General features: G+C 39.3%; 43 protein-coding genes and 10 pseudogenes (1 of these 53 running past the window's edge). 9 read left to right on the plus strand and 44 right to left on the minus strand.

The genetic code is table 11. The features are described 5' to 3' along the window. Positions 1–283 precede the first annotated feature (283 nt). From AC1DIV_RS19795 to AC1DIV_RS19855, 13 genes and pseudogenes are all read right to left on the minus strand, one after another. Complete coding sequence (locus AC1DIV_RS19795) at positions 284–925, minus strand: HAD hydrolase-like protein (RefSeq protein ID WP_477577198.1); 642 nt, start codon at positions 923–925, stop codon at positions 284–286. Positions 926–1,010: 85 nt separating this feature from the next. Then, complete coding sequence (locus AC1DIV_RS19800) at positions 1,011–2,054, minus strand: serine hydrolase domain-containing protein (RefSeq protein WP_477577200.1); 1,044 nt, start codon at positions 2,052–2,054, stop codon at positions 1,011–1,013. 178 nt (positions 2,055–2,232) lie between these two features. Further along, positions 2,233–2,340 (minus strand): annotated as a pseudogene (locus tag AC1DIV_RS19805) (MarR family transcriptional regulator); the annotation flags it as partial. Continuing rightward, the gene (locus tag AC1DIV_RS19810; RefSeq protein WP_477577202.1) at positions 2,336–2,557 is read right to left on the minus strand and encodes an aldehyde dehydrogenase family protein; all 222 of its coding nucleotides are present in this window, start codon (positions 2,555–2,557) and stop codon (positions 2,336–2,338) included. The pseudogene AC1DIV_RS19805 and the gene AC1DIV_RS19810, both read right to left, overlap by 5 nt. A 50-nt stretch (positions 2,558–2,607) precedes the next feature. Next, the gene (locus AC1DIV_RS19815; RefSeq protein ID WP_477577204.1) at positions 2,608–3,396 is read right to left on the minus strand and encodes an N-acyl homoserine lactonase family protein; all 789 of its coding nucleotides are present in this window, start codon (positions 3,394–3,396) and stop codon (positions 2,608–2,610) included. Between the two features lie 85 nt (positions 3,397–3,481). Continuing rightward, on the minus strand, positions 3,482–5,101 hold the full coding sequence (locus AC1DIV_RS19820; protein WP_477577205.1) for a class I adenylate-forming enzyme family protein: 1,620 nt from the start codon (positions 5,099–5,101) through the stop codon (positions 3,482–3,484). Positions 5,102–5,227: 126 nt separating this feature from the next. Beyond that, complete coding sequence (locus AC1DIV_RS19825; protein ID WP_477577207.1) at positions 5,228–5,995, minus strand: enoyl-CoA hydratase-related protein; 768 nt, start codon at positions 5,993–5,995, stop codon at positions 5,228–5,230. 58 nt (positions 5,996–6,053) lie between these two features. After that, positions 6,054–7,232: an acyl-CoA dehydrogenase family protein gene (locus AC1DIV_RS19830; protein ID WP_095396471.1), complete on the minus strand. Its 1,179-nt coding sequence runs from the start codon at positions 7,230–7,232 to the stop codon at positions 6,054–6,056. 75 nt (positions 7,233–7,307) lie between these two features. After that, on the minus strand, positions 7,308–7,901 hold the full coding sequence (locus AC1DIV_RS19835) for a TetR/AcrR family transcriptional regulator (protein ID WP_375564498.1): 594 nt from the start codon (positions 7,899–7,901) through the stop codon (positions 7,308–7,310). Between the two features lie 158 nt (positions 7,902–8,059). Beyond that, the gene (locus tag AC1DIV_RS19840) at positions 8,060–8,632 is read right to left on the minus strand and encodes an NUDIX domain-containing protein (protein WP_477577209.1); all 573 of its coding nucleotides are present in this window, start codon (positions 8,630–8,632) and stop codon (positions 8,060–8,062) included. Positions 8,633–8,830: 198 nt separating this feature from the next. After that, complete coding sequence (locus tag AC1DIV_RS19845; protein ID WP_477577211.1) at positions 8,831–9,031, minus strand: tautomerase family protein; 201 nt, start codon at positions 9,029–9,031, stop codon at positions 8,831–8,833. 14 nt (positions 9,032–9,045) lie between these two features. Then, positions 9,046–9,993, minus strand: a complete 948-nt coding sequence (locus AC1DIV_RS19850) for an alpha/beta hydrolase (protein WP_477577213.1) — start codon at positions 9,991–9,993, stop codon at positions 9,046–9,048. Positions 9,994–10,136: 143 nt separating this feature from the next. Further along, complete coding sequence (locus AC1DIV_RS19855) at positions 10,137–11,837, minus strand: flavin-containing monooxygenase (protein WP_477577215.1); 1,701 nt, start codon at positions 11,835–11,837, stop codon at positions 10,137–10,139. A 1,564-nt stretch (positions 11,838–13,401) separates the two neighbouring features. Between AC1DIV_RS19855 and ftsZ the strand changes: the two genes are divergently transcribed. Next, positions 13,402–14,556: a cell division protein FtsZ gene (gene ftsZ / locus AC1DIV_RS19860; protein WP_477577217.1), complete on the plus strand. Its 1,155-nt coding sequence runs from the start codon at positions 13,402–13,404 to the stop codon at positions 14,554–14,556. Between the two features lie 285 nt (positions 14,557–14,841). Here the strand turns inward: ftsZ and lhgO are convergent. From lhgO to aspA, 11 genes and pseudogenes are all read right to left on the minus strand, one after another. Then, positions 14,842–15,479, minus strand: a pseudogene (lhgO, locus tag AC1DIV_RS19865) (L-2-hydroxyglutarate oxidase); the annotation flags it as partial. Beyond that, positions 15,434–15,679: a hypothetical protein gene (locus tag AC1DIV_RS19870; RefSeq protein WP_477577218.1), complete on the minus strand. Its 246-nt coding sequence runs from the start codon at positions 15,677–15,679 to the stop codon at positions 15,434–15,436. The pseudogene lhgO and the gene AC1DIV_RS19870, both read right to left, overlap by 46 nt. 474 nt (positions 15,680–16,153) lie before the next feature. After that, positions 16,154–17,605, minus strand: coding sequence for an MFS transporter (locus AC1DIV_RS19875; protein WP_477577220.1), 1,452 nt, complete (start codon positions 17,603–17,605; stop codon positions 16,154–16,156). A gap of 182 nt (positions 17,606–17,787) precedes the next feature. After that, complete coding sequence (locus AC1DIV_RS19880) at positions 17,788–19,242, minus strand: aldehyde dehydrogenase family protein (RefSeq protein ID WP_477577222.1); 1,455 nt, start codon at positions 19,240–19,242, stop codon at positions 17,788–17,790. Between the two features lie 21 nt (positions 19,243–19,263). Beyond that, on the minus strand, positions 19,264–20,319 hold the full coding sequence (locus AC1DIV_RS19885; RefSeq protein ID WP_477577223.1) for a homoserine dehydrogenase: 1,056 nt from the start codon (positions 20,317–20,319) through the stop codon (positions 19,264–19,266). After that, positions 20,309–21,556 (minus strand): M20 metallopeptidase family protein, encoded by a 1,248-nt coding sequence (locus AC1DIV_RS19890; protein ID WP_477577225.1) that lies wholly within the window; start codon positions 21,554–21,556, stop codon positions 20,309–20,311. The genes AC1DIV_RS19885 and AC1DIV_RS19890 overlap by 11 nt, the downstream gene beginning before the upstream one ends. A gap of 33 nt (positions 21,557–21,589) precedes the next feature. Next, positions 21,590–22,789, minus strand: a complete 1,200-nt coding sequence (locus tag AC1DIV_RS19895) for a cystathionine gamma-synthase family protein (RefSeq protein WP_477577226.1) — start codon at positions 22,787–22,789, stop codon at positions 21,590–21,592. Between the two features lie 14 nt (positions 22,790–22,803). Next, positions 22,804–23,808 (minus strand): annotated as a pseudogene (locus AC1DIV_RS19900) (cyclodeaminase). A gap of 28 nt (positions 23,809–23,836) precedes the next feature. Beyond that, positions 23,837–25,024: a M24 family metallopeptidase gene (locus AC1DIV_RS19905; RefSeq protein ID WP_477577228.1), complete on the minus strand. Its 1,188-nt coding sequence runs from the start codon at positions 25,022–25,024 to the stop codon at positions 23,837–23,839. A 552-nt stretch (positions 25,025–25,576) separates the two neighbouring features. Then, positions 25,577–27,268, minus strand: a complete 1,692-nt coding sequence (locus AC1DIV_RS19910) for a PucR family transcriptional regulator (protein ID WP_477577230.1) — start codon at positions 27,266–27,268, stop codon at positions 25,577–25,579. Between the two features lie 155 nt (positions 27,269–27,423). After that, positions 27,424–27,754, minus strand: a pseudogene (gene aspA, locus AC1DIV_RS19915) (aspartate ammonia-lyase); the annotation flags it as partial. On the opposite strand from aspA, the pseudogene AC1DIV_RS19920 reads away from it, so the two are divergent. After that, positions 27,746–28,054 (plus strand): annotated as a pseudogene (locus AC1DIV_RS19920) (lyase family protein); the annotation flags it as partial. The pseudogenes aspA and AC1DIV_RS19920 overlap by 9 nt on opposite strands. Before the next feature lie 103 nt (positions 28,055–28,157). Here AC1DIV_RS19920 and AC1DIV_RS19925 read toward each other — a convergent pair. From AC1DIV_RS19925 to AC1DIV_RS19940, 4 genes and pseudogenes are all read right to left on the minus strand, one after another. Next, positions 28,158–28,352 (minus strand): annotated as a pseudogene (locus tag AC1DIV_RS19925) (lyase family protein); the annotation flags it as partial. Between the two features lie 107 nt (positions 28,353–28,459). After that, positions 28,460–29,473, minus strand: a complete 1,014-nt coding sequence (gene eutB, locus AC1DIV_RS19930; protein WP_477577231.1) for a hydroxyectoine utilization dehydratase EutB — start codon at positions 29,471–29,473, stop codon at positions 28,460–28,462. Positions 29,474–29,671: 198 nt separating this feature from the next. Continuing rightward, positions 29,672–30,115 (minus strand): annotated as a pseudogene (locus AC1DIV_RS19935) (recombinase family protein); the annotation flags it as partial. Positions 30,116–30,162: 47 nt separating this feature from the next. Further along, positions 30,163–30,408, minus strand: a pseudogene (locus AC1DIV_RS19940) (IS4 family transposase); the annotation flags it as partial. Between the two features lie 516 nt (positions 30,409–30,924). Between AC1DIV_RS19940 and AC1DIV_RS19945 the strand changes: the two are divergent. The 4 genes from AC1DIV_RS19945 (at position 30,925) to AC1DIV_RS19960 (ending at position 36,540) form a co-directional block, all read left to right on the plus strand. Continuing rightward, a complete protein-coding gene (locus AC1DIV_RS19945) occupies positions 30,925–32,100 on the plus strand; it encodes a M24 family metallopeptidase (RefSeq protein WP_477577233.1) in 1,176 nt (391 codons plus the stop codon). 555 nt (positions 32,101–32,655) lie between these two features. Then, on the plus strand, positions 32,656–33,615 hold the full coding sequence (locus AC1DIV_RS19950; protein WP_477577235.1) for a TRAP transporter substrate-binding protein: 960 nt from the start codon (positions 32,656–32,658) through the stop codon (positions 33,613–33,615). Positions 33,616–33,941: 326 nt separating this feature from the next. Then, the gene (locus AC1DIV_RS19955; RefSeq protein WP_477577236.1) at positions 33,942–34,613 is read left to right on the plus strand and encodes a GNAT family N-acetyltransferase; all 672 of its coding nucleotides are present in this window, start codon (positions 33,942–33,944) and stop codon (positions 34,611–34,613) included. 247 nt (positions 34,614–34,860) lie between these two features. Next, positions 34,861–36,540, plus strand: coding sequence for a PucR family transcriptional regulator (locus tag AC1DIV_RS19960; RefSeq protein WP_477577238.1), 1,680 nt, complete (start codon positions 34,861–34,863; stop codon positions 36,538–36,540). A 178-nt stretch (positions 36,541–36,718) separates the two neighbouring features. On the opposite strand, the gene AC1DIV_RS19965 is transcribed toward AC1DIV_RS19960, so the two are convergent. Then, positions 36,719–38,218, minus strand: a complete 1,500-nt coding sequence (locus AC1DIV_RS19965) for an MFS transporter (RefSeq protein ID WP_477577240.1) — start codon at positions 38,216–38,218, stop codon at positions 36,719–36,721. A 174-nt stretch (positions 38,219–38,392) separates the two neighbouring features. Here AC1DIV_RS19965 and AC1DIV_RS19970 point away from each other — a divergent pair. After that, positions 38,393–38,551 (plus strand): annotated as a pseudogene (locus tag AC1DIV_RS19970) (transposase); the annotation flags it as partial. 499 nt (positions 38,552–39,050) lie between these two features. On the opposite strand, the gene AC1DIV_RS19975 reads toward AC1DIV_RS19970, so the two are convergent. The 4 genes from AC1DIV_RS19975 to AC1DIV_RS19990 all read right to left on the minus strand — a co-directional run bounded on the left by AC1DIV_RS19975 (position 39,051) and on the right by AC1DIV_RS19990 (position 43,406). Then, positions 39,051–40,211 carry a M20 metallopeptidase family protein gene (locus AC1DIV_RS19975; protein ID WP_477577242.1) on the minus strand — a complete coding sequence of 387 codons (1,161 nt, stop codon included), beginning with the start codon at positions 40,209–40,211 and terminating at the stop codon, positions 39,051–39,053. A gap of 155 nt (positions 40,212–40,366) precedes the next feature. After that, entirely contained in the window at positions 40,367–41,347 is a 981-nt protein-coding gene (locus AC1DIV_RS19980; protein ID WP_477577244.1) for an electron transfer flavoprotein subunit alpha/FixB family protein, read from the minus strand. Between the two features lie 15 nt (positions 41,348–41,362). Next, on the minus strand, positions 41,363–42,130 hold the full coding sequence (locus AC1DIV_RS19985; protein ID WP_477577246.1) for an electron transfer flavoprotein subunit beta/FixA family protein: 768 nt from the start codon (positions 42,128–42,130) through the stop codon (positions 41,363–41,365). A gap of 52 nt (positions 42,131–42,182) precedes the next feature. After that, entirely contained in the window at positions 42,183–43,406 is a 1,224-nt protein-coding gene (locus AC1DIV_RS19990; RefSeq protein ID WP_477577247.1) for an NAD(P)/FAD-dependent oxidoreductase, read from the minus strand. Between the two features lie 387 nt (positions 43,407–43,793). Here AC1DIV_RS19990 and AC1DIV_RS19995 point away from each other — a divergent pair, with 387 nt between their 5' ends. Continuing rightward, positions 43,794–45,884 carry a (Fe-S)-binding protein gene (locus AC1DIV_RS19995; protein WP_477577248.1) on the plus strand — a complete coding sequence of 697 codons (2,091 nt, stop codon included), beginning with the start codon at positions 43,794–43,796 and terminating at the stop codon, positions 45,882–45,884. 74 nt (positions 45,885–45,958) lie between these two features. Here AC1DIV_RS19995 and AC1DIV_RS20000 read toward each other — a convergent pair. After that, positions 45,959–46,114, minus strand: a pseudogene (locus AC1DIV_RS20000) (spore germination protein); the annotation flags it as partial. Positions 46,115–47,569: 1,455 nt separating this feature from the next. Here AC1DIV_RS20000 and AC1DIV_RS20005 point away from each other — a divergent pair. After that, positions 47,570–48,532 carry a D-2-hydroxyacid dehydrogenase gene (locus AC1DIV_RS20005; protein WP_477577250.1) on the plus strand — a complete coding sequence of 321 codons (963 nt, stop codon included), beginning with the start codon at positions 47,570–47,572 and terminating at the stop codon, positions 48,530–48,532. A 505-nt stretch (positions 48,533–49,037) separates the two neighbouring features. On the opposite strand, the gene AC1DIV_RS20010 is transcribed toward AC1DIV_RS20005, so the two are convergent. From AC1DIV_RS20010 to AC1DIV_RS20055, 10 genes are all read right to left on the minus strand, one after another. Continuing rightward, a complete protein-coding gene (locus AC1DIV_RS20010) occupies positions 49,038–49,217 on the minus strand; it encodes an IDEAL domain-containing protein (protein WP_148359668.1) in 180 nt (59 codons plus the stop codon). An 872-nt stretch (positions 49,218–50,089) separates the two neighbouring features. Next, positions 50,090–50,341: a hypothetical protein gene (locus tag AC1DIV_RS20015; protein ID WP_477577251.1), complete on the minus strand. Its 252-nt coding sequence runs from the start codon at positions 50,339–50,341 to the stop codon at positions 50,090–50,092. 411 nt (positions 50,342–50,752) lie between these two features. Further along, positions 50,753–51,232 carry a hypothetical protein gene (locus tag AC1DIV_RS20020; RefSeq protein ID WP_477577253.1) on the minus strand — a complete coding sequence of 160 codons (480 nt, stop codon included), beginning with the start codon at positions 51,230–51,232 and terminating at the stop codon, positions 50,753–50,755. Between the two features lie 388 nt (positions 51,233–51,620). After that, a complete protein-coding gene (locus tag AC1DIV_RS20025) occupies positions 51,621–52,463 on the minus strand; it encodes a conjugal transfer protein TrbL family protein (RefSeq protein ID WP_477577254.1) in 843 nt (280 codons plus the stop codon). 13 nt (positions 52,464–52,476) lie between these two features. After that, positions 52,477–52,968, minus strand: a complete 492-nt coding sequence (locus AC1DIV_RS20030) for a hypothetical protein (protein WP_477577255.1) — start codon at positions 52,966–52,968, stop codon at positions 52,477–52,479. A gap of 1 nt (position 52,969) precedes the next feature. Beyond that, positions 52,970–54,559 carry a VirD4-like conjugal transfer protein, CD1115 family gene (locus AC1DIV_RS20035; RefSeq protein WP_477577257.1) on the minus strand — a complete coding sequence of 530 codons (1,590 nt, stop codon included), beginning with the start codon at positions 54,557–54,559 and terminating at the stop codon, positions 52,970–52,972. A gap of 1 nt (position 54,560) precedes the next feature. Next, positions 54,561–54,995: a hypothetical protein gene (locus AC1DIV_RS20040; protein ID WP_477577259.1), complete on the minus strand. Its 435-nt coding sequence runs from the start codon at positions 54,993–54,995 to the stop codon at positions 54,561–54,563. Between the two features lie 62 nt (positions 54,996–55,057). Next, positions 55,058–55,654, minus strand: a complete 597-nt coding sequence (locus tag AC1DIV_RS20045) for a hypothetical protein (RefSeq protein WP_477577260.1) — start codon at positions 55,652–55,654, stop codon at positions 55,058–55,060. A gap of 12 nt (positions 55,655–55,666) precedes the next feature. Next, positions 55,667–56,719 carry a bifunctional lytic transglycosylase/C40 family peptidase gene (locus AC1DIV_RS20050; protein ID WP_477577262.1) on the minus strand — a complete coding sequence of 351 codons (1,053 nt, stop codon included), beginning with the start codon at positions 56,717–56,719 and terminating at the stop codon, positions 55,667–55,669. Beyond that, positions 56,720–57,671, minus strand: the 3' portion of a protein-coding gene (locus AC1DIV_RS20055) for a type VII secretion protein EssB/YukC (protein ID WP_477577264.1). It continues 401 nt past the right edge of the window; 952 of the gene's 1,353 nt are visible here — the last part of the coding sequence; its start codon lies off the right edge, out of view; it ends in the stop codon at positions 56,720–56,722.

Consider the following 57,671-nt stretch of genomic DNA (forward strand, 5'->3'; position numbering starts at 1 on the left):
CCTGTTCGTCGAGCCAAGATTTTATTCCACGCTTCCTCCAGCCCTTACCTCACGATAAGTACCTTGCGCTTCCTTAGTGGTTGGTCGATGTGTACCCCCACAGTGGACTTTCACCACCTAGATAGATGCCATGCCTGGCACACAAGAAAGAGCTGCCTTAAAGACAGCCCCGATCTTCAGCTAACGCACCCGTAGTTCATTAAGGCTGGTTTTTCACTTGAATATGAATGTATGAGAATGCAAGAATCGTATTTCAGGCCGCCAATTGGCGGCGTTTTAGAATTTAAACTAACTCTAAGATTTCTTTGAAATTATTCACTACAAAATCTGCTTGTTTTAATTCATCTTCTTGAGCAAAGTCAAAGTTCACACCAACGGCAATAAGTTCATTATCCTTAGCAGCAGATATATCTGAAGACCGGTCTCCGACAACGTAACCTTTTCCTATTTGATTTTTATTTTTAACCATTTGCACTAAATCTGACTTATGCCCAGATTTAATTAGTTGGATACTATATGTATTTTGAATAAATCTATCCAAATTATAAGCTTCTACAATTGCTTGTAAATATTCTATCTGTCCATTGCTGGCAATAAATAAGGGATACTTTTTACTTAACTCATTTAATGTACTCTCCACATCAGCATATAATGCACCTTTTTGTGCTTGGATTAGTTCTATAAGCTTTTTATGAAAAATCTCATTGCTCTTTACTCGTATTTCTAGTGAGTGGTTTGGGCAAAGTGTTTGCCATACAACCGGTAGAGGTACACCCATGATTTCCCTATATTTTTCAATCGGTGTTTTTGTATCCCATAAATTTTCTTTTCGTAGTACATCAAATGTTTCTTCTAGGGCAGGTTCTAAAATTAAATTTGTTTGAAATAAGGTTCCATCCATATCAAAAATAATTGCTTTACTCATTGAAATTTCATCCTCTCCCTATCTCTCATCTTTAAAAAACGCTGCCTTAAAGACAGCTCCGTTCTTCAGGTTTAAGTACATTTCTTCACAATCCAGAAGCGTAGGAATCATATATTTCACCAATGATCCCTTTCAATTGATGGACACCTAAATCTGTATTTGTCATTATGACTAATCCTTTTTCTAAATAGGGATATGCAACCATCATACATTGAAAGCCCACTCCCCAACCAAGCGATGAAATTTCTAGTTCTCCTTTTGAATCATCTAAAAACCCCCCTAGTCCAGTCCACTCTTTACAACCTTGGGAGGTTATCAGTTCTTTTGCTTTACTTACAGAAAGTCCAATCTTACTTTTACCTTTTAAAGAATTAATTAATTCAATAACCAAAATGGATAAATCTAAAGGTGTTGTCCATAGCCCTGACGCAGCTTGATAGGGGTATATAGCATATTTTCCATCAACTAATTCTCCACTTTTTTTATGACCACAAGAAAAGTTATCACTTTTCTCTTCTGAAATAGTCATTGCTAATGAACTGTTGTGCATTTTTAATGGTTGAAATATTAGTTCGTCCATTATTTCTTCGAAACGTTTACCAGTCACATCTTCTAAAAGTAGTTGTATTATACAATAGCCTGCATCTGAATATTGAAAGTCGCTCTTAGGTTCATAGTTCACTTGAATAGGTGCTTTACAATAGGGTGTGTGTCCCTTTAATAGGTCAACGATTGAGGGAATACTGTCATTCGAATTAAGTTCCATAAAACTATCTTCAGGGTCTATAATTCCAGATTGATGACTAAGCAAGTTTCTTAATGTAACATATTGGTTTTCCGTAAATTTATTATCAGGAACTTTCCACGAGGTTAGCTTTTTGTTTATATCCTCATCTAAATCAACAAGACCTTGTTCAGTTAGTAGCAAAACAAGCGTCCCGGTTAAGAACTTACTAATCGAACAAGCACTAAAAATAGAATTACTATTTACAATTTTAGTCGTTCCTGCCTCAAGTAAACCATAGTGTTCTGCCATACTAATTTGAGCTTTATTAATTACTGCAATGCTCAAACCATTTACATTATGATAATCCATACGCTCTTTAATGCTTATATTAGTAATTCCCATCTAACCCCTCCGTTTTTATAACATTATTTTACCATTAGTGGGGATATACGGTGTGTTTTATTTCCTATGCTTGTGCAGCTAACCTGCCCCTTTAGTTCTATAACAAAAATATGAAAAAGACTGCCACTTTTGGCAGTCAGATATTTAAGTAGAGCACCTTTCTTTTAATTAACTGGTGTTAAAAGGTAATTAGTTTTTCCTTAAATTCTCCTAAAACTTCCTTTCGTTTTTCATAGTCTTTAGTATCTGCCTCTTCCCAAAGCTCAAGGTCTGCACCCCGTTCAATAGTGAAATTCTTCACATCCTGTGTCCATAAAATATTCGGAGTTATTTTCCAGGCGTATCACTTCGTCTAAATCTTTAAATGGCATGGCAGCTAGAATAGGACCAAAGATTTCCTCTTTAGGTACCTTCATCTCATCATTTACATCAGCAAAGATCGTCGGATCTATAAAAGAACCATCTCCTTGACCATAAAATTCTGAGAAGTGTGAGACTATCAATCGCTCACACTTCTTGCTGGTATTGGTAAAACTTGTACTGGCTTATTTAATTAATCTGCCCATTCACCGTTACGTGGGAATTCTGCAAAATCTTTGGGATCATGTGTAAAATAGACCGGTACACCCGCATTTTCCAGGAGGCGGATTCTCATGTAAGAATCGGATAGGACTTCTGCATTCCAATCATAAGGCATTGGGGCCATATTTTGATAGGTTTCTTTGAGATGGGCTGTATCAGCAGCAAGACATACAGGACCTCGATTCTCCAATTTAATAATCATAGCTTGGTGTCCAGGGGTGTGTCCAGGAGTAGTGATCAGTTTAATGGTTCCATCTTGAAATAAATCCACGTCACCATTAAGCTGTAAGAAATTAAATCCTCTAGTATCCTTATAATCATTAATACAATAAACTAAACTTGTCCATGAATCGGGCCACCATGCATAACGGAGTTCGCTCTTTTGCACTACGAAGGTTGCGTTTGGAAAATGGCACATTCCTCCCGCATGATCAAGATGCAAATGAGATAGGATCACATGTTTTACATCATCCAATTTATACCCCAGTTTTATTAACTGACGATCAATCGCATCTTCGCGTGTCATATTGCAGCCGAATGCCTCGCGCATTCCTGGGCCCCAATACTTTACCGCTGCTTCAGGGTCAGCAACATTATAATTAATCCCCGTGTCGTACAGAATGACTCCTTGTTTTGGGTGTTCAATAATATATACACTTGATGGTACATCTATTATTCCGTTCGCCCCAGTCATTAATATTCCCTTGTCAATTGCCAAAGGACCACAATCAACCGCTGTTACTCTTACTCCTGTACCCATCATACTACCTCCCATAATTTTATTTTTTTTGAAAACGTAAACGATTACTGCTTTTTTGATCACTTAACCCTAACCGTTTTATCTTCTACTTGTTATCGCTTCCAATTTTCTCTACTCTTTTTCTTAGTTCTGTTTTGAGCACTTTACCCATGGGGTTCCTTGGCAAGGCCTCGATGATTTCAATGTCCCTCGGAACCTTAAAATCTGCCAAACGTTCATGGCAAAACGTGATAATTTCTTCTGTTCTGACGGATTTTGCTTCACGAAATACGATAAAGGCTTTAATGTCTTCTCCTAACTTCTTATGTGGTTTAGCCACCACCGCAACCTCCAAGACGGCTGGATGCTGGTACAGGCAATTTTCCACTTCCTGGCTTGAAATGTTGAACCCGCCTCGGATAACCATATCCTTTTTACGATCGACATGATAGATGAATCCATCTTCATCACGATAAACTAAATCCCCGCTATACACCCAGTTGTCGCGAAGGGTTTCCTTGGTTGCCTTGTCATTCTTGAGATATCCCCTCATGTTGGCTGGAGAACGATAACATATTTCTCCAATCATATTCGGGCCTACCTCCTGATCCTTTTCATCGACAATCTTGACTTCAATTAATGGCATGGCTTTGCCGACAGATCCCAATTTTTCCAGTGCATATTCACCGGTTAGGCAGGTTCCGGTAGGTCCTGCTTCCGTCAAACCATATGTCTGTCGCAATTCAATGCCAGGAAAATTCTTTAATAAATCCAATATGACCTGTTTTGGCATCGGAGCCCCACCATAATCGAGTAATCTCAGAGAGGTCAACTGATAGCTGGGTACCTTTCCAGACTCCAGGATAAAGGTGTAAACAGCAGGGACCCCTACATAAACAGTTGTTTTTTCCGCTTCAATAGTGCTTAACGTTTCTTCTACATCGAATTTGCGATCAAGCACCATAGTTGCCCCATAGAAGAGAACGGACAGTAAATTAAAATGGGAACCTGAACTAGTAAAAAAAGGAAATGCACTCTGGTACACATCTTTCTCAGATAATCCCAGTGCTCCTCCCACAGAATAGCCGGTGGCCACAGCACTCGCATGGGTATGTATAACACCTTTAGGATGTGCGGTTGTTCCCGAAGTATAAAGTATATCAGCATCATCATTTTCCTCTACTAATATGGAAGGAGAAAAATAGATTCGATCTTCAATAAGGTTCTGAAAAGAATAGATTTGAATAACAGCATTTGAAGAGGAAGACTCTAGCGGTAGCACATCTGTGACAATGATACGACGAAGATTAGGACATTCTTTAGCGATTCTCTGTACTTTAGGAAGAAGGTTTGCAGAAGTAATAACGGTTGATGCTTCACAGTGCTCAAGAATGTACTTCAATTCAGGCTCAGAATATCTAGTGTTAATTGGGACATTGATCGCGCCGATTTTGTGAGCAGCATACAAACTGAGAATGCATTCTATTCCTTGCTCGTTATCCATAAAGATGGCAATCCGTTCTCCTTTTTGGATTTTAAGCTCATAAAATGAGGCAGCCAACAGATCAGTTAATTGGTTTAATTCCGCATAACTCAGTCGCATTTTCTTTCTTTTTATTCCACTCCAGGCAACTACAGCCGTCTTATTAGGATTTTTTTCGGCATGGCACCTCAAGAATTGTGGAATTGTCCGATGCTGAAAAAATGATGGCAGCGGCAGGCTCATTCACACTCCTCCTTAATCTAATGGGTAAATAACTTAATAGACCGACTTTATTACTCTACTAAATTTAATTTTTATTACCCTGGTTTCATTGACTTACATGAAACTGGCACTTCAACACACCTAATTCTATCTGCCATTAAATATTGGATCTCGTTTATCAAAGAATGCCCGAACAGCTTCTTTTGAATCTTCATAGCCTGATAGTTCACTGGATAAGCCCTGCTCATACTTATAACCCTCTTTCAAGTCCATATATTCAATAGTGTTCAGACTTTTTTTGGCCATTTTGATTGCAATTGGACTCTTTTTTGCAATTTTTCTAGCTACTTCAAGCGTGGCTTCTAACAATTCTTCTTTTGGAACCACTTTCAACACCGCTCCATATTCCTTCATTTCACTAGCCGACATTGGTTCTCCAGTATAATGCATGTAACGAACAACCATCTGTGGAACAAGCCTGGATAGGTGCTTCGCTCCACCCATAACCCCTACATTGATTTCCGGAAGACTAAAGGTAGCATTTTCCGAAGCCACCAAGATGTCACATACTGCAGCATAGGCGAGTCCTGTTCCAGGGGCGTGGCCATTGATTGCACCTATAACCGGAACTCTGCTGTCATAAACAGACCAAAAACTTTCACGTACCTTCTTCATTCTTTCATCCGCATTTTCAGGTTTCATGGTTAAAAATTCATTCAAATCATTTCCGGCGATAAAGGCTTTTTCACCTTCTGCTCGGAATACAACTACTCGGATATCATCTCGTTCATTAATGGAATGAAAGGTATCAGTGATTTCCTGGTAGGCCTGTGCATTAATCGCATTAACCGGCGGGCGGTTCACTGTGACGACCCCAATGTGATCTTCCTTCACTTCCAACGTAACAAATTCCATTTACTAATCCCTCCTAATCATCCTTTTTATCGTCCCTGTTTTATTGTAATAATTGGTTTTATTGCAATAATTGATGAGCAATAACCACTCGCTGAATTTGGTTGGTTCCTTCTACAATTTGTAGAAGTTTTGCCTGCCTGAAGTAACGCTCTGTAGGGAACTCTTTCATATATCCAACTCCGCCAAGCAGCTGTATCGCATCTGTGGTTACTTTCATAGCTGTATCGGTGGCAAAACATTTGGCCATTGCGCCAAACAACGCGCCCCCCGGTTCCCCCCGATCAATGACTGAAGCAGACTTGTAAACCAACTGCCTTGCCGCCTCTATTTGCATGGCCATGTCTGCCATCATCCATTGAAGTCCCTGGAATTGAGAGATTGATTTACCGAATTGCTTTCTTTCCTTTGTATAGGCAATGGCCGCATCCAGTGCCCCTTGCGCCAATCCAACCCCAATTACTCCTACAAGAGGTCGCGTCTTGTCAAGTGTCTTCATGGCAATTGTGAAACCGTCACCTTCATCACCCAATCTGTTCTCTGCCGGAACAACCACATTTTCAAAGTAAACTTCACAGGAGGTAAGTGCCCGGAAACCCATTTTATTTTCTTTTTTGCCGATTATAACCCCCGGCGCCTTTTTATCAATAACGAAAGCGCTTACACCTTTTGCCCCTTTGGAGGTATCTGTTTTGGCAAAGACGCATATTAAATCGGCAATGTCAGCATAGGAAATGAATCGTTTGACACCATTCAGGATATAGTTCTGGCCGTCAAAATCTGCTTTGGTTCTCATTGAAGCAACATCAGAACCCGCTTCTGGTTCGGTCAAGGCAAAAGAAACTCTTGAGTCACCACTTGAAATTTTAGGAAGAAAACGCCGTTTTTGCTCTTCATTACCACCAACCACAATGGGCATTGCACCCAATTCCTGGGTTGTGGGAACCATAGCTGTGTTGACACAGACCTTAGCCAGTTCCTCCATAGCCACACACATCGTCAGCAAGCTTCCTCCGCCTCCGTTATATGTCGTTTCATACGGCAGCCCCATAATTCCCTGTTTATTCATCATCTGCACCAATTCATCCGGGTAATGGCCGCTTTCTTCAATTTCTTCCGCTAGAGGAGCAACCTTTTCTTCAGCAAACCGGCTGACGCTTTGCCTAATCATCTCTTGTTCTTCAGACAATGAATAGCTTTGTCTGATTATCTCTTGTTCCTCTGACAATTGATAGCTCATCCTACTACCTCCATGTAAATCAAGTTTTATTTTATATCAAGTATTTCGGGGAGTGGAAAGACCTAAATCATTACATCAAGATTTCCCAATACCATTTTTAATAAAGGAAACCAATTCATCTATGAATTCATCCGTAATTTCCCGCTGTTCCCACAGCACCCATTTCATTCCTACATAATCCGTTATCCCCATGAGGCTGTATACAAGAAGCTCTGGATTGTATGACTTTATTTCTCCTTTTTCCATGGAACTTCGAAGACCGCTTATATACCCTTTTGAAAAGGTTTCGAAATAGCTTCGGTGAAGCTCCTCATCAACAAATTCAGCCTGCCGGAATATTCGGTATAAATACTTATGCTCTTGCAAGAAATGAAAGAAGATGCGAAAGCCTGCTCTTTCCAACTCGATTCGGTCCGTGATCTCGTTTGTACCCATTTTAATTGCTCTTCTCATACCTTTTTGCATGCTCATTACCAATTCTCTGAATATATCTTCCTTCGATTCAAAATAAGTATAAAAAGTTCCCATTGACACTTCCGCCTGATGAGTGATGTCTACAATTCCCGCCTGATAAAATCCTTTTTCTCCAAAGACAATTTCAGCTGCGTCCAGAAGTTTTTGCCTAGTCTTCATGCCTTTTTGAGTTCTAGGCTCCAAATTTTTTTCCATGATGTCACTCTTTTCATAAAACTTGAAATATGATTCAAGTTTTATTTTTATATTAACAACTACCTGTATAAACGTCAATTAATTATCTGAACATTTGTATTATTTTTAAGAAATATTCTGGAAAGGTATACATTCATTAATTAAATAGAAGAGCATTTTTATAAGCGCTGTACTTGATACAGCTCGTAACCAGGTAAAGAATGAATAGGCTTCGGATCGGAAATTAAGCCGTATGATGATTTTTTAAATGCAATATGGGCCAGCCGGCGAGTCAATTCGGCAACATTCATCGATTCCATCTCGTCCAGACTATAAAACCCAGCACCATCTACTTCAACGTTATCCGCCTGTGGATTTCCTTCTATATAATCCATCAAAAAAGCAAGGTAAACATTGTGGACCTTACTAGGTAAATCCCCAAGTGCGATAATGCCGTTTACCGAAGAAATTATTCCTGTTTCCTCCTTTACTTCCCGGATAATCGTTTTCTCAATAGACTCATACTGTTCGATATAGCCTCCTGGATTCGTCCATAAGCCTTTGCCTGGTTCCTGGAATCGACGAACGAGGAGAATTTTTTCATCTTTTATAATAAGTGCACCAACACCGATACTGTAATTTCCCCAAAGGATAAATCTGCAGCTAGAGTTAGTACATTCTTTCCGATTAACCCCTCCAATGTTAAGGTTCTCCAAAGGGTGGCCACATGACAAACAATACCGTGCTTCCATTTGATATTCCCCTTTTATCCTTATGAAAATTTAATAAGGTGTTATGTGTTAGTTGGCTTAAATAAAACAAGCATTTATTATAGCATTCAAAAGTAGCACCCCCGGAAAACGATCAATTATGCTAATTCCCGGGGATTGGATTGACCATAATACTTATTTCAATACTATCTATCTCTTGTTCAATAAAGTTATCAGTTTTTATTTTGAATTCTGCTGAATGCTCTGAATGGACCTTCCTCCGATTCCCCAATTCTCCCGATTCACTTCCTGAACCACCACAAAAGTAGACTCCGGTTTGCTTCCAAACACCTCCTCCATCACCTTTGTTACACCGTTAATAACCTGTTCCTTTTGTTCATTTGATGCTCCTGTTAAAATCTGAACACTTATATATGGCATATTTTTGAGCCCTCCTATTTAAGGTATGTTAATGAAAATACCCTTTTCAAGGAACTTGATACTTCCTCTATCAATTCCTTCCCTTGATCAAGCACGCCACCCAGAATGAAGAATCCATGAATCGTATCATCATAACAATGATACTTTACTTTTACTCCTGCATCTTTCAACCGGTTTGCATAGGCCTCTCCTTCATCACGTAGAGGATCATAACCTGCTGTTACCACTAGCGCATCGGGCAAACCATTTAAATTATCCGCCAGAAGAGGCGTGGCGTAGATGCTTTTCTTCTCTTTTTCCGACCGGAAATAGTGTTTTTCAAAATATTTCATGTCCCCTTGAGAGAGAAAGTAACCCTCAGCAAATTGATGTCTGGAGGGGTAATCACTTGAAAAATCTGTACATGGATACAAAAGCGCCTGGAAGCTAATGGATGGCCCACTTTGCTCCTGAGCCATTAAACAGACAACTGCAGCAAGGCCGCCGCCCGCACTATCTCCGGCTACAGCGATTCGTTGCGTGTCCCCGCCGAAAGAATGGGCTTCTTCGGCCGCCCATTTAACAGCAGCATAGGCATCTTCCGCCGCGGTGGGAAATGGATGTTCAGGCGCCAACCTGTAGTCCACTGAAACTACAATACACCTAGCAGCGTTCGTTATTGCTCGCAGAGGAGCATCGACCATTTCTAAGTCGCCGAATACAAAACCACCACCATGAAAATAAACGAGTACCGGAAAAATGCCTTCGCCCTCTGGAGTATAAATACGGACCTTAATCTCTCCATCTTTAACAGGAATCAATTGCTCTTTAACACTGGATACCGATTGCGATGGAATTGTTACTCCAGGAACAATTTTTCGCATGGCGACTCGATTTTCTTCAGGTGAAAGCTGATGAAAGGCACGTGTACCCGTCGCAGCCATATTATCAAGAAAAGCTTTTGTTTTGGAATCAATTCCCATATAAACATCCTCCAAATCGCTTCATTTAAGGTTATGAGTGAGTGGGAAAAGTCCTATCCGCTATAAGATTCAGAGTAGACCATCCTTTTCCCCGCATTTTCTGACGTACAGTCAACCGGAGCTGTTAAAACAGGTTAATACGATTATTGATTCAAAAGAGCAGTTGATACCTGCTTTTTATGATCACTTAGTATGAAACCCTTATAGCCGTTTACCGCAGCAGCATTGCATTGTTTACTATAGTTTGGAAAACCGCCGATGTACATCAGACTGACACGTGGTTTGCCGGGTATGTTAGCCCCCATGTACCAGCTGTCAGCCTTAGGCAAGAGTGTTTTATTTGCCATCTCTGCGCTATGCTCCACCCACTCATTTTCAGCTTCAGCGCTTGGCTCGATGCACGTAAGATTGTGACGGTTCATGTATTCGATGCATTCGCCAAGCCATCGGCCTTGATATTCGGAAAGTAGTATAGGTTGGAAGAACGCACCTGGGCTTCCAGGGCCATCAAGCATGAAAAGATTTGGAAATTCCGCAATCATTAAGCCGAGATAATTACGCGGTCCATTTGCCCAATGCTCATTAAGAGTTAAGCCGTTTCTTCCCCTGATATCAATCCTTGTCATTGAGCCCGTCACAGCATCAAAACCTGTGGCAAATACGATTGTGTCCAACTTATACTCTTTACCTTCCACCACTACACCATTAGGGGTAATCTCTTCGATTGGCGAGTTCTTGACATCAACCAAGGTCACGTTGTCACGGTTAAACGTCTCTAAATAGCCGTTGTCGGCGACCAGTCGTTTCATCAAAATAGGGTAATCCTTCGGTATCAGTTTTTCTGCGACTTCAGAATCAGTAATCCTTTCACGCATTTTCTCCTGGAAGAACTCTACCAAAGTATCATTGGCCTCTTTCGTGGTAAATAAGTCAGGAAAAGAATTATAATAACTTAACCCACCAGATTGATATCTCATCTCATAATCGGCTTGCCTCTCCTCAGGTGATACTTCCATGGCTAACTTCTTGTTAGGATTAACTGGTTCGAAGTTCAGGGCTATATAGCCCCCAAAGGCTTTTCGCTCCGTTCTACGCCATTTTCCATAGTTCTCCTTCACTGACTGACTGTATTCCGGAGTCATTGGACAGTTCCTTAATGGAACGATATAGCCTGGAGTCCGTTGGAAGACGACCAGCTCATCCGCTTCCTTAGCGATCAGTGGGATGGTCTGAACGCCTGAGGAACCCGTGCCAATAACACCAACCCGCTGCCCTGAAAAGTCAACACCTTCATGAGGCCACTTGGCGGTATGATACTGCTTCCCCTTAAAGGTTTCGAGACCTTTGAAATTTGGTTTGTTTGGAGCGGACACAAACCCTGTAGCCATGATGCAGTATCTCGCCCTTACGTGGTCGCCGCGATCTGTTTGAATTATCCATTGGTTTGTCTCTTCGTCAAAAACAGCGGAGTTTACCCTCGTACTAAGCTGGATATCGCGGTTCAAGTCAAACCTGTCAGCGACATGATTAAAGTAACGCAGTACCTCTGCCTGTGATGGATACCGCTCAGACCACTTCCATTCCTGCTGGAGCTCATGCGAAAAAGAATAAGAGTATTCCACACTCTCGATATCAACCCTTGCTCCAGGATAACGGTTCCAATACCATGTGCCGCCGACACCGCCTGCCGCATCGTAGACTCGCACTGAAAACCCCCGTTCGTTCCGCAGATGATGAAGGGCATACAACCCTGCAAACCCAGCCCCGACGATAATGACATCGAAATCACAGACAGGCTCCTCACCGGATTTCTTAAAATGCTCTTGCAAATTGTCAAATGACATTTTCACGACCTCCTTTGGCTTTTTAAAAGCTTGCTTTTACACTAAAGTTTTCATTTGGAACATAAGAATCGTAATGTAAACCCTTTCATTTTTCATTAATAATACTGGGATGCAAACAAAAAATTTCTGCTGCGTTGAGGAATTTTGACATTTTTCATGCCTTTGAGGTTCTTGGTGACTACATTCGAGGTATTTTCAAGGTGTTTCTCTTTTCAAACAACTTGAAATATGATTCAAGTTTTATTTTTATTTATTTTAACAACGAGACCCTCTTCTGTCAACTAAGTTTCTGAATTTTCAATAAATTATAATATCATTAAATTTAAATTATTATTTTTACATAATAGAAGGCCAATAAATGTTACATTCGATTGATATGACATAAGAAATTACTTCACAGGTCATAAAGAAAAATTCCGAGCCGTTGGTTGCTGAACTATACCCCGAATAATGGACACGGTAAAAAAAGTCCCTTATTCCGGGGTTTTTCTATGTCCTCATACTAAAACCCGGAATAGGGAGATTTATAGTTCAACATTGTATTGAGACATCCTGTAAGCAAGGGTTTAAAGAGGTCGGGTTACATACGCCTGAGTTTATGAAAAGTACTATTTCTTTATATACTAAAATGAACTTTGAAAGAGTACCGGAGTTAGACTTTGAACCGGCTAATGATGGTATTACTGTGAGGGTTTAAATATTCGATTCCGCAATAAATATTACTTTAAGTTCCTGAATAAGGATACCCATCGAACGAGAGTCATGGAGGAAAACGGAAAAGAAGGATATCAATAACTCGAATACACTAAATACGGTATGCATCGCCCACTTTCATCCTTGGTGAAAATGGAAATGCCAAACAGAAAGAATAACTTAATATACTAAAAACCCCTAATTTCCTGGGGTTTTTTCATTGCTCGGACAGCTAGATCAGCGATTGTACCGACTAAACCTACAAGAGCAGTACTCAGAATCGTACTTCTTTTAGTTTTATCGATGTTTCGACTTCCACTTTGTTCCAACTCAATCCTTGAAAGTATAAAGTGCTTCTGTCAAATCCGGTTGTGACTTTGACCTCGCCTGGCTCTCTTCCCTTCATTATAGACATTTTATTAACGTGTTCTTTATCTTCTACATTATCGGTAATACGTGACCGCCTGTCAAAACACCGACTGAAACCTGAGGTCTAAAAACCTACCTGTTTCCAAAATCCCATAAAAGCACCGTCCCTTTTCCAATTTATTGTGTTATATGTACGCATCCGCCTATGAATGGGTTCATTTCTTCGCAAGTTTAGCTTATATTTAGTAAACAACAATCCTGGTAACCGATAAAAATGGGGTTTTATTCCGATGAATATGGGTAAAAAGAAACCGATGTTGACATAAAACAAAAAATAGCTTAGTTTATGAATCTTATACAGTAAAATGATCCTGCCTCCTAATCTACTAGAATAGACCATACAAAAAAAAATGAAAACTTCGAATAATATAAAGAAGTTCTTCGGGCACTTTTGAGTAGTGTCAAATAAAAGGCACTTTGGATGAATGGGGAGGAAATGATTATGATGGAATTTGATACAAATATAGACCAATCTGCCATGATTAAAGTCATCGGTATTGGCGGCGGGGGAAACAACGCTGTGAACCGTATGATCGAGGATGGCGTTGAGGGTGTAGAATTTATTGTCGTTAATACAGACGCACAAGCTCTTAATCAATCAAAAGCCGAAATCACGATGCAAATCGGTGGATCATTGACAAGAGGTTTAGGAGCAGGTGCAAATCCGGAAATAGGTAAAAGAGCTGTGGAAGAAAGCAAAGAGCAAATCCAAGAAGTGTTAAAAGGCGCAGACATGGTTTTTGTTACAGCCGGTATGGGCGGTGGTACAGGCACAGGGGCAGCGCCCGCTATTGCTGAAATCGCCCGTAAGCTTGGTGCCCTAACAATTGGGGTTGTAACGCGCCCTTTCACATTTGAAGGCGGCAAGCGTGCAGCAAACGCGGAAAGTGGAATTACCGCAATGAGGGAAGCGGTGGACACCTTAATTATTATTCCAAACGATCGCTTATTGGAGGTTGTAGATAAAAAAACACCCATGCTTGAAGCATTCCGTGAAGCGGATAGTGTTCTTCGCCGGGGTGTTCAAGGGATTTCCGATTTAATTGCTGTGCCAGGTTTAATCAACCTTGATTTTGCTGACGTGAAAACGGTCATGTCCCATAAAGGAACTGCATTAATGGGAATTGGTATGGCCAAAGGTATCGGCCGTGCTGCTGAAGCTGCGCAGCGAGCCATAAATAGTCCATTACTGGAAACTTCCATCAATGGAGCTCAAGGTGTTATCATGAACATAACTGGCGGCCACAATTTAAGTCTTTATGAAGTACAGGAGGCAGCCGAAATAGTTGCTTCTGCTTCGCACGAGGAATTAAATATGATTTTTGGTTCGGTGATTAACGAAAACTTAAAAGAAGAAATTATAGTAACTGTCATTGCCACTGGTTTCACTGAGCAAGAGGCTCCATTATTGCAAACGTCTTCCCAGCTATCAAAGGAAGAAATGTCTATTCCATATAAAAAGGAACAACGTATACTACGCGATTGGAACAACAGTGTAGAACCAGAACCGGTTCAAGATTATAGCCGACACTCGGAACAGCCAGAAGAATCTATGGATATTCCAGATTTCTTATCCAAACGGAAAAAACGATATTGATAAATTTAAACCTTCCATTACCATGAAGCCCTAAGTGTAGCTTTTGAATAAAGTTTGATAAAAACTAACCATCAAATCCTATATTATCAATATGAAAAGACAGTGTTTTATATCAAAGTTTGATATAAAAACTGTTCTTTTTTATTAGCATTATATTCGTATATGGAATCTTTCAGTAATGCCCACTTCTTATTTTTTTTAAAAAGAAATTGTCGAAGCTAATACACTTGTTATTTTTTTCGTCAGGCCCATTGGTCTAAGATCTGATGCCAGCAATGCGTTCGACTACAGCATTCCGATTTGAATGGATGCCGTTGCTGCCGGGGAAGGCGCATTACAAATATGGAGTGAGTTTTCTCCCTTAAAGATCGCAAAATCATCCACCATGCTTCCGTCTTGCATTAGAGCCTGCGCCCGAACCCGGCATGGGTTGGAATAATGTCTTTCTCCGTCAACTCCGGAATAAGACGTTGAAGGCTCTTCAAAAAGGCCTGCTTGCTGAAAGACCGGACATATTCTTTCATGCCCTCTTTCATATTGGGCATCGCCATCTTCCAGAAACCCGGATAAGTCAGGACCTCTAACAAATCCTTAACATTAATATCTGTCTTGTTATACTCCTCACGTTTAAAAGCCAATACCGCATTTGGCCCGGCATGATCCTCGCCGTTTATCATTCGCGTGAAGTGAACCCCGAGAAATGGAAATTCCGGATTTGGTACAGGATAAATCAAATGTTTCACTAGGTACCGTTTTTCTGGCGCCAGCTCATAATATTCACCTCCGAAGGGCACGATTTTAATACCCGTTTTCATGCCGGCCATTTTTGCCACTCTGTTACTTTGCAAACCGGGACAATTGATTAGAAAACGAGATTTTATTGTGCCACGGTTAGTCTCAATCGTGACTCCGTCTGCTTTTTCGCCTTCATGGCTTGGCTTGAGTTTCCCTTTTCTTTAATCCTTTTCAGAAAGTCCATGAACAAAATCACCAGTAAATCCTCGACCTTCAACTCTTCATCCATCAAGTATGAGGAAATGTCATGTAGGAATACCTCACCCCGGAAAATCTCCGACTCCTTTATTCGAAGGGTGATCTCTGCTCGTTTTTCTTCTGAGGTCACCCCAATTTTCTTCTTCCCTTTGCTCGAAAGAGAAAAGGTTGGTCGTCCAATACTTAATGAAGCACTTTCACATGTAATAAATCCGTTTGAAAAACGAGAAATAGAAACTGTCTTTCGGCCGGAAAGGTTCGGGTGTCCTACCGGCTGGGAGGTTAGCCGGCCTGCGCTGTTTTACGATTCGGAAGGTAAAGGGAAAAAATAATAAAAAAAGCAGCCGCCCGGCTGCTATCCTTATGATTCTTTATTCTATTAATCCCTTAATCTTAATGAGTTCCGGCTCGTTCGGTTTTCAAAGTTTTATAAATAGGGCGTTTCTATAAGAAAATGTATTGCTTCTTATAAAACTGCATTCTGCCTATTCTTTGCTTTAAGCTGTACAGTTTGGAGTGCTACCCGCACGAAGTACTATTTTCTTTACGTTGTAAAAACGTATTTTCCTGAAGCTCCCCTAAAGATATCTAACTTTTGTATAGGTCAAATTATGTCCTGCTTATTTCCCTTGAAACCCTTCTCTTTCAATTCTTGTACTTCCTCTTTCCACCATAATGCTTTATCTGGATTTTTTAATAATTCTTGGATTTCGCTTTGTTCCTTAACAACTGGTGGAGATCCACGTAACGATTTACCAGCTGTTTCTTTGACAAATAAGGAAACAATGATGAGTCCGAAAAGACAAACAGTCATTAGGTAATAAGCTGGGAACATACTATTCTTGGTGATACCAACGAGCCAAGCGATTACAAGGGGTGTAGTCCCTCCAAATAATGATGTTGAAATATTATAGGTAATCGCCAGTGACCCGTAACGTACTTTCGTGAAAAATAATGAAGGTAGCGTTGCTGGAAGTGCTCCTTGGAAAGCAGCGAGTAGACTACTAAGAAGGAGCAACCCGCAAAAGACAATATAATTATTGCCGTTACCAATCATCATAAATGCTGGTAAACTGAGTAAAATGACACCGATTAAGGCTCCCTTAATAATACGATTACGACCAATACGATCACTCAAATGGCCCATTGCTAAGATAATAGGCATCATGATAATCATAACGATAATCATCAAAATCAATCCTTTGGTTTCACCATAACCGAGTTCTTGCGTTAAATAAGCTGGCATATAAGTGAGTACCATATAGGCCATCGTGTTATAAAAGAGAACTATACCTATGCAAATTAAAAGTGGTTTCCAGTGATCGATAACAATTTCTTTAAGGGAAGTATGGTGTGTTTTTTCTTCTTCTTTTATCATCGCTTCAAAGGCAGGTGTTTCTTCTAAGCGATTCCGAAAATATAAACCGATAAATCCTAAAGGACCGGCAATCAGAAATGGAATCCGCCAACCCCATTCGACCATCTTTTCAGGACCAAGAAGGAATGTAATAAAAGTGACTAACCCAGCACCAGCAGAGAAGCCTACGAGCGTTCCAACTTCTAAACCACTCGCCATGAAACCACGTTTTTTATCTGGGGTTGATTCTGCGATAAAAGTCATTGCACCTGCATATTCTCCGCCTGTTGAAAATCCTTGGATTAGTCTAGCGATAATTAACAAGATAGGAGCATAAATACCAATAGAGGCGTAGCTTGGAATGAGACCGATGCTTAAAGTAGCTACAGCCATCATGATTAATGTAATAGATAGGATCTTCTTACGCCCGATTCGATCTCCCATCATACCAAAAACCAGACCGCCAATCGGACGTGCTATAAATGCAATAGCAAAAGTCGCAAGAGAATAGATCAACTGATGAGAAGGATCGATTTCTGAAAAAAAAACTTTACCAATCGTAACAGCTAAATATGCATAGATCCCAAAGTCAAACCATTCCATGGCGTTACCAAGCGAGGTCGCAAAAACGGTTTTTTTAGCAATATTAGTATCTACAACAGTGACATCCTCTTTTTTTAACTTTTGTTCACGATCCATAAATTACCTCCTTTAGCAATTACTCAATGTGATAATTAATTCAATGTTTCACCCAACCACAGATTCAAAACTTGTCATAATTGATACAACATGTTCAGCATTATTAAAGCTATCTATACTAATAGATGAATTGCATAATGGCTGAACTTATTGATTTACTTACCAAAGGCTTCAGTCTGTTTTCAGGATGAGGAAGTTGAGTTGGACAACTTAAAACAAACAAGTTTTGGTTCTGTCATTTCATGGATCGCAAATTTGATCCCTTCACGTCCTAGCCCCGAATTTTTCATACCACCGAACGGCATAGCATCAATTCGGTAGTCACTGCTGTCATTAATCATAATGCCACCAACATCCATCTTAGCAATGGCTTTATGGGCTTTGTCTATATTTTTTGTAAAGATACCTGCCTGTAATCCGTAATTAACTCCATTTGATTTCTCAATTGCTTCATCAAGATTCGAAACCGGGAAAAGCATCACAACAGGTCCGAAGATTTCCTCTTTTGCAATCGTAGAATCTTCTGGTATATTTTTCAAAATAGTCGGTGAATAGAATGCCCCGTTACGCGTTCCGCCTGTCAATAATACAGCACCTTTTTGAAGGGCTTCATTTACCATATTCTCGACACGTATCGCCTCTTTTTCTGTAATAAGTGGCCCCATATCGGTAGTCTCTGATTGTTTATCATCAATCTTATATTGGTTGGTACGTTTCACAAATGCTGCTTCAAATTGATTAAAAATACCTTCTTGAACGTATATTCGCTGGACACCAAGGCAGTTTTGACCAGCTGCCCAAAAAGCACCGGAAACCGTTGATTCTACGGCTTCCTCTAAATGGGCATCCTCCAATACGATAACAGGGGAATTGGAACCTAGCTCCATACCGATTTTTTTCAATCCTGCTTTACGAACGATTCCTTCTCCTGCCTCAAGCCCACCTGTAAATGAGATCATTCGTATCGCTGGATGTGTCACAAGAACGTCACCAATCTCATGTCCGTAACCAGTTACCACGGCTAACACTTTTGGAGGAAGTCCGGCTTTAGCGAATGCTTCTGCAAGTAAAAGAGCGCTTAATGGAGTGACAGTTGCCGGTTTTACGATAATGGCATTTCCTGATGCAATCGCCGGCCCTACTTTATGGGCAACAAGGTTTAATGGGTCATTAAAAGGGGTAATAGCGCCGATAATACCGATTGGAACTCGATAATAATACCCGACCCGATTCTCATTCCCTGGCATTTGATCAAATGGTATCGTCTCTCCATGAATCCTTCTTGCTTCTTCTCCACTAATTCGAAGTGTCTGAATACATCTTGCTACTTCTTTTGTCGCTTCACGGATTGTTTTACTTCCTTCCTGCGCAATGGTTCTTGCATATTTTTCTTTATTCGCTTCGATATAATCTGCTGCTTTATTAATGACTTCCATTCGTTCATGTACAGGCATAGCAGCAGCAATTTTTGCCCCTTCTTTCGCTGCCTCGATGCATTTATGCATATCTTCAACTGAAGCAGCAGGCACGGTATCAATAATGCTGTTATCCTGTGGATCCCGCACTTCAATAATTCGGTCACTATTCACCCATTCACCCGCAAGAAACATCTTTCGACCAGCAACTTTAGTTGTCATAACATTACCACCCTTCTTTGATTAGATATTTACTAATTTCCTTTCACGATCAATGGTAATTAAGTCTATTAAGAGGGAGAATCCTGTTTCAACTTTCCCGGCACCTGCTCCACTTAAAGTCACTGTGCCTAAAAGATCACATTCGTACGCAATCGCGTTAGTGGCACCGCTGATTGAGGCAAGCGGATCTGTAACATCTACTTTTTCTGGAGCAATTGAGGCAATGACCTTGTCGCCTTCTTTACGTGCCTTGGCTAATAGCTTCCAACGCTTTCCTTCTGTTTTTGCATCTTCAATATCTTTTAATGTAATGTCAGTAATCCCTTTGCATGATACTTCTTCCACTGTTAGTGGTGCGTTCATGACATAGTTTGATAAAATGACAATTTTATATCTTGCATCATATCCTTCAACATCACTAGTAGGATCTGCTTCTGCAAACCCTAGCTCTTGTGCCTCTTTTAACGCTTCCTCATAAGACACACCTTCTACTTCCATTTTGGTTAAAATGTAGTTTGTTGTACCATTTAAAATTCCGCGTATTTCGGTGATATCATTTCCTGCTAACGTTGTAATTGGCATACGTAAAGCAGGTGTTCCGCTCATGACCGTTCCTTCAAATCCCCAGAAAACGTCATGTTTACTAGCAATTTCCGAAAGCTCTTTGTAAGCTAGGGCAACAGGGCCTTTGTTTGTCATGACAACATTTTTTCCACTTTCAAATGCAGCCTTACAATGATCAATGGCGGGTTGACCTGTTTTTACATCTGTGTATGAAACCTCAATAATTGTATCAGCATTTGTTTCACGAATCGTTTTTAGACTATCCCATCCCGTCACAAGTCCTGGCGTTTTTGGGTAGTTTTCTAGACTTCCAGTTTCTTTTAATACTTGTAAAGCTGTATCGATGTCAAGACCGCTCGGATGATAGATTGAGCCTTTCATTAAATCCGAAATTGCGACAATTACACCTTGAAAGCCTTCACCTTGTTTTAATGTTTCTTTTTTATCACGCAGGATTTCAGCTAATCCTTGACCAACTACACCAAATCCAATAAATGCTAGTTTATGTGCCATGTGTTTGCACCTCCAAATTATGATTGATCGGTAAGTTTACCTCACCTTTTAAAAACCTTACAGCTGAATGAGCAAGAATTGCTGTTCCTATAGGTAAGCAAGTTTCGTCGATATCAAAAATCGGTGTGTGCAAGTCTCTTTGAACTGCTTCTTTTTGTGCACATCCTAGAAAAAACATAGAACCCGGAATTTTTTGTGTCACATAGCCGAAGTCTTCTCCTCCTAGTCCGAATGGACGTTTCGTGATCTGTATTTCAGGATAGATCTCATGCATGGCCTCGGTAATCCATTGATTGACAAAAGCACTATTATTTAAGGCTGGTTCTCCTCTTTCGATATTCAAGGAAAAACTCCCACCTAGATGTTCAACTATCGAAACCGCTTTCTTTAATTCTAATGCTAATAAATCTCGGATTTCGGGTGTATAACTGCGAATCGTACCTTCAATTAAGACCTCTGTTGGGATGATATTACTTGCTGTTCCTGCATGGATTTGACCTATACTAACCACTGCTGCATCCAATGCTGATATTCTGCGAGCAACAATACCGTGCAACGCTTGCATTACAGGTCCGAGCATCCATATCGGATCAGTTCCAAGTTCAGGATACGCACCGTGGCCACCTGTTCCATAAATCTTCGCTTCAAATACATCTACATTTGCCATACTGTAACCGTCACTCATTTGTGCTTCACCGACTGGAAGCCATGGGCACATATGAAGAGCGATAGCAGCATCTACCTTGTCATACACACCTGCTTGTACCATATAAGGAGATCCAGAAAGTCCGCTTCCATCTGTACTTTCTTCAGCCGGCTGAAATATGAATTTAACTGTTCCTGTTACTTCACCCTTTTTAAAGAAATCAGCAAGTATGGTAGCAACACCTAGTAAAATAGCTGTATGAGCGTCATGCCCGCATGCATGCATAATACCATCGTTTTTTGAGCAATAACTTGTATTATTTTCTTCTGTAATGGGCAGAGCATCAATATCAGCCCTGATTGCAATCGTCGGACCTACACCAGAAGTTAATGTACCGACAACACTTGTTTCAACTCCAATTCCTCTTTCTACTTTCATTCCGTCGATCTTTTGTAACGTTTCAGCAACCAATTGGGAAGTCCCGAACTCCTGAAAGCTAAGCTCGGGATGTTGATGAAACGTGCGACGCCATTCAATCAGTTGGTTAAACAAGCAATTTGCTTGTTTAACCATAGGATGATTATTTGACATTCACCTCTCACCTCCTATACAACTAGGTATCTATTAGACTTGCAAAACGCTCTCAATGTGATTAAATGCTTGCTCAAAATCTGCAATTAAATCTTCAATATCTTCAATTCCACAAGAAACGCGAATTAACCCTTCAGGAATTCCCATTGCTGCACGCTCTTCTGGTGTACATTCAACATGGCTTGTTGTACGAGCAGGTCCTACTGTTGTTTCAACAGCACCGAGATTCGCAGCGCGGTTTGCAAATTGTAATTTCGGAAGAAGGTCTCTTACTGTATCTACTCCGCCTTTTACTGCAAAACTAAGCATTCCACCAAAATCCTTCATTTGCTTTTTCGCAATATCGTGATGTGGATGCGTTTCAAGACCTGGATAGTAGACGTTCTCTACCATTTCTTTTGTTTGTAAGTATTTTGCAAGAGCCATTGCATTTTTACATTGCTCACGAACGCGAAGGTGAAGTGTTTTCATACCGCGCAACATTAGGTAAGCCGCCATTGGGTCCATTGTTGCCCCATTAATTTCACGGAAGTGATAGATTTTTTCAACAAGCTCTTTAGAACCGCACACAACACCACCTAATGCATCTGCGTGACCACCAAGGAATTTTGTTGCACTATGGATTACCAAGTCTACACCTAGTGAAAGGGGGTTCTGATTGATTGGCGTCGCAAATGTATTGTCAACAATCACAAGTGCACCTGCATCACGACCCGCTTTTGCCATGCGCTCAATGTCCGTAATTTTTACGGTTGGGTTTGTCGGTGTTTCTAAGTATAAGATTTTACATCCTTTTGCAACTTCCACCTCAATTTGCTCATGGTTTCCTGTTTCGCAAAGTGAAACTTCTATTTGTTGACGTGGAAGGAATTCTGTAAAGATCTTATTCGTACCGCCGTAAGTATCTTTTATTGATACAATCCGATCACCCGGCAATAAAAAGGTAGACAATGTATTGCTAATAGCTGCCATTCCAGTTGAAAAGCTTGTTGCTGCTTCGGCACCTTCTAGAATTTTCAGTTTGTCTTCAAATGCCTGAACTGTTGGATTTGTGTTACGTCCGTAAATATGGCCTTTTTTCTTTCCGATTGCCACATCATACCATTCATCCATATCATCATAACCGTAAGCTACGCTTAGCACGACCGGTACTTGTGTTGCTCCGTGAACTAAATACTCTTTTTCCCCGGCCCATACTGCTTTTGTACCCAATTTAGCGTTATTGTTTGTCATATAAACACTCCTCATTAATTTTTTAATGATAACGTTTTATTTTCAACCTTTATTCCTAAATTCCGTTTCGCCATTTCGTTATAAGCAAAAAGTGCAATCGCTGTATCTTGAACTCCTGTTCCCGTTAAATCACAAACGGTTATTTCTCCGTCATTTTCACGGCCTCTCAACTCTTTCAACGTTAATTGACCAAGTTCAATAATGGATGATTCTTTTGTTAATACACCACTATCAAGCGCGTGATGCAATTCTCCAAGTCTGGAACATTGTGCTTTCGTATCACACACAAGCTTATCCGCTCGTGCCAGCACTTCAGCTTCTAACTCTTGCTTATGTTCAGCATCAGATCCCATTGCTGTAATATGAAGGCCTGGATGCAGCCATTCAGCTTTGATAATCGGCTCTTTTGATGGGGTTGTGGTTATAATCAAATCACTGTTCCGAACAACTTATTCAGCATTGTCCATCACTTGGACTTCAATGCCTATTTCTGATGCCATATCTTCTGCATACTTTTTTGCACGATCAGTCGAACGAGCATACACTAGTAATTTCTTAAAATCGCGTACCAGTTTTAAAGCTCTAACCTGGAATCTTGCTTGACTTCCAGCGCCAATCACGCCAACTGTTTCAATATTTTCCCGTGAAAGGTACTTGGCAGCAATCGCTCCCGCTGCAGCAGTTCTAACCTCAGTTAAATAGCCATTATCTAAAAGAAGCGACTGTGGAATACCAGTTTGTGTACTAATCAACATCATTAGCCCGTTCCCACTAGGAAGACCCAGCTTATAGTTATTAAAGAATCCCGAAGAAACCTTTATCGCAAACATGTCTTTTCCCTTGACATATGCTGTTTTTACGTCTACTTCGCCATTCTGATCGTGAACATCCACACGCATAATCGGTGGCATTTCCACTTCATTTTTTGCTAGTTTAGTAAATCCCTCTTCTACAATGGTGATTGCTTCCAGATTTAATTGCACATATTGTTTAAGCTCTTGCTCAGTAAATATAAGCATGGTTTCGCTGCAACTCCTTTAATGGCGTCTAGTTTTTTGTAAGAACTCCATCTTTGATGAACAAATGTCTTGGAAGTGATGCAAATGTTTCACAACCAGTTTCTGTTACGCGAAATGATTCACTCGCTTCAAATCCATACTGATCTAACCAAATGCCTGGAATGAGATGGAATGTCATATTCGGCTGAAGAATCGTTTTGTCTCCTTTACGGATACTAGCTGTATGCTCACCCCAATCAGGAGGATAGTTAAGTCCCATTGCGTAACCAATTCGTGAGTCTTTTATGATCCCGCTTTTCTCAATTGATTTTCTCCAGGTTTCTTCAATTTCTTCACATGCTATGCCTGGCTTAATCATATCAAGACACGTGTTCAATCCCTCGACAACCACATCTGAAAGCGCTTTAATATTTTCGGAAGGTTGGCCGATATTAACTGTTCTTGCGAGTGGTGAGTGATAGCGCTTATAACAACCAGCCAATTCTAGTATTACTGTATCTCCGTGTTTATAGCGTTCATCTGTCCACGTTAAGTGTGGAGTTGATGTTTTCTCTCCTGAGGGAAGCAGTGGCATAATTGCTGGATAATCACCACCGAATTCTTCTGTTCCAGTGATTTGAGAGTGGAAAATTTTAGCAGCAACATCACATTCACGAACACCTTCATTGATTAGTCCAATTCCATCCATCATTGCTTTTTCAACAATTATCGCAGCACGCTTCATGTACTCAATCTCTAGGTTTGATTTCACAATACGAACCCAGTTCACTAGAAGCGATGCATCTTGAAATGAGGCATTTGGTAATCCCTTTTTCAGCTGTTCATAACATTTTGCGGTGAAATAATAATTTTCCATCTCAACACCGATGGAACGTTTCTCTTGGCCAATTTGTTTTACAATATCGGCCACAAAGTCCATTGGGTGTTTTGTATCAGATTGTACATAATCGTCTGGGTACGGAATGATGTTTTCGTGGTAAAGCCATGTTGTTGCTTTGGCTCCGTTTGCATCTTGACCCCTTCCAATCCAAATCGGTTGATCTTCGTCACTAATAATCACTAACATTTGATGTACATAGAAGGACCAACCGTCATAACCGGATAAATAGTTCATATTTGCAGGATCTGTAATAAGTAATACTTCAATTCCTTGTGCTGCCATTCTCTCTTTTGTTTTACGAATTCTCTCTTTATACTCTGCTGTTCCAAATGACATGGGAACATTACCTCCTAGTTCAACTAAGTTTCAACTTTTTTGAATAATAACTCTATGGGTTCATTATAGTGTTAGAACGAAAAATCTATCATCCGCAAAAATGTATGAAGATTCAAACAAGTTTGTAGTCAAATTATCAAAAAAGCGTGAAATTTTATAAAAAATCAAAAACTCCGACCAAAACTTATACTTGATAAACATAAATACGTTGTAACGTTTGTATGTGGCACTCGATATCTTGATTAAGCGCTGAGTATCAGTTAAGGGGATCTATGCTTCGTGACAAAGGGAGAACCTGGAACAGAAAATGTTGCAATCCTAAAAAGTTAGACCGTCATGAAAATCTAGTTACGAAAGTTTTTCATGACGGTCTATTTTTTTGTTTTTCTAGGAGAAGTATTATTGTGACATAAATCGCCTTTTCATGTTGGATAATCGGCATTTTCGAAATTTCGATAAAATGCAGACCGTATAATAGACAGTCTTTTTGAAAGATTAAAAATATTAACCATAGGTTTCTATCTCCGAATTTTATCTTGTTGTGTTATTTTTTCAGTTACACCCCAATTTCCAAGTCTTAATACTTAAATCCAATAAAAATAAATCCTCTGGATCAATAAGAGAAAGTCCTGTTAATGATTCAATTTTTCTTAGGCGGTACAACAAGGACTGTCTATGTAAATTCAATGACCTTGCCGTTTGGCTTACATTACCTTGAAACTGATTATATACACTAAAGGTCTCAATTAAATCCATATTACGCTGATCATCATATTGAACGAGTGGTTCAATCGTTGACATAATGACCTCTTTCATTTCGTTATTCTGAGCAAGATTTAAGAGTACCCGGTCAACGCGTGTTTTCTCGTACATCATACGAGTCCCTGTTCCCTTTTTACGCCTTCCAATGTTTAAAGCAACGTTTGCATGTTGATAGCTTTCTGTAAAACCCTTAAAATCTTCACTGTAATTTCCAATTCCCCACGATATGATAACCTCAGGAAGTAAATTTCCTAAACGGCGTTCTACTAGGTCTAAGAAATTTGTAGCGTTTTCATTTTCGGTTTTGCTAGGAATTTCAAGAAAAATAAGGAGCTGTTCTCCTTGGTATGTCATCATTACTTCTCGTTTTAGAGATTGTGCTGCGTAAAAAATTTCTTCTTCAATATAACGAATCATATTTTCAAGCCAATGCTCATATGAATCATCATCTTGTTTTCGCTTCCGAAAAAGCACTTCTAGGTTTTCAGGGTACCCTACAATGGAAACGTAAGGTAGCTTTATATTGTATCCGAGTAATTTTGCTCTTGAATTTGCCTGATCACTTGAAACAAATTCTCCTTTGGCAAGCTCTTGTACAAAATCACTGCGAAGACGCATTTTCGTATCCTCAATGGCATTTTTTCTTGAAAGCCAAAGAGCAATTGTTGTTGCTGAATGCTCTAACACGTTCACGCGATATTGGGTTAAATAGGAGTCTACAGATGTCTTACGAGGTAACAACACAAATATATAGCCTTGAGCCTCCCCTAAAACCTGCAGCACTGGGAGCTGTAATATCGTCTGATCTTCTATTTCAACCATTTGAAACTTCTGAAACATAGGATCATGCGTTTCTATGTATGTATCTTTTCTTAAAGGAAGGATTCCCTGTAAAACGTAATTCTTCCACTCTTCAATAAAGCTTTGAGTATGGCTACTTATTTCTTGAATTGATCCTGATCGGTCGGTAATAATGATCGAACAGCCAATACGTCTTTGGATGAATTTTGAAATATGGTTAAGGTCTGTTTCTTTAAGAATTAACTTTAACAGCTCTTGTTGTACTTTCTCTGATTTTTCCCGTTCCTTGTACTGAATATCGTTAATCTCTTTCATAACCTTTTCAATAATCATGGAAAAACGGAGTTCCCATGGGAGTTCTATAATCATGAAATTATGCTTCTCTGCTAATTCAATTACTTCTCTTGGAATATCGAATATATGCCTTCCCGTAGCGATTAATAGTGCTGATGCTTCAGATTCTATAACATCTTGTACAAATGTTTTTAATGCTTCAACATCGTTGTTACATCCAATTGCGGTCGTTAGTACAACCTCATTTTTACGAACAAAATTTTCCACTGGCATCTCAATCACGGAAATCCATTGAATATATCGTTCGTTTTCAAAATCTTTCCCAGTAATAATTCTTGCGTTTTTCATAATCTCGTAATTTAAAACATCCTTTATAGTTAATCTCATGCTGTCCCCCTCTGACCATCTAAAGATTAAAAAAGATAAAAAACTAATATTAATAGGAAAACATATTAACAGGATACCGTCTACTATATCTACTTTTTTATACAGGAAATATTTTACTAATAACAGTATGAGGGGTGGATTAAAGTTAAAGTGTATTATTCTCTATCAAAAAGAGCAGCCCCAGAAATACCTGGTTCTGTCATTTCATAAGGGATTAAAATAAGATCGAGTTCTTTCTGTTAATACGTCGTAAAGCAGGCATAGTTCACGAACGGATTTGCCATTTATGATCGTTTCTCTTGCAATACAAGCTGCCACTTCATATCCAATATGACGATTACCCGCCCTAATAATCCCCACACTTTTTCTACATATCCCTTTAGACGACTTTCATTTGCTCCAATACCCACTAGGCAGTAAGTTTGTAAAAACACTGAATGCATTGTTCATGATGCTAATAGATTGAAGTAGTTTAAATACAAGTACATGATGGGTGCAACAGCTGTTGGGACAGGGATAAATGCCTATCCTCACTCTATCAAACAGGTAATTAAACACTTGGCTGATATTAGCGGTCTATCGCTTACTGGAGCTGAAGACACAAAATATGGATACCTATACAGAAGTTTCATCTGCACTAAAATTATGCAAGGTGAACATGTCCAAAATGGCAAATGACATTCGTTTAATGGTGTCTGGAACAAGTTCGGGGCTATGTGAGATCATTTTGCCAGCTAGGCACCCGGGTTACCCATAACGCCAGGGAGAGTAAATCCGATTCATGCCTTAGATGATTAAGGCACCATTACATTTAATTCAAGCTGGCATGCTTCGGAGACCAAATAGATTGTATGATCATTATCAATTACTTGAACTGCTACCTGGTTACTTCATGTTGGCCTGATTGTTGAATTCGCTTAATATCACGTTCTACACAAGTCTTTATGCATCAAATTCTTGGCCAATACGGATAGGACTGTGTCTTGAAGATGTGTTTTCGCCCCATTTTTATCACACGATCGAATTGTTGTGCTTTTTTCTTAAAGACAGCATGCATTTCTTGGTTCGTCTGTAACAATTTTTCTTAGAGGTAATTTTCAACAGCACGTATTGTTTGAATGCCATAATATGCTTCCTGTGGCGCTTCTTCGAATATTATCAATACAGATGAGGATGCTACTGGACATAATATCACCCTTTGTTATCAAAGGTATATTTTTGAATTAATTTAAGCAGAATCGAAAGATCAACGTTTTGTCCACTTATAATAACGGCGATGTCACCATCTTGCTGAGGAATTTTGTTTCCTAAAACAGCCGCAATACCCGTTGCTGCTGCTCCCTCCATAATGATTCGATGTTTATCCATCATAAAAGCCATACTAAAAGCAATCTCATCTTCTGGTATGAGTACTACATCATCTATATATTGCTGGACCATTTCAAACGTATATTGATTATCAAGACCAATTCCACCTAATAAACTATCAGCGAGTGTCTCGATTTCCTCTAGTTTTACTGGTTTACCAGCTTTCAAACTTTCATACATGACCGCTGATTGTTCCATTGAAACACCAGTTACTCTTATATCACGATCATATGATTTTAATGCCAAGCCAATTCCGGAGAGAAGCCCACCACCTGAAAGGGGAACAATTACATCTGTTAGATTAGGAAGATCCTCTAACAATTCCAAGCCAATTGTTCCTTGTCCAGCTATAACGTGAGGATCATCAAATGGCTGAATCACCGTTAATCCTTTCCCTCTTTCCAGCTCATAGCAACGCTCACCTGCGGCATCTTGGCTATCCCCAACTATCTCAATTTGAGCGCCCAGTCTTTTTAATGAATCTACTTTTGCTTTTGGTACTCGATTTGAAATGCATACAACAGCATCAATCCCTAGTTTTTTTGCAATATATGCAACAGCCATACCATGGTTTCCAGTTGAAAATGTTGCAACCCCACGTTTTTTTTCTTCTTCGCTCAAGCTGAGTATCTTATTGGCGGCTCCCCTTACTTTAAATGCTCCAACCTCATGAACATTTTCAAGCTTTAAATAAACAGGACGGCCAATTTTTTCTGATAGTATAGTAGATTGTATCAATGGAGTTCTATTTACAATTGAAGCGATTCGTTTTCTTGCTTCCCAAACGTCACGGATTTTCATATCTTTTCTTTCCTTTGTTAGTTTTGTATTAGTCATGGTGTTCTCCCCTCCTTGATCATTAGTCTTGGTATTCATAAGATAAATACTAATTCCTTCTATAAGATATATCAATTGTAAAAACTGACTATAAAACGGTGAACTTTTCATACAGTTTGTTTTATAAAACTATTAATATTATGATTACATAATACTAAAAAAGATGAATCCAGCCCAATACCGTAGCCATTTCCATCAATCATACACTTCTTTAAAGACTTCTGTAACTTCAACCTTTGGTCTGCCAAACGCTACACCACTTTGCCATGCGACATCAATTCCTTCACGCTGTCGTTTTCTAATTCGCTCTCTCTTCCTGGGCCATCCACAATAAACTTGTAAGACAACATCGGCAATAAATGTACCAGACTATCTTTAATTTTTGTATCGAGCAATGGCATCTCCAGAACACTATGTCTGCCTGAATATTTAGAATCTCCTCTTTGTTCCGACCGAAACGATTAAGAAAATGAATGTAAAGAATATCTCCTTTACGTAACACACGTTTTAGTAATTGGTACTGAGCATGATTGAAATCTTTTCCACTTTGTTTGTTCAAAAAAATATCACGTGGATTAACGCCTGATTTTTTTATCGTTCTAACTGCCGACCTTCTTTTTGATCTTTGCTATTAACTCGTATGTAACCAAATTGAAAGAGCTACAGCCGCAGCTTTATAGCACTGATGGGAGTGCTTGTGGACTCATCAATACTCCGGTAGAAGACTCTAAATGACTGCATAACAGCGCCAAAGGTGTATTTGCAACTTTTTGGCTGGTCCATACACTTAAGGCAACTACATGTTTAGCTCCAAATTTACTATCTCTTTGCACTAATTTTACTTCTTTGGCAAGCTCCTGAAGAGCCTCTGGAGACAAGTAACGTTGTAATTCTTGGGAGAACTGATACAGTTCATCTGAAAGCGAAAGATCCATGAAAAAACTCCATCCTTTTCAAGTATTCTACTGAAAGAATAGCGTTTTTGGCGTTTCGGGCGAAGCACTTCTTTAGCTAGATGGGCATTTGGCGGTACCCCTAATTGGGTTAAAAGACGGTGTTGTTACTCTTAAGAATGAAAATGAAGGGGATGCGCCTATTGTTATATTGATTGAATCAGTTGATACAAAGCTTAATCCCACAATTAATGAACTTTTAAATAATAAAGTACATTAATACTACTTCTTGTTTACAAAATGTACAAAATTAACTGAATATAATTCCAACAATCTGTAGGATGAACGGTAAACTCTAGTACCGTATGATAAATAAAGAACTTGACTCCTCTTGGCTTTCGAGTGGAATCTGTTGGATACCAGATGCACGAAACACCGAAAGGAAATAAAAAGAGAGTGGTGACTTTCCGACACTAAGAAGTGAGTAAGCAATTAGGGAATTTGTTTCAAGGAAACGATAAAATATAGAGTTGTAAAGAATTATGGAGGTATGTGAAAATGTTGCCATTTGAAAAAACAGAATACCAAGAGCGGGTAAGAAAAGTAAAAACAAGTATGGAAGAACAAGGAATAGAAGTATTATTAATTACAGACCCGGCGAATATGAACTATGTAACGGGATATGATGCGATGTCATATTACGTGCCTCAAGGCGTAATAGTAGCAACTTACTTAGAGGAACCGGTATGTATAGTAAGATTGCAAGATTTGTACTGTGCAACAGAAACAACTTGGATGTTGGAAGAAAATATAATACCTTATCCTGACAAATATTTGTGGGAGCCTAAGGTGCTGCATGTAATGGATTTTATTGGAGACTTTTTAAAAGAAAACGAACTTCATAATAAAAAAACCGGCCTCGAATTCGATGCTTATTATTTTACCGCACATTGGTATAAAGGATTAGAAAGAAGTTTGCCGGATGCAGAATTTATAGATGCTACATCGCTTGTGAACTGGGTAAGAGGGCAAAAATCCGTAAAAGAACTAGAATATATGCAGATAGCTGCAAGAATAGTAGAAAAAACAATGTATAATGCAATTGAAAGGATTGGCGCAGGTGTAAGAGAGTCCCATGTTGCAGCAGAAGTATATAGTGACTTAGTGAAAGGAACGGGCGCGTATGGCGGTGAATATCCATCACTGGCGCCAATTATGCCGGCAGGAGAAAGGACAGCAGGAGCTCACTTCTCTTGGACAACAGAAGGAAAATATCAAGATGGTCAACTAGTATATATGGAATTATCAGGAAGTTACAAACGATATCATGCACCTATGACAAGAACAATCTTTATAGGGGAACCGCCTAAGAAAGTAAGTGAAACAGCAAAAATAGTCACAGAGGGTTTAAACGTAGCACTTTCGGCAATAAAGCCGGGAGTAACATGTGAAGATGTAGAAAAAGCGTGGCAAACAACCATTAATAAGTACGGTTTGGAAAAAGAATCAAGAATGGGATATACGGTGGGCTTAAGCTATCCGCCTGTGTGGATGGAAAATTCAGCGTTTTTTAAGCCGGGCGATAAGACTGTCTTAAAGCCGAATATGACATTTCATATGATGCCCGGGATGTGGCTTGACGGATATGGAGTAGCAATCACTGAAACCTTGAGAGTTACTGAAAATGGTTGCGAAACGATAACGAGATTCCCAAGAGAGTTGTTTGTGAAGTAAACCTACTTTATAAAAAACCAGATACCTCTAGATTTGTTGGTTTGCAGACATCGTATGCTACAAATTGGTCAAAATCCACACAAAACTTTATATGTTTTGGTGAGTGATCACCGATAGATAAAGGAAATGAGGTAAAGCATATATCAATTCCCCCCCACTTAAATTCTAACGAATTTTGAAGTGGCAATACTAACGGCTTACCCCTTTTACCTTCGAGTGGTGTCACATCATGGACGGATTGACATCAACCCTACTAAAAGGGTCATGCCCAAGTTGCAACCGTTACGCAACGGCTAAGTATTAAATTTCTTCCACATCCACTAGACATGAGAATACGTTCAATGTTTTACGCGACCAACGATATTCCTAGTAGCAACCTCATACATTAAGTTGTCAAAGAGCAAAAGAGTGCCTTTAGCGAAGAATCGCCCAACGGTTTTCTCTTAACCAAACTATACCACGAAAGGAGGAAGCACGGGAGTGTTTACCTCCTCCACTTAGAACTGGGCTACGCCCTGCACGTTCTTGAAGTCGGGGTATCCTGTGCGACTTTAGATGAAAAAATTTTATGGATTTGGTCCTGACAATACACCTCGCGGTCATGCAACCAAAGCATTTATAGAGTATGTGGAAAAAGAGTCTAACGGGCTAATGAAAATAGAGTCCTTCCCAAATGAAGCATATGGCACTGAACATGAAATGATTGAAGCGGTACAGACGGGGGAGCTCGATATGCAAATCGTTGGCGCAAACATGTTAGCGTATACGATTCCCCAGTTTGCCGCACTTTCACTGCCGTTCCTGACACAAAGCATCGATGAAGGACTAGCTGTGTTAGATGGTCCAGTTGGGAATCGCTTGAAAGAGCTTGCCGAAGAGCACGGCTTCAAAGTGCTGGGCGATGTTGCTCTCGGTTATGCGCAAGTAACAAATAACGTCCGTCCGATCAATAGCCCTAATGATTTGATAGGTGTAAAAATGAGAGCCCCCGATGAAGTCAGTTTTATCGAAACGTTCAAATCCCTCGGAGCGTCCGTATCAACCATGGGGTATGAGGAAATCTATAACGACCTTGCCCAAGGTGCCATCGACGGACAATTCAATCCATTATCCAACATTTTCGACCTGAATTTAGACGATGTCCAAGACTATTTGGCCATGACAAACCACGCCTTCTACGTTGCATTCATTATCATGAACAAGGAGGTGTTTGACTACCTTGATCCTGTGCTGCAGCAAATCATGCTAGAGGCGGGAAATAAGGGAAGAGATGCTGCGCGCAAGCATGTTGGCGACAAAGAGGAAGAGTTGCGGGTCAAAGCCAAAACGATTTTTAAGGACATAACGAATCCTGAAATGAAGCCTTTCCAAGAAGCGGTTCGACCTATTTACATAAAAATGGAAGAAGTGATGGGTGCTGAAATCATCAACGATATCCAACAATTGTTGAAAGATTACCGGAGCAAAAAGGAAGCACCTTTTCATCTCAAAAATGCACAATCAATCATCGAATAATTATGACAATTTGCAGAATGACCAACTAAACCTCCTAGGCCTAATACCAGCGAAGCTACTATAGACCGCAATAATTAATTTACTGAATACCAAATGCTTATTTTACAAGGGAATTAGGTAACCAGTTATATCAAAAACGATGATTTTCGTGAAGCTTTTAACCGTGAGCTGAAGGCTTTAATAGATTCGGGAGACCTTCTTTAAATTCTTCAGGCATTCGCATTTACAGCACAAGAGCTTCCTGAAGACGTTACCGCCGAAGAGATATGCAATTGATCACGATTCATGTTTAAAGCTGATGAACCACTAAGGAGGGTCAACCATGGATGGAGTATGTTAGGGTTACTAATATTGGCGACCCACTATTTGGCAGTTTGTATAAGTTAATGCACAAAGTATTGCCTCCTGAAGAGGTATTGGACTTCCAGGTTTGGAAAGAACCATTAGAGGATCCGAAGGTCCGTGTCTTTGTAGCTTTTCATGATGGTAAGGTGGTTGGAGCCACTGAATACCGCTATCACGAAGAGTTAAATGTGGCGATGACTGACTTTACAATTATTGGACATGAAGAGTTTGGGGTCGGGAGGTTTCTCGACCAGCAACGAAATCAGGATCTCCAGGCAGTAGCTGCTTCTTATGGTAATCAATTGTTTGGGATGTTTGCTGAAGTATATAATCCATATCGTGTAGAGCACTTGTTATTTGGAACGATCATTTCAATGGATCCGTTTGTCAGGCGTGAAGTATTTTCCCACCTCGGGTATCGCCGTCTAGATCTCCCCTATGTACTGCCATCATGGAAAAATGACGGGGAGGAAGTTATCAGTTTGGATCTATGCCTTAAAAGTTCAGATGAGAGGATCAATTCGATTCCCTCCGAACTGGTTAAAGATTTCCTTGTCACGCATTATGCTGTTCTAACCAATAAGCCTGATACGTGGTATCAAATGATAGAGAAGTTAAAATCAACGGATAAGATTGCCCTCCTTCCTTTTTAACACATTTATGAAAAAGCACATCTACTCATTCCCGAGTAGTGTGCTTTTATTTTTGTCCAGTAATATATACTTGCGTATAATTGATATCAATCATATATTTTGTATGAAAACGATCCATTGTGTTTCAATAACTTGTCTAATTGATATTTGTAAACGCTACCATTATAATTTAATTATTACGGATAATCCGAGTTGTCGAAAAAAGTCGATTAGATTTCGATATTTCGTCAACAAACTGGAGGTAATCATGAAGTTTACAATGAAGTGTGTACTGGATAGTGCCATTCTAGAACCTGCCAAAGTACGAACAGCTGCACATAAACTTGAAAATATTCCGGTTAAATGGATATCTGTAATGGAGTACCCGGTTGAAAACTATATTCGAAAAAATGAATTCGTATTGAGTACGGCTATTGGCTGTCATGAGAATATAGTTGTATTCCAAAACTTCGTCCGGGATGTTATCGAATCCGGGGCCGCAGCAATGGCTATTGCATTAGGCCGATATGTGGAGGAAATACCGGAAGAAGTGCTGCAGATAGCTGAGGAGCATGATTTTCCTATTATTGAACTGCCTTGGGGTATTCGCTTTTCCGATATTACCCAAACTGTACTGAGTAAACTAAACCGTTGGCAGAAAAGGACGGTTGACTGTTCAGAAGAACTCCAAAAAGAACTGCTCCATTTGTTTCTAACGGATGGAACCTTATCACAAGCTGCGGATATTATTGAGGAAAAAACCGGACTGTCGGCAGCTATTGTTGATACTGACGGAATCTTGAAAGGCAGAAGCAAAAACGCTGACTCATTATCTGCCAAATGGGAAGAATATGTACAATCCGTTTCACATTTGGAACTTTGGAATCCGGAAAATTACCTTTCCAAAGACATTGGCTGGATCTATTTGAAGAACTCCATCATTCAAGTGAATATTCGAACAACCAATAAGATTAATGGATTCCTTCTTTTGGAACAGCCATCTGAAAAGATGCTTGATTCGCTTTTCACCAATGGGGAAGAATATATGCTGGAATATGCAGCAACAGCCACATCGCTATGGTTTCAAAGGGAAACGACCATCAAAGAAACCGAATTGAGATTAAGGGATGATTTTGTCTGGAGCCTAGCCAAGGGAGAATATGACTCCTGGGATCATATTCTGTCAAGGGCAAAATCCTTAAACTATAATGTAAATCTTCCGTATGTATGTATCCATGGTTCCGCTGAGAATCTGGAAAGCCTCTTTGAGAAAACAGAAGCGGATAAAGCAACATACGAACAATGGTTACAGGTAACGATCCATGCTATCGAGGAACAGGTCATTCTTTCAGGGAAATCTATCCATCGGAAAGTGATGGCGACCTATCAGCGGGAACGTTTAATAGTTTTTTTGGAAGCTCCCTTAAATCAGGTGAAGGATACGTTTAATCTCTTTCTTGACAATGTAGAAAGCAGACTGAAAAAGCGATTCCCGGGTCTTATTATGTCGTGGGGAATTGGAGAGAATCACGCTGGAATTCAAACCTTCCACGATAGTTTTAATGATGCAAGGATTGCGCTGGATATAGGCCGCCGCCAAATTGGCCTAGGGTATCGGCATACTTACTCCAATACTGGCATTTTAAGGATTTTGGTAACAATTTCCAATAATCCTGACGTATTCGCAGTAATTTTATCGACCATTGGACAATTAATCGATTATGATAACCAGCGGGGGGGAGATCTCATCCATACACTTACCTTCTATATACGTAATCAAGGCAATGTAAGTCAAACCGCTCGAACCCTCCATATACATAGACATACTTTATTATACCGGCTGAAGAAGATTGAAACCCTTACGGGGCGTTCCCTTATGAATCCGGACGACCTGTTTTTACTCGACCTCAGCATAAAACTTTGGACGATTAGTCATAATCAAGAGTAAGAATCTTAATCTAAAAATATTGTGCAGTATTTAAAAATGGTTACATTTTATACATGATTGATGTTGCCTTAATTGAGGCACTGCCAACTTTTTGGAAATTTTGTACGCTAAGTAAATATCAAAATAAAGAAGTCGTTTTCCTGTACGATAAGGAATCGACTTCTTTATTTTACCCCCATTATTTAATTGATACACCCCGATTATGGCCTAGACTATTATTTTTCCCCTCGTCTATTTCCATATTCAATTCCTCTTTCCACCAAAGAGCTTCTTCTGGATTTTTCAAGATTTCATCAATTTCGTTTGGATCCTCAACAGCCGGCATGGATCCACGTAACGATCTACCGGCTGTTTCTTTGACAAAAAAGCCAACGATGATGAGTCCGAAAAGACAAGAAGCCATTAAGTAATAAGCCGGAATCATATTATTGTTGGTGATACTTACCATCCAAGCAACAACAAGAGGGGTTGTCCCTCCGAATAAGGAGGTTGAAATATTGTATGTGATCGCAAGTGATCCAAACCGTACGTTCGTAAAAAATAAAGACGGCAGCGTTGCTGGAAGTGTACCCTGTAAACAAGCAAGCTGACTACCAAGGAGAAGTAGCCCCAAAAAGACAATAAAATCATTACCAGTTTTCATCATCATAATTGCTGGTATACTGAGTAAAATGTTACCAATTAGAGCTCCTTTTATAATACGGGTGCGACTACGAATACGATCACTTAAATATCCCATCCCTAAAATGATAGGAATCATGAGAACCATTAGGAGAAGGACCAAAAATAATCCTTCGGTTTCACCATAGCCAAGTTCTTCGGATAGATAAGATGGCATATATGTAAGTACCGTATAGTTCGTCGTGTTATAAAAGAGAACAATTCCTATACAAATCAAAAATGGTTTCCAATGGTGAGTTAAAATTTCTTTAAGAGAAGCACGGTGTTTTTCCTCTTTTTCTGCTTTCGCCATAGCCTTGAAAGCAGGTGTTTCTTCTAAGTGAGAACGAAAGTAAAAGCCGATAAATCCTAAAGGACCAGCAATCAAAAATGGAATTCTCCATCCCCATTCAACCATCTTGTTAGGACCGAGGAGGTATGACAATAAAGTGACTAAACCAGCACCTGCAATAAAACCGACGAGCGACCCAACTTCTAAACCACTCGCTAAAAAACCACGTTTTTTATCTGGCGTTGATTCGGCAATAAAAGTCATTGCACCTGCATACTCTCCTCCAGTTGAAAATCCTTGAATTAACCTAGCAATAAGTAACAAAATAGGAGCAGCAATACCGATAGTAGCATAGCTTGGAATAAGACCGATACTTAATGTGGATCCAGCCATCATGATTAATGTTAAAGCCAAGATATTCTTACGCCCGATTCGATCTCCCATCATACCAAAAACATAACCACCTATCGGACGAGCAATAAATGCAATTGCAAAAGTTGCAAAAGCATAGATCAATTGAAAGGAAGGATCAATTTCTGGAAAAAAAACTTTACCAATTGTAATAGCTAAATATGCATAGAGACCAAAGTCAAACCATTCCATGGCGTTACCCAGCGAGGTAGCAAAAACGGATTGTTTAGCAATCTTCGTATCTACGATATTAACATCCTCTTTTTTCAACTTTTTATCAGATCCTCCGAAAATGTTTTTTGATTTATAGTCCATAATTTCCTCCTATAAAATATATTGATATATCAAAGGTTATAGGGTTGTCAAAAACATAGATAAATCCAATTTCTTTTTTGGACACATGTTTCTCCTGTCTCTGAGCCGTCTTTACTGAAACAATCATAGACGCACAGGAGTGGTAGAGATGAAAAAACTAGCACGAGTACTGGCTTACACTCCTTGTTCCTGCCGCCTTACTCGCCTAATCTAAATCTGATGGAACGAATCTGGAAGTGGCTCAAAGAGGGTGTGCTGTCAAATCGGTATTATCAGGACCGCTCGGATATAAGAGCCGGAATTGAATCATTTTTACAGTATCTTTTGGAATGAACAGGTAATAGGCCGAGTACAGAATGTTTATATGTCCTTTTTTAAACTTGGATTTATATATTTTCCGACACGCTTGTAAACATGATTTTTTTGGAAGATTTAACTATGAATATGGAGGTATCATGAGGTAGAGCCTGGTTAGTCTTTTAGTCATTGACATACTTTGATTATCAGATTAACATTTTAATATCTGATTTACGTTTGCATCATCCCCCATGGAAAATATTCAAATTTGGAATTCCTTTTAGACCACGCTAATGTGTATCAAGTAAAGAGGGAAACATAAAATTTTAAAAATTAAATTCAACACCTTATTTTGATAGCGCTTTCAAACTGGATATAGTTTAAATTATAAAAATAATTTATTGAAAATACATCTATTAATATGTATGAATTTTCGGATAGATAATTATACAATTTGATAGATAGAGAAATTTGTGATTTTGTAGTGTGAGGGATATCGGTTGATACCCCATTCATAGACAGCGTACAGCTACGGTTACCCCAAATATTTTAAGGTTAACTGATAAAACCATTCTGCGGCAAGAGGCAACACACTTTCATCAATCTGAAAGCGGGGATGGTGATGCGGATACAAAGGTTGGTCCGGATCCCCTGCTCCAACAAAACAAAAAGCACCCGGAATTTCTTTTAGATAATAAGAAAAGTCCTCGCCAACCATATTCGGTTTCATTGTTCTTGTATTTTCGACTCCGAACACCTCTCTTGCCACATCAACCATGAAGTCAACTTCTCTATCATGGTTTACCACTGCGGGATACCCTCGTTGATAATTTATATTAATCGTTGCCCCATAAATTTTAGCCAACCCGTCTGTTAATGATTGCAGATCCCTTTGTAGCGTTTCCCTAACTTCAGGAGTAAAACTTCGTGCTGTTCCTTCTAATACAGCCTTGTTTGCAATGATGTTAAAAGCCGTACCGGATTTAAGTTCCCCGAAAGTAATTACGCCAGATTCTAGGGGATTGATGTTACGGCTGATAATGTGCTGAGCGGACATGACAAGGTGTGATGCTATCACAATAGAATCTATCGCTTTATGGGGCATCCCTCCATGTCCGCCTTTTCCCTCTATTTCAATAGTGAAACGGTCTGTTGCAGCCATCATGGGGCCGTTACACGTCTGGAACGTCCCCGAAGGCAATTCAGACCAGAGGTGCAAACCAAACACAGCTTCTACACCTTGTAAGGCTCCCTCCTGAATCATCCCCCAGGCACCACCGGGATTTAATTCTTCTGCAGGCTGAAAAATAAACCGCACATTTCCTTTTAACTTGTCCTTTTGCGAAGTTAATAATTTAACGGCCCCCATTAAAATCGCAGTATGACCGTCATGGCCGCACGCATGCATGACACCAGGAACCTCCGAAGCAAAAGGCAATCCCGTTTCTTCTTGAATCGGCAAGGCATCCATATCGGCTCGTAAAGCGATGGTCGGCCCTTTCTCAGCACCTATTAAATCTGCAACAACACCATACCCGTTTACATTCTCTTTTACCTGCAAACCGCAAATTTTCAAAAAATCTGCAACTATTTTTGACGTTCTTTTTTCCTCAAAGGAAAGTTCAGGGTGTTGATGAAAGTCCCGACGCCACTCTATTATTTCTTCCGATATCGTTTTACTGGCTTCTTTTATCATTGTTCTAACACCATCTTCTCAATTTATTTTAATAACTGCTAGAGGAATAAAAAGGATTCAAACTCTTTTTTGTCAGTCCTTCGAACGGCTATAAGTACATATGATCAGCACAAAACAGTAATAGGGAAGCAAATAATTAAATTTTGTCATTATATTTAGTTTGTCACAGCTTGTTTCTCAGCAAGTACTTTCTTAAATTCTTCGGTTAATAAAGGCACGACTTCAAATAAATCACCGACGATACCGTAATCGGCAACGTGAAAAATATTCGCTTCCGGGTCCTTATTGATCGCTACGATCACTTTTGAACTGGACATTCCCGCCAGATGCTGGATCGCCCCGGAAATGCCGCACGCGATATATAAATCTGGTGTCACCACTTTCCCGGTTTGACCGATTTGTAAGGAGTAGTCACAATACTCGGCATCGCAGGCAGCTCTTGACGCGCCTACTGCCCCCCCAAGAACGGCTGCCAACTCTTGCAACGGTATGAATCCTTCAGAGCTTTTTACTCCTCGTCCGCCGGAAACAATTACTTTCGCCTCTGAAAGATCCACTTTGCCGGCTGCTTTTTTTACAACTTCTTTTACCACTGTTCGCAAATCTTTGATCTCGACCGGCAATTTGATCGTTTCACCAGCAACCGCATTTTCTACGGCTTCGATATTGTTTGGACGAATCGTTGCCATTACAAGACCCTCGGTAATTTTTTTCTTTTGAAACGCTTTTCCGGAATAAATCGGTCTTGTGAAGACAACACCGTCCCCCGTTTGAACATCTGTGCAGTCCGATATTAATCCAGCGTTTAACCGTGTAGCTACACGAGGAAAAACGTCTTTTCCGATGGAAGTATGTCCGGTTAATACAACCTGTGGCTGCACTTCATCAATTACTTTTAACAACGCTTGCTTATATCCGTCCGGCGTATATTGGTTCAATTCTTCATTGTCCACAACATACACCTTCTGTGCTCCATATTTGGCGATTTCTTTACTATACTTTTCCCCATCACTTCCAAAAATGCACGCAGTGATTTCCCCGTCGCTTGCAATGCGCCCTGCAACGGTTAAAACTTCAAAGGACACGTTTCTCAGTTTTCCATTTTTGGCTTCGGCTAGTACAAGTACTTTCGTCATCACGATATTCCTCCTTTAAACAATTTTAGCTTCATCATCTAGTATATGAACTAATTCTTCAACCTGAGCTGGTAGTCCACCTTCAAGAATACGTCCCATTGCCTTTGCCGGAGGCAAATAGTGGTCTACTGCCTTCGATTTTGATTGAAGATCATCCTCAGTTACATTCAAATCCTCGATAGCTAACCGTTCCAATGGTTTCTTTTTCGCTTTCATGATCCCCGGTAATGACGGGTAGCGTGGCTCATTCAAGCCTTGTTGCGCTGTCACTAGAATCGGCAGGGTCGATTCTATGATTTCCAAATCGCCTTCCGCATCCCTTTCTGCCTTAACGGATTCCCCGTTAATCTCAAGCTTCGTAATTGTGGCGACATGAGGAATCTCCAATTCTTCAGCAATACGTGGCCCTACCTGGCTAGCTCCATTATCAACTGACATATTCCCGCCAAGGATAATATCATATTTTCTGTTCTTGATCGCAGCTGTCAATACTTTTGCAATACTATATTCATCCAACGGTTGATCTTCATTTTCAATAAGAACAGCCTTATCTGCCCCCATAGCCAAGGCTGTACGAAGGGCACTTTCTGCTTCCGGCGGTCCGACGGTAATAACCGTAACCTCACCGCCATGCTCTTCCTTTAACTTGACAGCTTCCTCCACCGCATATTCATCGTACGGATTCATAATCGACTCCACATTGTCTTTCACAATCTGACCGTTTTCTATAGTTATTTTTTCTTCAGTATCGAATGTTTGCTTCATAATGACTACCATATTCATGATCGAAAACCTCCTTTTTTTACTTGTGTATCAACACATAGTCTATAAAAGATTAAACATGACTATTAACTGTTGTTGTGTATGGGTGTGTCGGCTTGAGTAAATCATTTTCTTCAAAACGGGTCAATCGGAAAGGTGCAAGTTCAATGCCTTCTTGCTTGCTTTCCCCTTCCAAAACTAAGTCTGCTGTTAATTTCCCAACGCATGGTGTGATTTTGAATCCATGTCCACTGAACCCGGTGCATAGGTAAGCGCCTTCGATAGGTGTGCCACAAATAAAAGGAATCCCATCAGGTGTAATTTCATAAGCGGCAGAGTAGCTGGCTAACAACTTGGCATTATCCAAGGATGGGAAACAATTAATAAATTTCATAATCGCCTTTTCAATCGACTTTTCCGTTGCGTGCTTAGGATATTTATCAGCATCGTAATCGGCCGGATCGATATAATGCGGATCGGCGTGATCGGCATTCCCTAATAAAAGGTGACCGCTGCTTACTTCGGGTTTAATATACTGGTCATGCATGAAATCTCCGAAAGAAGGAACGTTTTTCTTAGATCCGCCTGGAGAAATGTAGATAAGCTGGGCGCGCTGTCCTTTGATTGGTACGTCTACTCCAACATTCTTCATTAAGTGATGTGCCCCTACTCCTGCAGCTACAATGACACGAGGTGTAGCTATAATGTGATTATCCGTAGTCTCGACACCTACAATCGCACTGCCGTCTTCGCTGGTGATGATTCTCTTAACGCCACAATGTTGTTTGATTGTAACGCCCAAGGCCCGGGCTGCATCGGCATATGCTTGATTCGTGAGGACCGGGTCACCATACCCTCCTTGGGGTTCAAAGGCAAATGCTCCAAAATGATCCGTATCCAATTCAGGCCAGATTTCCTTTACTTCCTCCATGGTTACTAAACCCGTATTGACACCGTTTCTCTTTTGCATTTCTACATTTTTTTTCAAGTTTTCAATATTTACGTGATCGACCCCAAACAAATATCCAACGGGTTGATACCCGACATTGCTACCCAAAATCTCGTTCGAATGTTGAAACGTTTCCAAACTTTGCACTGCCATCCGCGTGAGAAGTTCATAGCTGTAATGTCCGCGTAAAACACCGCTCGATTGACCGGTTGCCCCCGAGCCAATCGCATTTTTCTCTAAAACTACTATGTTTTTAACATTTCTTTTAGCTAGTTCGTATGCGGTGCTTGCGCCCATTAATCCCGCACCGATTATGACAACATCAGCCGTTTGTGGTAAATTACTCATTTTTTATCCGCCTCCTTTTTATGAATTGCAGGATTTTGAAGAATAACTATTTGAAATCCTTAGAGTCATCATATCGCTAAGATTGGGGAGAGGTCATTGGACATTTTGTTGGAACTATATTTAAAGAAGTACGACATTTTGGATAAAGTGAAATGGTAGAGGGGGAACCCATCGTTTGTATGATAAACTTGTACAATTTTTCGTCATACAGTTCCAACAATCTGTGGGATGACCGAAGCAAACCTTGTAGGTAAGATGTTTTTAAGGACCAAAAAAAATCAATAATCGACACTTGAAAACATATGCTCTGGCATAGCTGCACTTTTTATCTTTGATAAAAATGCAGAGGTTCATAGTTTGTATTCATCAGGAAAGGAGTTTTTTATTATGGTAGGTTTACTGAATTTCATAGCTTTTCTTGTCGTGACGGGGTATGCAGTTTATTTGTTTGCCCAACTCTTATACAGCCGGTATTTGTTTGTAAAGCTTGGTAAGAAAAAGGCTTTTGAACCGAACCTCAAAGAACGAATCAATACTGTGTTAGTTAATGTGTTCGGCCAGCGCAAATTGTTTAAAGACAAGAAAAGCGGTCTTATGCATTTGGTATTGTTTTATGGCTTTTTTATTATCCAAATAGGACTCATAGAAATCATCATAAAAGGGTTTGTTAAAGGGTATGAATTTCCTATTGGTGATGGGCATAAATATTTTAGTCTTCTGCAGGAGTGGGCGACATTCCTTATGCTGTTGGCGGTCGTATATGGATTCTTCCGTCGCTATGGGGAAAAGTTAAAGCGATTGCAATGGAAGCGTGATCGCAAAGCTGCTTTTGTCTATATCGCTTTATGTACTCTGACCTTATCAATCTTGCTTACATTAGGATTCGAAGCGATTATGTTAGATCATCAACCGAATCTGGCTTACGCCCCGTTTTCTGGTGCTATTGCGTTAGTGTTTTCCGGCATAGGATCAACGATAGGGACTGTACTATTCTATATATTTTGGTGGGTGCACCTGCTGACCGTGTTATCATTCATGGTGTTCGTACCGCAGTCGAAGCAATTGCATGAGTTATTCGCAATGATCAACATCTTTTTCAAGAAAGTCGGCCCTGTTGGAAAATTGAGAAAGATTGATTTCGAGGATGAAGAAGCTGAGGAATTCGGTGTCGGGAAAATAGAGAATTTTACCCAGCAGCAGCTGATCGATCTATACGCATGCGCTGAATGTGGACGATGCACGAATATGTGCCCCGCTTCAGGAACCGGGAAGACGTTATCCCCGATGGATGTTATAGTTAAGATGAGGGATCATTTGACAGAAAAAGGAGCTGCCGTTACCTCCCGTAGTCCTTGGATGCCCGGTTTTGTTTTTGGATCTTCTGCATTATTTCCTTCATTAATGACTGAATCGGCTGGTCAGGAAACTGCGTCAACAGTTGAAATGCCTAATTTGATTGGTGATGTGATTACCGAGGAGGAATTATGGTCTTGTACGACATGCCGGAATTGTGAAGACCAATGTCCTGTGGCTAACGAACATGTGGATAAAATAATTGATATGAGACGCTATTTAGTCTTGACCGAAGGCAATATGCCTAACGAAGCTACACGTTATTTTCAAAACATCGAACGCCAGAGCAACCCATGGGGAATTAACCGCAAGGAGCGGATCAAGTGGCTTGAAGGATGCGAGGACATTGTCGTGCCGACCGTAAACGAAGTTGACGATTTTGAATATCTATTTTTTGTAGGATCGATGGGCTCTTTCGACAAGCGCAGCCAGAAGATTGCCCAATCCTTTGCAAAAATCCTTAAATTTGCCGGGGTGAATTTTGCCATTCTAGGAAATGAAGAACGGAATTCAGGCGATACGGCTCGAAGAATGGGGAATGAGTTTCTCTTCCAGCAGCTGTGCCAGGAGAACATTGCTAACTTCCAAGCTTACAATGTCAAGAAGATCGTCACGATTTGCCCGCATACGTACAATACGTTCAAAAACGAGTATCCAGAATTCGGATTGGAAGCGGAAGTGTATCATCATACGGAACTGATTTGGAACTTGATTCAGGAAGGCCGGATTAAACCGGAAAAAGAAGTGGAAGAAGCAATAGCTTATCATGACTCCTGCTATTTGGGCAGATACAACAACATCTATGACATTCCGCGAAAAATCCTGAAATCAATCCCTGGTGTAGAAGTATTAGAAATGGAGCGAAATCGCGAAGACTCCATGTGTTGCGGAGCCGGAGGGGGAATGATGTGGATAGAGGAAACGCAAGGAAAACGGATCAATATCGAGCGCACTGAGCAGGCTCTTCGACTGAATCCGACGATAATCGGAAGCAACTGTCCTTACTGCTTAACGATGATCAATGATGGGACGAAGGCGAAAGAAATGGAGGACCAGGTTAAAACGTTGGATATTACCGAAATTGTAGAAAAATCATTATGTGGTTCTGGTGCAAAAACCATTTGATAGAGATACAGAACCTAAATGGTTTGTTCAATTCCAAATTATAATGCAATTCCAAACAACTTATGTATGAATCCAATATGAAGCACAGCTACTCTTGTTTTGGATAACTTCCCAACAATAATTTCTTCAAGAGCAAGTTCTACAATTGGAAGCCGTTTTCGGATTAAATATAAATTCATATCAAGTGACTCGACTAGTGCTTCTTTCGGACCGACAACACTGAACTCTACCTATGGCAGTATAACTTGCCTCGAAGTGTTATTTGCTGCTTTTTAAAGATGAATATCTTTTCAATTTGATTTTAAGATATGGGGATTATTAACGAATTGAAGGATTTTATGCGGGGAAAATCAAGATTATATAGTTGAAACTTCGGATAAAATTAGTGGCCAATTGTAATTTTCAATAAATTCATTACTGTGCTTTTATCGAATAAAAAAGAATCATAAAAGAGAGTAGTATTGTCTACTACTCTCTCGTTTAGAACCCTCGTCCATTAAATATTTATTCACCCTATAGATCTTGTTAATTAGCGATTTCTCCCTTATCTGACCTTTAGAACGAGAAACTCTAGCATCCATTTTTTTGATTTAAGGAACTTTTGTAAGTAAAATCCAATTAAATCAAAAAGTCCATTTGTTACCAAGCAGGGCGAGGCAGATACCGGAAGTGTAGATAAATCTCTTTGAAAATTTAACACTCCTAATCATGTTTGCACGCACTAAAAAAACACATAGAATGGAGCTACCTTATACGTTTCATTAACACTAACTTGGTTCATATATAATTAACCATATTAAGGCATTTTAAGTTTTTATAACTTTTCTCTAAAAAAATCTAAGTGAAAAAGCCACCATTAAATGGCAGCTTAATCTAAAAACAATGTATCCTATATAGATATATGGGTATATGAGAATAAAATATGGATAGTAAATTATGTTGAATTATGTCTACCTTAACATTTGTATGTTTTTAATAAACCACTACTACATTACTACTACAAACAATATGGATTTTTGGGTGCCCAAGTTGTAGTAGACTACAGGGTCTGTTATGAGTCATTTATTACTAACAATATGACTTCAAATTCTAATAAATTTTTATTGAAGCAACTCCCCTAAAAACCCCTACTATATAAGGGATTATATATATATCCGATTCCTAGTATTCATAAGAACCTATTCAAACATACACCAACTTAATTAAATAGTACGAACAAATGATTTCGCAAATAAAAATCTTTTCATCACTGATTACAATCTCATAATGATAACTTGTGGTTGTAACGAACTTAGTTCGACTGGAATGGGAAATAAGCGAAGGGTCGGGATAGCTCCCTTCACTGTTACATCTTTGAAGACTTGCCTTAGTTCAGGAAAGACGATATCCAAAGAGTAGTTTAATTTATAAGGAGAAAACGGTCTTTTTAAACCTATTCACTACGTGAAAACCGAAAGAGGTCCTTATAAATTAATTCAGAAGTAATACCGTTACAAATACTAGCTTAATCGCAGCTTTCACCCATTAAGTATCTCTTTGTAAATAGGTTTATACTAAAAGTAACAAACTTGTTAGTTTTAGTATAAATTGGATTTTTGTGGTAAGTTATTAAAGTAAGATTAAAAGTTAATGTCTTTGGTAGAATAATTTATACTATATTAAAAAAATCAATAAGGAGAGAGTCAATGGGTGGTACACACAAACCAAACATTCTTGTATTTAGTCCTATTCAGACAGAGGTTGAAGCTTATGCTGATTGTATCCGCAATAATGGGTTTATATCGGTGAAGGAAGCGAAAACTTTGGGGGAAGCAGAAAAATATTTACCAGGTACTGAAGTTATTTTGGGATGGAATTTCCCTACACAATTACTATGTAAACCAATGGCCTCATCTGTTCGCTGGTTTCAGTCAATGGGAGCCGGAGTCAATGATTTGATTGCAGACAAATCGATACCTAAAAACATTACATTAACTCGAATTATTGACCAATTTGGTGCTTACATCTCTGAATATGTATTTTCGTTTCTCTTGGACATAGTGAAAGACGGTCCTCGGATGAAACAATCGCAATTGGAGCGGAGGTGGGATCCTTTCATTTCTGAAACCCTAAAGGGGAAAACAATCGGGGTGGCTGGACTTGGATCGATTGGCGCTGAACTTGTACGTAAAGCTCGAGCATTTGATATGAATGTGCATGGATTAAGCTTTAGTGGAAAACAAGCAACACTCGTGGATCTCCACTTTACTCCAGATCAATGGGGTGAATTTGTAAAAGATCTAGATTATTTGATCCTAACCCTTCCTTTAACGGATTCCACTTATCATATCATTAACAAGGACCTTCTTTTAGCGATGAAATCCAACGCTTACCTTATCAACGTTGGCCGTGGAGCATTGATAGATGAAGGGGATTTAATATCTGTCATGCGAGCAGGACATCTTCAGGGAGCAGTCCTCGATGTATTTGAGACAGAACCGTTGCCAAAAGAACATGTCTTCTGGTCAATGCCGAATGTGTTTGTCACTTCTCATCTATCAGGACCAAGTACGATTAACGAAGTGAGCAACTTTTTTATTGAAAATTTAAGGAGATATTTAAGCGAACAACCGTTAAATGGATTGGTAGATCGGAACCGAGGGTATTAAACCATATAATAATTGTTGTTATTTGCTTTCAATGAGATATTTATTGAGACAGCCGCATTTTTCTACAGAGGAATGCGGCTTTCAAACTGAAAGTAAATAATAAATAGTTTTAGTTTTACTGGAAGTACTTTCTATAGCCTGTAGACAAATTAAGATATAGGTGGTTGCAATTTTTATATTCTAACGAGGTTTATGGTAAAATATCAAAACATAGATCATCACTTTTGATAGCGTTTTTAGGCTATCCATAAAGAAAGCCCTGAATTTTTAGTAAAGGTCCAAGGTAATTATATTGAATGTTAAAACAATGCTTCCTTACACAACAGTCATTAGGTTTAATTTTCTTATTTATTCTTATAGATGGAAGCATTGAATCTACTTGAGGTCCTCCAAGCATTCTAAGACCACTTAAAATAAAAAATGAATCAGGAAATTAAACAGCATTACCTGATCCATTATTTCTTAAGTTAGGAGTTATCTTTTTTTATTAAGTTCTGTTTGCATTTTATGTTGTCCGTTTTAATTCATTTGTTAACCGGATAAATTCTACCTTATTACGGTTTTTCAATGAGTCATCGATTTGTTTTTCAATTTGGGCTTTCCTGTAATCGGCAAGGGCTCTTTTTAGTACCATTCCAGCGGTCACTTCAGGTTCCAGTAGCGTTTCAGGCAATTGCTTTTCCATAAGAAACCAACTCCTTTACCTTTTTTCTATTATACTGAGCATCTTGAGGATTATTATTATTTTGTAAAGAACTGTCTTGCTCCTTTTTCTATTTTCATCGAAATTATCACAAAGGGCAAAAGATTCTTAAAAGGATAGTTGTGAAACTATCCTTTTTGTGCCTGATTTTTTTGACCGCTTATCAAAAGTAATCCTCAAAGTTCAATAAAATGGCCTTCATAGCTTGGCTTGAGATTCCCTTTTCTTTACCATGAACAATCACCAGTAAATCCTCGACCTTCAACTCTTCATCTAGTATGGGGAAATGTCATGCAGGAATACCTCACCCGGTAAATCTCCGCCTCCTTTTTCGAAGGGTGATCTCTGCTCGTTTTTCTTCTGAGGTCACCTCGATTTTGAAACTACGAGCTTCCTTTACCATGGAGTGAACTGAACCCTTAAAGTTAGACAGGTTATATCGTTTTGTTTGGCTGCTATACGTCCCCAAGAAAATAGTGAACTTTACAGAAGCTTTGCTACGTATTTTTACAGCCGGGAAACATCCCTCGCAAACCAGGCAACATAAGTCTTTCCCTCTGTCAGAGCAATTCTCTCTTATCGATTAAATTATTTTTTTAAAAAATCACATCTCCAATAAAGGAAGTTACACCAAAATAGACCCTTTGGGAGCCAAAGGGTCTATCGTTTTTCACTTTTATTGTTTATGTATGATTTTATTCAATTTAAAAAGGATATTTTCTCTAAGCCCTCTTCTGGTATCGGCCCCGCCTACGCCAGATACTATGACAGCCACACATGCCATCCAACCCATTTTTATTATAACAGAAAGCGCTTACATTTCCAAGGATTACTAGAAAACATTTTTAGAAATCTTACTCTACCATATGGTGTTGCTTGGTTGTTCCTCTTAGTAGTTTCTCAGCTTCAATTATACGGGGACCCTTATCATGTATGTATTCAAGTGAGATCCCCCTTCTTAATGCTGATTGTTCCATTAATCTAATTTCATGATACATGGCATCAGACAAGATTCCCTTTTCAATGTTCTTATTTATTTCAAAATAAAACCCAGCTAATAAATCTAACGGTAATTTATCGTAAAGGGAACATTTTTCTTTCACCATAAATCACCTCCTAATAAGACCATACAAAAAAATACTATAGATTGAAAGATTTTTCCAAGAGTAAAAACATAATTGGGGTAGCATAAGCAAATGTGGATTTACAACGTTTAGTAAGTTTTAATGGTCTCAATGAATCTGCGGAAAGTTCAGGTTACGCCCGGGCCGATATTTTTCCAGTGGCTTCCCTATGATATCTGGTGGTAACCAGTTATATTCAAGATTGATCATTCGTTCATACCCATTTTGATTAATCATTAGAACACCGTCATTGATTGACTCTATAATTGCTTTCCACTAGCCTATGCTGTTTTCACTAATTGAAGCTATGTTTTTATTTGATTGCTCTTTCAAGGAATAAACTCCCTTCACCCTATATACTATTGTTAACCCAAAATCACCTCTTCATTTAGTTCATTTTTCAGCTTTTTTCGCCTGGATCATTTCTTTGATTTTCTCTCTAAATTTCTCATTCGTAAAAATATCCTGTGTGTTTGTTAAGTGTCGCTTGGCATGTCTAGAGAAGTTAGTCGCTGCCAACCACTGACCACAATATGGACATGGAAGCTGTGCGTCTACTTGCCATTGTGTCGTTACGAATCTATTTGTATTTGTATGACTTCTTTTTGCAACCTTATTGACTACATCTGTATTCACACTGACTACATCATCATTCATTTTGTATTCGTCCGTGATTGCTTGTTCTCCAGATACCCTTTCATTCCCTGCCATTTCACGTTCTACCAGGAGACAAACCGCTTCACTGATAGATAAATTCAGTTCGTCACAGTAACCTTTGAAATCACCGTACAAGCTTTCTGGAATGCGTGCGGTTAATACCTCGGTCTTTTCTCTTCTTCTCCGATTACGTGCAAATTGTTCCAAGTATGTCATGCAATTCCCTCCTAAATCATCTTATTGACTTATTCTGTATTCATCACCATACTTCCTTCAACTCATTCTGTATACAATTCGAATCATAATCAAATCACTTTGAAACATTTGTTTTGAATCACCTTGTATACTTGCATTTTAGATTGAAATATATATTCTATCGAGGTTATTTCTAAAATAATTTTCAAGCAAACTAGAGCAACAAGATAAATTTTTCTCCTGGAATCTATGATGATTGTTCTTTTTAACGCTCCTATCGAGTAGTTTTTTGGTTCAACTTACTTATGTATTCCAGAACTAGGGCGATGCAATGTTGAATAAGAGAATATGTAATTCAACACCTTTATTCTGAGTGCAAAATAAAAACGACAATTAAGTCGCCTTTTCTCTATCTTTTTAATAAAAATCTTCTAGCTGCTAGTTTTGTTGTCCCTCCCATAGCACCCATCATGCCCCTTCCAGAACCAGATGAATACCACATGTTTCTAAGAACCGAAGGACTCTTTATCAGAAGAATACAGCATCCCATGAGTAATAGAAAATTAAGAAATGTAAGGTTCTCATTGATTAATATACTTAAAGCTATTACAAATAAAAAGATTTTGGAAAGAATCGTAACGATCAGACTTAGTAATTCACGCCACCAAACTCCTAAATATTCATTGTCATCCGCAATAACCGACACACATGCCAAAGGGCTTAATAAATATAGGAACATCACGTCCGCGTGGAAAATGGCTACTGAAAATAGGAATGCAATAAACGCTATGGCAAAGACAGCTAATAATATAAGAAGTGCTGCCCCTTGGAAATGAAGTGCCTCAAAGTTGTTTGGCGCTAACATGTTTTCTATTTTTTCCTTACTAACCTTACTTCCTTCCCCAATCATCCAGTTTCCCATATTATAAGCAACTTCTTCTAATAATATTTTCTGAACAAAAGGCATCGCTGGAATCAGTAGGGCGCTTTTTAACGTATTTACAATCACAGGTCCGTACGCAACGGAATCTCCTGCCGCATTCCTTGACATAACCTCTATAATTTTATATAAAATGATCGTTACAGCTATTGTTGAGGTTAGGGCAAGCAAAAGATTATTGACCGATGAAAGGAACTCTACTTCAGCGTTTTGCTTCAGTAACAGATCATTACACATTAAAAGTGCCCATTCAATAAAATCCTCTAGCATTCCCTGAATGGCTTCTACAATCTTTTCCTTAAAATCAAACAAATTGACTCACCTCTTATTCAGGATCTTGAACGGCTACGATTTTCCAAACTTCTTCCTGTTTATCTAAGGTGATTAATTTGTGATCAAAACCACTGCGCTCTATATCAAAAGTGAATATTTTCTTTTCTTGGTCAAGTGAAACATCTTTCATTTCTGTATTATGTGTAAATAATATATTAGATTTTGTTTCTCCATTACTAAGATCGTCAGCTTTATTAAGCGTCAAAAGATAAAGTAACCTCTTTTGATCCTCGTTTGATAAATCTTTTGAGATAGCAGCAATATTTTTTTCTTTTAACTTCTTCCAAGCGATTATATTTGCTTCATCCCTTGTTTTTGCTTCAGCCACCTTCTCTTGGTCCTCAAATGAAGTTAACACACTGTTTATCACTGATGTCGCCTTTTCTTGCTCTACCTTCCGATCAAAGCTTTCACCGCCTCCATTACAAGCAGCCAGTAATAGAAGTAAAATAAATGATGGTATAAATAAAGGTACTTTTTTCAACTTAAGATCCCCCTTTTTTTGATGGATTGGTACTAGAAGTAGCATTCATTTGAGAAAAGAAGCTCATGGCCAGTTCCTCTTGTCTTTCAGCCTCTTTTTCAGCTTTTACGACCTGTTTCTCATACATTTCAACGTCCGCTTTTTCTAATGTTTCTTGCCGTTCCGTTGATCTAAAATACTCATCATATTCCTCTCTTTTCCCTTCAAGCCAATCCAACACCTCTTGAGATGGTTTATTCTGATAACTTAATTGGCTTACACGTAATGAGCTCGTTACATTTGGAAACAGGACATATTGATAGGCTTTTTTAACCCTTGTTGGGTGTTTTCCAGTGATGATTACGATAGCGTCATCTTTATGCATCGTTAAAATTTCATCAACATTCATCAAGTTGCGTGCTGAATAAGAAAAGCTTGAGGAAGAAGACGAACTGGATGATTGTCCTTTTGATTTTGAAATTGAACCAGTTTCCATTTTTGCGGTGGTTTTCCCCATTAACCCTGAAAAGTATTTAGCGGTCGTTTCATTGACATTCCCTAAACAGATTTTTGTTCCACAGTTCCCTAAAATGGATTCTGCTTGTTCCCGGCCATACTTCTCTTGCAATTGAGTGATGCTTTGAACGATGGTAAGTACGCCAATGCCGTAGCCCCGGCAGGTTGACAAGAATTTTTCATAGTCGGGAAACTTCCCTAAGTTCGGAAATTCATCCAAAATAAAAATCACTGGTTGAGGCAGCTTTGCTCTGTTTTGAGCCCCTACTTTATATAACTCCTGAAACATTTGGTTAAAAAATAAATTAATTAACCCTTCCCATGTAGAATCCATAACGGGAATAATCACATATAAGGCCATTTTCCTTTTTCCCACATCGCCTAAAAAGAAGTCGGAAAAGCTTGTAAATTGAGAGACCGAACTTGAAGTAAAGTCACCTATCGTCGTAAGTAAAGAAATAATAATATTCGCTCGCGTTTTTTCTTGGGATTTTTTAAATCCTAACTCATAAGCCCTTCTAGCTGGATGTGATTTGTCCATTCTTAAAAACTGTCCATCTAGCTCACTTGCTCCATCTTTACTTGCTTCCGGGTCAAATTCCTGTAAAAAATCTAACAAACCCTTCATGTTACGTTGTTCGGGTGGTAATTCATGAATGGCGTATAAGATAAGTGCCTTTAACAAACTAAATTGGGCATTGTACCAAAAATCTTTCCGCTTCGGGTCATTTTTAGAAGCGATAATGGCATTCGCCACCGTGGAAGCCTGTACTTCCTCTCTAACGTAATCGAAGGGATTATATCGATCTGAGTATCCCATTTCTGAAAAATTCACCACATGGACTTCATAGCCTTGTCTACGTTTGACTTCGGAAGTTAGTTCATAGACCTCGCCTTTTGGATCCGTTACCACTAAGGAACATTCTTTCTCATGTAACACATTGGGCACAACATACCCTTGCGTTTTGGATGAACCAGGGCCCCCAACTACAAAGTGGTTTCGGTTTGGAAGATTCGAATCCGTTGGCTGCACAATCACTGAATGGTTTAAAACGCCTGCTATGATCCCATTATTTTTCATATAATCGGAAGCCACGTCATTTCTCCCCTTTCGAATCTAGCATACTCGCATCAAGATCCTGCATAAGCTGTTTGGCTGGAACCTCAACCGTCTCACCATACGTAAATATTTCGTGCTTTTGAGCAAATCTACTTGAACCATGAACTCCGTATTTATCCGCTAATTCATATTTACCCTTGCCGCCATTCGTAAAAAAGACCATAAAGACGGCTAATACGATTACAGCGGCACTACCCATGAGGAAAGGTGGATTCTTCTTTTCAATCATGCTGGTGGATGTTCCAATAGGGTTCATGAGGTTTTCAATGACAAAGGCCATTAACGGGGCACCAGATATGTTGCCTTGATGTGCCGCAAGAAACGGAAGGATCCCCGCTATGTTGATCACAATCAGTTCAAATATGGCTAATAAAAAGGCCATTAACAACAGGCGTATTCCCATCACTTTCAAAAAAATCCACTCCTTTTTGATTACTTTCAATCTCTGTAAATCCGACAAAACATTCGATACACTCAGTTCTCTTCAAAAGGTTCGAAGGACCCCATTAACTCTAATTTATCAACGAGCCTTTTCTCTCCATCCAAAGCGATCGTGACCTCATACAGTTGATTTTTCCTGGGGAATGCACTGCCACCTACAGAGTATTGTGTTTCCATCTTTACCAGCGCTTTTGCTTGGTCCTTTTCAACAGCACTTAGATAAACATGTAAAGACTTCACTTCATTTTTGAATTCAATTTCCATACTTCCCATTTCTCCTGAAGCCTTCAATTTTGAAATAACGGACTCTGCTAACCGATCCTTGACCTGATCAAAACGTGAAGCATAATTTTTGTTATCGTAATTAAATAGTCCTCTAAAAGTTTCGTCTACAAAGCTTTTAACCTCTTCACTATTTTCAATTTCATAATAGGTTGCATTCCGTTGAAAGGTATTCAGTTCCTTGTCTTTTGCATTCACTTTACTTTTCAACTGAACCATCTGTTTTTTGGTTTCGATATTTTGATCTTCTGCTTGAGTCATCATGGTCTTTTGACCAACATACATAAATCCTAAAATCATATTCGCTAGGATGGATAGTCCTAACAACGTAGTGAAAAATTTATTCATGGTGTTTTCCTCCTAATGGGACACTCTACCAAAACCAGCTAAATGAGATTTCCAGTAAGGCGAACGTATGTCATGGATTCCAATACCCGAACCGTTAGAATCAAACATTTTGCCATCTCCTATGTAAATCCCGACATGTGTGATATATTTGTTGGTCTCATAAGTTCCAGTAAAATAGATAAAATCACCTGGTCTTGCTTCAGATGGCGGGATTTTCGACGACACATCATATTGTTCCTGAGCAGTTCGTGGTAGCTTTATCCCCACTTTAGCAAATATCCATTGTGTAAATCCCGAACAATCAAATCCTCTATGGGGATCTGAACCTCCCCATACATATGGCCAGCCTACATATTTATTCGCTTCTGTGATAATCGCATTAAATGCTTGTTCCCCCAATGGGGAAACATCTTCACTACCGACAGCAATTCCCGTCGGCATTAGGTTTCCCATCACTTTCTCCACATACGTATAGTCTCCATAGCAGTAAGGTGCCCTCCAATCCGAACAACTCCATCCTTGTTTTTCAGTTTGGGCCAATGAGAATTGTTGGGCTAATTCAATGGAATGTTTTTTTCCGTTTGAAGAAATAAAACTCAGGTAACCAGAACCGAAATTGTATGACTGAACAATAGCTGGAAAATCCACCCCGTTCTTTTGTCCATCCTCTAACACCGATTTAAAATGTTGAACCCCTAAATTCACGGACATTACCGGGTTTTGAATGGCGTTTGGCGGTAACCCGACAGATTCAGAACTTTGCATAATATCCAAGGTTTGTGAGTTTCCTATTTCCTGATACATGAGGGCCAGTAGAAAATCTGTGTATTCCGGTATTCCGTACTTCGTCGTATATTCTTGAAGCAGGCCCTTCCATTGTTCAATATGAGGTGGAACATTAGCCGTTCCAAATGGCGAGTTGATATATCCCTTTGGCTCCTCTTGAGATTGAGTTCCGAGTAATAAGCCCGCCATTAATAGTAAGGAGAATACGACGCCTATCGTAATTTCCTTCCAGTACCGGACGACAAAAACGGTTCCCTTCACAGCAACTGTTGCTGACACTTAATTAAAACCCAATTTCTTATCAAGTTTATCAAGTTCGGTTTTATATGTTGTGAGCTCCTTATTCTTTGGATCAAGCTGTTCCTTAACATCTTTGGATTTCACGTCTTTCTTTTTCTTGAGATTCTTTATTTGTTGTTCTAATCGAGCCACTTGGTTTTGCAATTCCTTTTTTCTGATCGTAACCGTTAATTCTTTGTTTTTTAACCTCTTATTGAGATCGTTGGCATCTGTTAGATCCCCGTGTTCAGCAAAGGCTTGTCCGATTCGAAGTTGTTGGTCCTCATCCTTTGTAAAAGCCTGCATCGATAGCAAAACACTGTAATCATAGCTTACTATTTTCTTTTCGATGTCCAGATAGTCACTTTCGGCATCTAATCCTAGTATTTCTTCCTTTTTATTCGCTTTATATAAGGCTTCCACACTAGGCTTTATCAAGTTATCGTCTGCCTCTATTGCCTTTTGATATTCACCTTTTTCAAAGTAAAGATTCGCAAACTCTTTTTTTGAACCACCCGTTTTCTTCAACAAAGAAAGGGCATCATCATATTTGTCTTCACTTAATAGTTTATAAAATGTTGATTTTTGTTCCGCTTTTTCAAGTTCTGTTGCATAAACCGTTTCAGCTTCCTTGACTGCCATTTGTTGAAGAAAAAGCACCAAAGTAAAGACTGCAGCAAAGATTCCGATAGAAATTCCTGTCAGGATCCTCTTTTGCTTTTTGATTTTTTGTTTTTCCGCTTCTAATCCGAAAAAATGCAGCGTTTCCTCCACCTGAAGTTTACTCGCAATCAGCTCTTTCAAATCCTCAACGGAGCCAGCATTTTCAATCCGGAAGAAAAATTCATCTTTTTCCTTTTTTAGCAGATTTTCTTTTTCCCGTTTATACTTTTCATAGGAAAAACGGGAAAACATAGATAGAGTTAGAATTTTGTATTGTTCCAGTTTTTCA

It is taken from the genome of Peribacillus sp. 05N428 (genome assembly GCF_056397085.1).

What these genes read in the sequence shown, in the direction of transcription:
- AC1DIV_RS19795 (WP_477577198.1), bottom strand. Translation starts at nt 925, where the DNA reads ATGAGTAAAGCAATTATTTTTGATATGGATGGAACCTTATTTCAAACA.
- AC1DIV_RS19800 (WP_477577200.1), bottom strand. Translation starts at nt 2,054, where the DNA reads ATGGGAATTACTAATATAAGCATTAAAGAGCGTATGGATTATCATAAT.
- AC1DIV_RS19815 (WP_477577204.1), bottom strand. Translation starts at nt 3,396, where the DNA reads ATGGGTACAGGAGTAAGAGTAACAGCGGTTGATTGTGGTCCTTTGGCA.
- AC1DIV_RS19820 (WP_477577205.1), bottom strand. Translation starts at nt 5,101, where the DNA reads ATGAGCCTGCCGCTGCCATCATTTTTTCAGCATCGGACAATTCCACAA.
- AC1DIV_RS19825 (WP_477577207.1), bottom strand. Translation starts at nt 5,995, where the DNA reads ATGGAATTTGTTACGTTGGAAGTGAAGGAAGATCACATTGGGGTCGTC.
- AC1DIV_RS19830 (WP_095396471.1), bottom strand. Translation starts at nt 7,232, where the DNA reads ATGAGCTATCAATTGTCAGAGGAACAAGAGATAATCAGACAAAGCTAT.
- AC1DIV_RS19835 (WP_375564498.1), bottom strand. Translation starts at nt 7,901, where the DNA reads ATGGAAAAAAATTTGGAGCCTAGAACTCAAAAAGGCATGAAGACTAGG.
- AC1DIV_RS19840 (WP_477577209.1), bottom strand. Translation starts at nt 8,632, where the DNA reads ATGGAAGCACGGTATTGTTTGTCATGTGGCCACCCTTTGGAGAACCTT.
- AC1DIV_RS19845 (WP_477577211.1), bottom strand. Translation starts at nt 9,031, where the DNA reads ATGCCATATATAAGTGTTCAGATTTTAACAGGAGCATCAAATGAACAA.
- AC1DIV_RS19850 (WP_477577213.1), bottom strand. Translation starts at nt 9,993, where the DNA reads ATGGGAATTGATTCCAAAACAAAAGCTTTTCTTGATAATATGGCTGCG.
- AC1DIV_RS19855 (WP_477577215.1), bottom strand. Translation starts at nt 11,837, where the DNA reads ATGTCATTTGACAATTTGCAAGAGCATTTTAAGAAATCCGGTGAGGAG.
- ftsZ (WP_477577217.1), top strand. Translation starts at nt 13,402, where the DNA reads ATGATGGAATTTGATACAAATATAGACCAATCTGCCATGATTAAAGTC.
- AC1DIV_RS19875 (WP_477577220.1), bottom strand. Translation starts at nt 17,605, where the DNA reads ATGGATCGTGAACAAAAGTTAAAAAAAGAGGATGTCACTGTTGTAGAT.
- AC1DIV_RS19880 (WP_477577222.1), bottom strand. Translation starts at nt 19,242, where the DNA reads ATGACAACTAAAGTTGCTGGTCGAAAGATGTTTCTTGCGGGTGAATGG.
- AC1DIV_RS19885 (WP_477577223.1), bottom strand. Translation starts at nt 20,319, where the DNA reads ATGGCACATAAACTAGCATTTATTGGATTTGGTGTAGTTGGTCAAGGA.
- AC1DIV_RS19890 (WP_477577225.1), bottom strand. Translation starts at nt 21,556, where the DNA reads ATGTCAAATAATCATCCTATGGTTAAACAAGCAAATTGCTTGTTTAAC.
- AC1DIV_RS19895 (WP_477577226.1), bottom strand. Translation starts at nt 22,789, where the DNA reads ATGACAAACAATAACGCTAAATTGGGTACAAAAGCAGTATGGGCCGGG.
- AC1DIV_RS19905 (WP_477577228.1), bottom strand. Translation starts at nt 25,024, where the DNA reads ATGTCATTTGGAACAGCAGAGTATAAAGAGAGAATTCGTAAAACAAAA.
- AC1DIV_RS19910 (WP_477577230.1), bottom strand. Translation starts at nt 27,268, where the DNA reads ATGAGATTAACTATAAAGGATGTTTTAAATTACGAGATTATGAAAAAC.
- eutB (WP_477577231.1), bottom strand. Translation starts at nt 29,473, where the DNA reads ATGACTAATACAAAACTAACAAAGGAAAGAAAAGATATGAAAATCCGT.
- AC1DIV_RS19945 (WP_477577233.1), top strand. Translation starts at nt 30,925, where the DNA reads ATGTTGCCATTTGAAAAAACAGAATACCAAGAGCGGGTAAGAAAAGTA.
- AC1DIV_RS19950 (WP_477577235.1), top strand. Translation starts at nt 32,656, where the DNA reads ATGAAAAAATTTTATGGATTTGGTCCTGACAATACACCTCGCGGTCAT.
- AC1DIV_RS19955 (WP_477577236.1), top strand. Translation starts at nt 33,942, where the DNA reads ATGGAGTATGTTAGGGTTACTAATATTGGCGACCCACTATTTGGCAGT.
- AC1DIV_RS19960 (WP_477577238.1), top strand. Translation starts at nt 34,861, where the DNA reads ATGAAGTTTACAATGAAGTGTGTACTGGATAGTGCCATTCTAGAACCT.
- AC1DIV_RS19965 (WP_477577240.1), bottom strand. Translation starts at nt 38,218, where the DNA reads ATGGACTATAAATCAAAAAACATTTTCGGAGGATCTGATAAAAAGTTG.
- AC1DIV_RS19975 (WP_477577242.1), bottom strand. Translation starts at nt 40,211, where the DNA reads ATGATAAAAGAAGCCAGTAAAACGATATCGGAAGAAATAATAGAGTGG.
- AC1DIV_RS19980 (WP_477577244.1), bottom strand. Translation starts at nt 41,347, where the DNA reads ATGACGAAAGTACTTGTACTAGCCGAAGCCAAAAATGGAAAACTGAGA.
- AC1DIV_RS19985 (WP_477577246.1), bottom strand. Translation starts at nt 42,130, where the DNA reads ATGAATATGGTAGTCATTATGAAGCAAACATTCGATACTGAAGAAAAA.
- AC1DIV_RS19990 (WP_477577247.1), bottom strand. Translation starts at nt 43,406, where the DNA reads ATGAGTAATTTACCACAAACGGCTGATGTTGTCATAATCGGTGCGGGA.
- AC1DIV_RS19995 (WP_477577248.1), top strand. Translation starts at nt 43,794, where the DNA reads ATGGTAGGTTTACTGAATTTCATAGCTTTTCTTGTCGTGACGGGGTAT.
- AC1DIV_RS20005 (WP_477577250.1), top strand. Translation starts at nt 47,570, where the DNA reads ATGGGTGGTACACACAAACCAAACATTCTTGTATTTAGTCCTATTCAG.
- AC1DIV_RS20010 (WP_148359668.1), bottom strand. Translation starts at nt 49,217, where the DNA reads ATGGAAAAGCAATTGCCTGAAACGCTACTGGAACCTGAAGTGACCGCT.
- AC1DIV_RS20015 (WP_477577251.1), bottom strand. Translation starts at nt 50,341, where the DNA reads ATGGTGAAAGAAAAATGTTCCCTTTACGATAAATTACCGTTAGATTTA.
- AC1DIV_RS20020 (WP_477577253.1), bottom strand. Translation starts at nt 51,232, where the DNA reads ATGACATACTTGGAACAATTTGCACGTAATCGGAGAAGAAGAGAAAAG.
- AC1DIV_RS20045 (WP_477577260.1), bottom strand. Translation starts at nt 55,654, where the DNA reads ATGAATAAATTTTTCACTACGTTGTTAGGACTATCCATCCTAGCGAAT.